Source organism: Streptomyces sp. NPDC048419 (assembly GCF_043200415.1).
Lineage (GTDB): Bacteria > Actinomycetota > Actinomycetes > Streptomycetales > Streptomycetaceae > Streptomyces.
On record NZ_JBICXT010000012.1, the window covers coordinates 62,229 to 118,729 of the forward strand.

Genomic DNA, 56,501 nt, shown 5'->3' on the forward strand with positions numbered 1-56,501 from the left:
GCGGGCCGGCGGGGGGGGGGGGCCTCCGGAAAACATCCTTTGCTGGCGGAGGGGCGGCCCCCCCGCCCCCCCCCCCCCCCCGGGGGGGGGGGGGGCCCCCCCCCCCCCCCCCCACCACGCGTTTGCGTGACCCCCGCGACCTCCGGTGTGTGGGCCTCAGCACACTCTCCCGCCGCAGGTCAACGGCAAGTTGACGGCCCTTCCAACCCCGTGGTGGACTGCCGGAGCCATATACGGCGGCAAGGGAGGAAGCCGGTGCGAGTCCGGCGCGGTCCCGCCACTGTCACCGGGGTAGATAGCCCCGGGAGCCAGGAACTCCCACCGCCGGTCTCGTCGAACCAGGGCGCGGAAACCCTGAGTGAGGACATATCGCCATGCGCGGCTGCCTGTTGAGACCCGACGCCCGACGTCTGCCCGTCCCCACGGCCGGCTGAGCGCGATGCGTGCCGGTCGCGTCTTCGCGTACGGCGCCGCCGCCGGACTCCTCGGTGACCATCTCCTCGGCGATCCGCGCCGCGGGCATCCGGTCGCCGGCTTCGGGCGGGCCGCGGCTGCCGTGGAGAAGGTGTTGTGGCGGGACCACCGCGGGTGGGGCGCGCTGCACACCGCCGTGTGCGCCGGAGGCGCCGTGGCGCTCGGTGCGGTGGCGCAGTCCCGTCTGCGTCCCTCCCGTGCCGCCTCCGTCGCGCTGACCGCCGCCGCCACCTGGGCCGTGGTCGGCGGGACTTCACTCGCGCACGAGGCCCGGTCCGTCGGCGAGGCCCTGGAGGCCGGGGACGTGGAGGCCGCGCGGGCGCGGCTGCCGCATCTGTGCGGGCGCGATCCGCAGGCGCTCGACGCCGACGGGATCGCCCGGGCCGTCGTCGAGTCCGTGGCGGAGAACACCTCCGACGCGGTGGTGGGGGCGCTGGTGTGGGGCGCGGCCTGCGGGGTGCCGGGGCTGCTCGGGTTCCGGGCCGTCAACACCCTTGACGCCATGGTCGGGCACAGGTCGGCCAAGTACCGGCGGTACGGGTGGGCTTCGGCCCGGCTGGACGACGTCGCCGGGTGGCCGGGGGCGCGGCTGACCGCCGTGCTGGCGACGGCCGCCGGGGACGATCCCCGCGGGGCGGTGCGTGCATGGCGTGCCGACGCAGGCAGGCACCCGAGCCCCAACGCCGGTCCCGTGGAGGCCTCGTTCGCGGGAGCGCTCGGAGTGCGCCTCGGCGGAACCCTGTCGTACGGCGGGCGGGTCGAGCATCGGCCGGTCCTGAATCGGGAAGGCCGCCCGGTCGCCGTCTCCGACATCGAACGGGCCGTTCGGCTCTCCCGGCGCGTCGGCCTGCTCGCGCTCGGTGTCAGTGCCGCCGCCCGCCTCGTGGTGAAGGGACGTACGTCATGAGCGGTGGTGGGCTTCTCGTCGCCGGTACCACCTCCGACGCCGGCAAGAGTGTCGTGACCGCCGGGATCTGCCGCTGGCTGGTGCGGCAGGGCGTCAAGGTCGCGCCCTTCAAGGCGCAGAACATGTCGCTGAACTCGTTCGTGACGCGCGGGGGTGCCGAGATCGGGCGGGCGCAGGCCATGCAGGCGCAGGCGTGCCGGGTCGAGCCGACCGCGCTCATGAACCCCGTGCTGCTGAAGCCGGGCGGTGAGCAGAGCAGTCAGGTCGTGCTGATGGGCAGGCCGGTGGGCGAGCTCAGTGCGCGCGGGTACCACGGCGGGCGGCAACAGCAACTGCTCGGGACCGTTCTCGACTGCCTCGCCGAGTTGCGGGGCACGTATGACGCGGTGATCTGCGAGGGGGCCGGCAGCCCCGCCGAAATCAACCTGCGGCGTACCGACATCGTGAACATGGGGATCGCGCGCAACGCCCGGCTCCCCGTGCTGGTCGTCGGCGACATCGACCGCGGCGGCGTCTTCGCGTCCTTCTTCGGGACCGTCGCGCTGCTCTCGCCCGAGGACCAGGAGCTCGTCGCCGGGTTCCTCGTCAACAAGTTCCGGGGCGACGTGAGTCTGCTGGAGCCCGGGCTCGACATGCTGCACGGGCTCACCGGGCGGCGGACGTACGGCGTGCTGCCCTTCCGGCACGGCCTCGGGATCGACGAGGAGGACGGGCTGCGCGTCTCGCTGCGCGGGACCGTACGGGAGTCGAACACCGCCCCGCCGGTCGGTGCGGACGTGCTGCGGGTCGCGGTGTGCGCCCTCCCGCTGATGTCCAACTTCACCGACGTGGACGCGCTGGCCGCCGAACCCGGCGTCGTGGTGCGGTTCGTGGACCGGCCGGAGGAACTGGCCGACGCCGACCTGGTGGTGGTCCCGGGCACGCGCGGGACCGTGCGTGCCCTGGAGTGGCTGCGGAAGCGGGGTCTGGCCGACGCGCTGGAGCGCAGGGCCGCCGAACAGCGGCCCATCCTCGGCATCTGCGGCGGCTTCCAGGTCCTCGGCGAGCACATCGAGGACGAGGTCGAGTCGCGGGCCGGCGCGGTCCAGGGGCTCGGAGTCCTGCCCGTGCGCGTGCGGTTCGCCCGCGAGAAGACCCTGACCCGTCCGGCCGGGGAAGCCCTCGGCGAGCACGTCGAGGGGTACGAGATCCATCACGGTGTCGCCTCCGTCGAGGGCGGTGAGCCCTTCATCTGCGATGACCGAGGACACAGCCTGGACGGCTGCCGGGTCGGCGGGACCTGGGGCACGCACTGGCACGGTTCGCTGGAGTCGGACGGGTTCCGGCGGGCCTTCCTGCGCGAGGTGGCGGCCGCCGCGGGCCGCCGGTTCGTGCCGGCCGCCGACACCTCGTTCGCCGCGCTGCGCGAGGAGCAGCTCGACCGGCTCGGCGACCTGATCGAACAGCACGCGGACACCGACGCGCTGTGGCGGCTCATCGAGTCCGGCGCGCCGCAAGGACTGCCTTTCATTCCACCGGGAGCACCCGCATGAGCACAGTGTTGTTGTTGTCGACCGCCGACACGGATCTGCTGGCCGCGCGGGCCGCGTCCGGTGCCACGTACCGGATCGGCAACCCCACCCGGGTGGATGTGGCCGAAGAGCTGCCCGGTCTCCTCGCGGGCGCCGACATCGCCGTCGTACGGCTGCTCGGCGGTAAGCGGGCCTGGGAGGACGGTCTCGCCGCGCTGAAGGAGTCCGGCGTGCCGACCGTGCTGCTGGGCGGGGAGGCCGTCCCTGACGCGGAGTTGATGGCCGAGTCGTCCGTGCCCGCCGGTGTGGTGGCGGAGGCGCTGAGGTACCTCGTCGAGGGCGGGCCCGTCAACCTCACCGAACTCGCCCGGTTCCTCTCCGACACCGTGCTGCTGACGGGCGAGGGGTTCGTCGAGCCGCAGAAGATGCCCGAGTACGGCGTCCACGGCGAGCGTCCGCACGCCGAAGGACGGCCGACGGTCGGAGTGCTGTTCTACCGGGCGCACCAGCTGAGCGGCAACACCGCCTTCGTGGACACCCTGTGCGACGCGATCGAGGCGCGTGGTGTCAACGCCCTTCCCGTGTACTGCGGTTCGCTGCGCGGCGCGGACGCGGGCCTGTACGAGCTGCTGGCGAAGGCCGACGCCCTGGTCGCCACCGTCCTCGCCGCCGGCGGCACCCACGCCTCGCAGGCGTCGGCGGGCGGCGACGAGGAGGCGTGGGACATCGGGGCGCTCGCCGACCTCGACGTCCCGGTGCTGCAGGGGCTCTGCCTCACCTCGTCGCGGGCCGCCTGGGAGGCGTCCGACGCCGCCCTCTCCCCCATGGACGCGGCGATGCAGGTCGCGATCCCGGAGTTCGACGGCCGGCTCGTCACCGTTCCGTTCTCCTTCAAGGAGCAGGGCCCCGACGACGTGCCCGTGTACGTGGCCGACCCGGAGCGGGCCGCGCGGGTCGCCGGGATCGCCGTCCGGCACGCGGAGTTGAGGCATCGGCCGAACGCCGGGAAGAAGCTCGCGCTCGTCTTCACCGCCTACCCGACCAAGCACTCCCGGGTCGGCAACGCGGTCGGCCTGGACACGCCGGCGTCGGCGGTGCGCGTGCTGGACGCGCTCAAGGCGGCGGGGTACGGCGTCACCGGATACCCCGACAACGGCGACGAGTTGATCCACCGGCTCATCGAGGCGGGCGGTCACGACGTCGAGTGGCTGACCGAGGACCAGCTCGCTTCGGCGCCCGCGCGCGTGCCCCTCGCCGACTACCAAGCGTGGTTCGACCAGCTCGACCCCGGGCTGAGAGACGCGATGACCGAGGCGTGGGGCGAGCCGCCGGGCTCGCTGTACGTCGACGGGGAGGACATCGTGCTCGCCTCCCTCCAGTTCGGGAACGTCGTCGTGATGATCCAGCCGCCGCGCGGCTTCGGCGAGAACCCGATCGCGATCTACCACGACCCCGACATGCCGCCCTCGCATCACTACATGGCGGCCTACCGCTGGCTGGAGGCTGCTCCGTCGGAGGGTGGCTTCGGCGCCGACGCCGTCGTCCACATGGGCAAGCACGGCACGATGGAGTGGCTGCCCGGCAAGGGACTCGGACTCGGCCGCGGCTGCGCGCCGGACGCCGTGCTCGGCGAACTGCCCCTGATCTACCCCTTCATCGTCAACGACCCCGGTGAGGGCACCCAGGCCAAGCGGCGCGGGCACGCCACGGTCGTCGACCACCTCGTACCGCCGATGGCGCGCGCCGACACCTACGGCGACCTGGCCAAGCTGGAGCAGCTGCTCGACGAGTACGCGCTCGTCTCCGACCTGGACCCGACGAAGGCCCCGGCGGTGCGCGCGCAGATCTGGACGCTGGTCAAGGCGGCCGAACTCCACCACGACCTGCACGTGGACGAGCAGCCGGACGACGGCGAGTTCGACTCGTTCGTCATGCACATCGACGGTTATCTGTGCGAGATCAAGGACGTGCAGATCCGCGACGGCCTGCACATCCTGGGCGGCGGCCCGGTCGGCGAGCCGCGCGTGAACCTCGTGCTCGCCGTGCTGCGCGCCTCGCAGGTGTGGGGCGGGCGGGCGAACGCGCTGCCGGGGCTCAGGGCTTCGCTGGCCGCCCATTTCGGGCTGGTGGAGAAGGAGTTGCTGGCCGAGCCGGGTGCGCCGGTGAAGGCGCCGGTGGAGCTCACGGACGTCGTCGAGGGGCCGTCCCGTTCGGCCGCCGACGCCATCGACCTGCTGGAGCAGCTGTGCCGGCGGTTCGCGGAGGGGATGGAGGAGCGGGAGTGGGCCGTCGCCGCGGTTCCTGCCCTCGTCCGTGACGTCCTCGGCACCGAACTCCCGGACGCGGTCGCGGTACTGGAGTTCGCCTGCACCGAGGTCGTGCCGCGGCTCGCCCGCACCACCGACGAGATCGGCCACATCCTCAAGGCGCTCGACGGCGGTTACGTACCCGCAGGGCCGTCCGGCTCCCCCACCCGCGGTCTGGTCAACGTCCTGCCGACCGGCCGCAACTTCTACTCGGTCGACCCCAAGGCCATCCCGTCCAGGCTGAGTTGGGAGGTCGGGCAGTCGCTCGCCGACTCCCTCGTGCAGCGGTACCTGGACGACACCGGCGAGTACCCGAAGTCCGTCGGACTGACGGTCTGGGGCACGTCCGCGATGCGCACCCAGGGCGACGACATCGCCGAGATCCTGGCGCTGCTGGGCTGCCGGCCGGTGTGGGACGAGGCCTCGCGCCGGGTGACCGGCTTCGAGATCGTCCCGCTGAAGGAGCTCGGGCGCCCCCGCATCGACGTCACGGTCCGTATCTCCGGCTTCTTCCGGGACGCCTTCCCGCACGTCGTCGGGCTGATCGACGACGCGGTGCGCAAGGTGGCCGAGCTGGACGAGCCGGCCGATGGCAACTTCGTGAAGGCGCACGCCGACCAGGACACCGCCGAGCACGGCGACCGGCGGCGCGCGACGGCCCGCATCTTCGGCTCCAAGCCGGGCGCGTACGGTGCCGGGCTGCTGCCCCTGATCGACGCCCGCAACTGGCGCTCCGACGCCGACCTCGCCGAGGTCTACGCGGTGTGGGGCGGTTACGCCTACGGGCGCGGGCTCGACGGTCGGGCCGCGCGCGGGGACATGGAGACCGCGTTCCGGCGGATCGCGGTCGCCGCCAAGAACGTCGACACCCGCGAGCACGACCTCGTCGACGCCGACGACTACTTCCAGTACCACGGCGGCATGGTCGCCATGGTGCGCCATCTGACGGGCGAGAGCCCCGAGGCGTACGTCGGCGACTCCGCCACCCCCGACCAGGTCAAGACCCGCACGCTGGGCGAGGAGACGCACCGCGTCTTCCGGGCGCGCGTGGTCAACCCCCGCTGGATGGCGGCGATGCGGCGGCACGGGTACAAGGGCGCCTTCGAGATGGCGGCGACCGTCGACTACCTCTTCGGGTACGACGCGACGGCCGGGGTCGTCGACGACTGGATGTACGAGAAGCTCAGCGCCGAGTACGTGTTCGCCCCGGAGAACCAGGAGTTCATGAAGAAGTCCAACCCGTGGGCGCTGCGCGGGATCACCGAACGGCTGCTGGAGGCCGCGGACCGGGGGCTGTGGGCCGAGCCGGACGCGGAGACGCTGGAGCGGCTGCGCGCCACTTATCTGGAGCTGGAAGGCGACTTGGAGGGCGACCAGTGACCACCCCGTTCCCCTTTACGGCCGTCGTGGGCCAGGACGACCTGCGGCTCGCACTGCTGCTGAACGCCGTCTCCCCGGCGGTCGGCGGCGTGCTGGTGCGCGGCGAGAAGGGCACCGCCAAGTCGACGGCCGTGCGCGCCCTTTCGGCCCTCATGCCGCATCTCGACGTGGTGTCCGGGTGCCGGTTCTCCTGCGACCCCGCCGCCCCCGACCCGGCGTGCCCGGACGGTCCGCACGAGCCGGGGGCGTTCGAGACCCGCCCGGCGCGGATGGTCGAACTCCCGGTCGGCGCCTCGGAGGACCGCCTGGTCGGCGCCCTGGACATCGAGCGGGCGCTGGCGGAGGGCGTGAAGGCCTTCGAGCCGGGCCTGCTCGCCGACGCGCACCGCGGCATCCTCTACGTCGACGAGGTCAACCTCCTCCACGACCACCTGGTCGACCTGCTGCTGGACGCCGCAGCGATGGGCGCCTCGTACGTCGAGCGCGAGGGCGTCTCCGTGCGGCACGCCGCCCGCTTCCTGCTCGTCGGCACCATGAACCCCGAAGAGGGCGAGCTGCGGCCGCAGTTGCTCGACCGGTTCGGGCTGACCGTCGAGGTCGCGGCCTCGCGGGAGCCGGACCAGCGCGTCGAGGTGGTACGGCGCAGGCTCGCCTACGACGACGATCCGGCCCGTTTCGCGGCCCGTTGGGCCGACGAGGAGGCTTCGGTACGCCGACGCATCGTCGCGGCGCGGGAGTTGCTGCCGTCGGTGCGGCTCGGTGACGGGGCGCTGCGGCAGATCGCGGCGACCTGCGCGGCCTTCGAGGTGGACGGCATGCGCGCCGACATCGTGATGGCCCGTACGGCCACCGCGCTCGCGGCCTGGGACGGGCGCACCGAGGTGCTCGCCGAGGACGTACGGCAGGCGGCGCTGCTCGCGCTGCCGCACCGGCGCCGCCGCAACCCCTTCGACGCGCCGGGCCTGGACGAGGACAAGCTGGACGAGACGCTGGAGGAGTTCTCCGGCGAGGACGATCCCGACCCCGATGACGGTGGTCCTGGTGGCGGGGGCGGCGGTCAGCCGTCGCCGGACGACGGTCCGCAGGACGGTGACGCGGGTGCGCGGCCCGAGGCCGGGGAGGGCGGCGAGCCGCAGCCGTCCGGGGCGGGTTCGGGCGAGCAGTCCGCCGTACGCGCCGCCGAGCCCTTCCGCACCAAGGTGCTGAGCGTTCCCGGGATCGGGGAGGGCGCCGCGGGGCGGCGTTCGCGGGCGCGGACCGAGCACGGGCGGACGACGGGGGCCAGGCGGCCCCGGGGCGCCCTCACCAAGCTGCACCTGGCGGCCACCGTGCAGGCCGCGGCGCCGCACCAGCGGGCGCGCGGACGCTCCGGGCGCGGGCTGGTCGTACGCCGGGACGATCTGCGGCAGGCGACCCGCGAGGGGCGCGAGGGCAACCTCGTGCTGTTCGTGGTGGACGCCTCCGGGTCGATGGCGGCGCGGCAGCGGATGAGCGCCGTGAAGGGCGCCGTGCTGTCGCTGCTGCTGGACGCGTACCAGCGGCGGGACAAGGTGGGCCTGGTGACGTTCCGGGGGTCGGCCGCCGATGTGGCGCTGCCTCCGACCTCGTCCGTGGACGCCGCGGCCGCCCGGCTGGAGTCGCTGCCGACGGGTGGACGGACGCCGCTCGCGGCCGGGCTGCTCAAGGCGCACGACGTGCTGCGGGTGGAACGGCTGAGGGATCCGGCCCGCCGGGCGCTGGTCGTCCTCGTGACCGACGGACGGGCCACGGGCGGACCGGAGCCGGTCGTGCTCGCGGGGCGGGCGGCTCGGCTGTTCGCCGCCGACGGCGTCGCGTCGGTGGTCGTGGACTGCGAGTCGGGGCCGGTGCGGCTGGGGCTCGCCGGCCAGGTCGCCGGTGAGCTCGGCGGCACGGCGGTGACGCTGGACGAGCTGCGGGCGGACTCGATCGCCGGGCTCGTGAAGGACGTACAGAGGAGGGCCGCGTAATGCCGCAGGGACAGCCGAGTGTCGTGCCGGACGACGGGCTGACGACCCGTCAGCGCCGTAACCGGCCGCTGGTGGTCGTGCACACCGGGATCGGGAAGGGCAAGTCCACCGCCGCCTTCGGGCTCGCGCTGCGGGCCTGGAACCAGGGCTGGCCGATCGGGGTGTTCCAGTTCGTGAAGTCGGCCAAGTGGAAGGTCGGCGAGGAGCGGGCGCTGCGGGTGCTCGGGGACTCCGGCGAGGGCGGCTCCGTCGCCTGGCACAAGATGGGCGAGGGCTGGTCCTGGGTCCAGCGGGACATCCAGGGTGACAACTCGACCAACGAGGAGAAGGCCCGGGAGGGCTGGGAGCAGGTCAAGCGGGACCTCGCCGCCGAGACGTACCAGCTGTACGTGCTCGACGAGTTCGCGTACCCGATGCACTGGGGCTGGGTCGACACGGACGAGGTGGTCGACGTGCTGCGCAACCGGCCCGGGACCCAGCACGTCGTGATCACCGGACGGAACGCGCCCGACAAGCTCGTCGGCTTCGCCGACCTCGTGACCGACATGACCAAGGTCAAGCACCCCATGGACGCGGGCCAGAAGGGCCAGAGGGGCATCGAGTGGTGAGTGCCGTGCCCCGGCTGGTCGTCGCCGCGCCCTCCTCGGGCAGCGGCAAGACCACCGTCGCCACGGGGCTGATGGCCGCGTTCGCCGCGCGGGGGCTCACCGTGTCCCCGCACAAGGTCGGGCCGGACTACATCGACCCCGGGTATCACGCGCTCGCCACCGGGCGGACCGGGCGGAACCTCGACGCGTACCTGTGCGGCCCCAAGCTGGTCGGGCCGCTGTTCGCGCACGGTGCGCGCGGGTGCGACGTCGCCGTCGTCGAGGGCGTGATGGGGATGTTCGACGGCGCGGCGGGGGAAGGTGAACTGGCCTCCACCGCCCATGTCGCCAAGCTGCTGCGGGCACCCGTCGTGCTCGTCGTGGACGCGTCCTCGCAGTCGCGGTCGGTCGCGGCGCTCGTCCACGGGTTCGCCTCGTGGGACCCCGAGGTGCGGGTCGGCGGCGTGATCCTCAACAAGGTGGCGTCCGACCGGCACGAGGCGCTGCTGCGGGAGGCGCTGGACCAGGCGGGGGTGCCCGTGCTCGGCGCACTGCGGCGGGCGCCCCAAGTGGACACGCCCTCGCGGCATTTGGGGCTGGTGCCGGTGGCCGAACGGCAGCCGGCGGCCGTGGACGCGGTGGCGGCCATGGCGACGCAGGTGGAGGCAGGGTGCGATCTGGAGGAGTTGCTACGGCTCGCGCGGAGTGCGGGTGCGTTGTCGTGCAGCCCGTGGGAACCACCCCCGGCCACCGTGGAGAAGCGTGAGGTGGTCGCCGTCGCCGGCGGGAGCGCCTTCACGTTCTCCTATGCCGAGCATGCCGAGCTGCTGACCGCCGCCGGTGCCGAGGTCGTCGTCTTCGATCCGCTGCGGGACGAGCAACTGCCGGACGAGACGCGCGGGTTGGTCATCGGGGGCGGGTTCCCCGAGGTGTACGCCGCCGAGCTGTCCGCGAACGAACCCCTGCGCAAAGCCGTCGCGAGCCTCGCAGGGACCGGCGCTCCCGTCGCCGCCGAGTGCGCCGGGCTGCTGTACCTGTGCCGGGAGCTGGACGGGCTGCCCATGTGCGGGGTGATCGGCGCGAGCGCCCGGATGTCGGAGCGGCTCACTCTCGGGTACCGGGACGCGGTCGCCGTCGGCGACAGTGCGCTGGCGCCCGCCGGGACCCGGATGCGGGGGCACGAGTTCCACCGGACGGTGGTCGAGCCGGGGGCGGGGGCTGCTCCCGCCTGGGGTGTGCGCACCCCTGAGCGGCGGCTCGAAGGTTTCGTACAACAAGGTGTGCACGCGAGTTATCTGCACACGCACTGGGCGTCCGAGCCCGGTGTCGCCCGTCGGTTCGTGGAGAGGTGCCGGACGTCATGAGCAGCAGCAGGCTGATCGGAGTCGGGGTGGGCCCGGGCGATCCCGAGCTGGTGACCGTCAAGGGGGTCAACGCCCTGCGGGCCGCCGGCGTCGTCGTCGTACCGGTCATGGCCGGGCCTGACGGCGAGGACGGCGGCGAGCGCGGGCGGGCCGAGGCCACCGTCCTGCACTACGTGCCCGAGGAGAAGGTCGTCCGGGTGGTGTTCGCGCTCAACGAGCGCAGCGACCACGCCCGCCGCGAGGCGGCCTGGGACGCGGCCGGCGCGCGGGTCGCCGAGCTGCTCAGGGAGCGCGGCACCGTCGCGTTCGCCACCATCGGCGACCCCAACGTGTACTCGACCTTCACCTACCTCGCGCACACCATCGCCGGGCTGGTGCCGGGGACCGTGGTGGAGACCGTGCCCGGGATCACCGCCATGCAGGATCTGGCGGCGCGGTCCGGGGCCGTCCTCACCGAGGGCACCGAGCCGCTCACCCTGGTGCCCGTGACCGCCGGGGCGGCCGTGCTGAAGGACGCCCTGGCCGGGCCCGGCACCGTCGTGGCCTACAAGTTCGGCCGGCAGGCCGCCGAGGTCGCCGAGGCGCTGCGCGAGACCGGGCGGCTCGACGACGCCGTGTGGGGCTCCGCGCTGGGCCTGGAGACCGAGTCGATCCGGCCGGCCGCGGAACTCGACGGCGCCCCGCTGCCGTACCTCTCCACGCTCATCGCGCCCGCGCGGCGCGACGGCGGGCGGGGCGGCAAGTTGTGACACCCCGCGAAGGGGGCTGCGGGCCCGGCTCAGCCGGCGAGGCCCACCACCAGCCAGATGAACAGCACGCCCGCGATCGTGCACAGCAGTGTCGAGCGGGCGGGGTGTTCATGGTGCGCCTCGGGCAGGATCTCGGCCGCGGCGAGATAGAGCAGTACGCCGCCGAAGAGGCCGAGATAGCCGCCGAGCAGGCCCTCGGGGATGGTGACGAACGCCGTCGACGCGGCGCCCACGACGGGTGCCGCCGCGTCCGCGAACAGCATGGTCAGCGCCTTGCGGCGGGCGTTCCCGTACAGGCTCGTGATCGTGTACGTGTTGAAGCCGTCCGCGAAGTCGTGGGCGACCACGGCCAGCGCGACCGCCGTGCCCATGCCGTTGCCGACCTGGAAGGCCGCGCCGATCGCCACACCGTCCATGGCGCTGTGACCGACCATCGCCGCGGCCGCCGTGAGACCCACCTCCGGCACCCGGCCGTTGCTCTCCTCGCCGCCGTGCGAGGCCTGGCGGGCGGCCAGCAGCCGCTCCACCAGATGGGCCAGGAGGAAGCCGGCCACGAACAGGAGCAGGGCCGCCGGCACGCCGAAGACCTCGCCGCCGGCCGCCTTCAGGGCCTCCGGCAGCAGATCCAGGCCGACGACACCGAGCATCAGTCCGCCGGCCAGTCCGAGGACCAGATGGCGGCGGTCGGTCACACGCTGTGCCGTCCAGCCGCCGGCCAGCGTCATCAGGAACGCGCCGAGCGCGACGAAGACCGCCATGGGGCTTTGTTATCCGATCAACGGCCGTTCGCGCACATCGTGCGGCCCCGCCGGCACACCTTGTAAGACCTTTTGCCCAGAGAGGACCGATTTTCATGGCCGATGCCCCCACCGGCAAGGTGACCTTCGTCGGTGCCGGCCCCGGCGCCGCCGACCTGCTGACGTTCCGTGCCGCGCGCGCCATAGCCGAGGCCGACGTGGTGATCTGGGCCGCGAGCCTGGTGCAGGCGGAGGTCCTCGAGCACGCGCGTGAGGACGCGGAGATCCTCGACTCGGCGACGATGTCGCTGGAGGACGTCGTCGCCGTCTACGAACGGGCCCGGGCCGAGGGGCTGCGGGTGGCCCGGGTCCACTCCGGCGACCCCGCCCTGTGGGGCGGCACGCAGGAGCAGCTCGACCGCTGTGCGCAAATCGGCGTGGAGACCGAGGTCGTGCCCGGCGTCTCCGCCTTCTCCGCCGTCGCGGCGCTCGCACGGCGCGAGCTGACCATCCCGGAGGTCGCGCAGTCGGTCGTCCTCACCCGGCTCGGCGGCGGCAAGACGCCGATGCCCCCCGGGGAGGAGGTGCGGGAGTTCGCCAAGCACGGCACCACCATGGCGATCTTCCTGTCGGCCGCCCGCAGCGGGCAGTTGGTGCGGGAGCTGCTGGAGGGCGGCTACCCGACGTCCACGCCGGTCGTCGTCGCCTACCAGGCGACCTGGCCGGAGGAGCTGATCGTGAAGTGCACCATCGGGACGCTGGAGGAGACGGTCAAGGAGCACAAGCTCTGGAAGCACACGCTCTTCCTGGTCGGCCCGGCGCTGGACGCCGAGGGCACCCGCTCGCACCTGTACCACCCCGGCCACTTCCACGGCTATCGCAAGGCCGACCCCCAGGCCCGCAGGGCCCTGCGTGAGCGCGGGGCGAGTACGTGATCACGGTCGTCGGCACCGGGACGGGCACGCCGCCTCCACCCGACGCGCTGGCGCAGGCCGAGCTCGTCGTGGGCGGGCACCGGCACCTGGACGCCGTACGGCTGCCCGCGGGCGCCGAGCGGATCGTGCTCGGGCCGCTGGCTCCCGCCCTGGACGCCATCGAGGAGTACGTCGCCAAGGACCGGCGCGTGGTCGTGCTGGCCTCCGGGGACCCGGGGTTCTTCGGGATCGTGCGGGCGCTGGCCGAGCGGTTCGGCGCGCGGCGTCTGGACGTCCGGCCGGGTGTCTCCTCCGTCGCCGCCGCCTTCGCGCGGCTGGGGCTGGCCTGGGACGACGCGGTCGTCGTCAGCGCGCACGGGCGGGATCGGCGGACGGCCGTCAACGTGTGCCGCGCGCACCCGAAGACCGCCGTGCTCACCGGGCCCGGTGCCGGTCCCGCGGAACTGGGCGCCGCGCTCGCCCGCACCGCGCCAGGCCGGGTCCTCGTCGTCGCCTCCGCGCTGGGCTCCGCCGAGGAGCGCCTGGAGCGGGTCTCCCCCGCCGAGGCCGCGGGCCGCGACTGGGGTACGGCGGTCAGTGTCGTCCTGTGCCTGGACGAGACCGGGGCGCTCGGTCCCGTGCGCACGCTCGCGGGGGCGGCCCGGCCTGACGGATGGGCGCTGGACGAGGACGGCTTCGCGCACCGCGACTCGATGATCACCAAGTTCGAGGTGCGGGCCCTGGCGCTGGCCCGGCTCGGACCGCGCCCCGGCGACCTGGTCTGGGACGTCGGCTCCGGCTCGGGTTCGGTCGCCGTGGAGTGCGCGCGGCTCGGCGCCGCGGTCAGCGCGGTCGAGAAGGCCGCGGACGGGGTGGAGCGGATCCGCGCCAACGCCGGTGCGCACGGCGTCGACGTGCACGTGGTGCACGGTGAGGCACCCGCCGCGCTGTACGGACTCGACGCCCCCGACGCGGTGTTCGTCGGGGGCGGCGGGCGCGAGCTGCCCGGCATCGTCGCCGAGTGCGCCCGGCGGGCCCGGCGGGCGGTCGTGGTCGCCATGGCCGCGCTGGACCGGGTGCCCGCGGTGCGCGCCGCGCTGACCGGCGCCGGGTTCGGCTGCGACGGGGTGCTGCTCCAGTCGTCCCGGCTCGCGCCGCTGCCCGGGGACGTGACCCGGCTGGCGGCGGCCAATCCCGTTTTCCTGCTGTGGGGCGTGCGGCCGCACGCCGTTGCTGACGAAGGAGTTGCCCTGTGATCGGCCTCATTTCCGCCACCGCGGCGGGGGCGGCGGCGCGCGACCGGCTGGCCGCGGCCTGGCCGGACCGCACGCGCGTGTACGAGGGTCCCGTGGGGGACGCCGTACGGGCCGCGTTCGCCGAGTGCGAGCAGCTCGTGTGCTTCCTCGCGACCGGTGCCGTCGTCCGGCTCGTGGCACCGCTGCTGGGCGACAAGGCGACCGACCCCGGTGTGGTGTGCGTCGACGAGGGCGGGCGGTTCGCCGTGTCGCTGGTCGGCGGGCACGGGGGCGGTGCGAACGAACTCGCCGGGCAGGTGGGAGAGTTGCTGGGTGCCGTGCCCGTGGTGACCACGGCGACCGACGCCGTCGGCATCCCCGGCCTGGACACCCTGGGGCTGCCCGTGGAGGGCGACGTCGCCGGAGTGACGCGGGCCCTGCTGGACGGCGAGCCGGTCGCGCTGGACGCCGACGTGCCGTGGCCGCTGCCGCCGCTGCCGTTCGCCGGGCAGGGCACGCACACCGTCCGGCTGACGGACCGTGCGGACCGGCCGGCCGGCGGTGAGGTGCTGCTCCGTCCGCCGTCCCTCGTCGTCGGTGTCGGCGCCTCCAGGGGCGCCCCGGCGGACGAGGTGCTCGAACTGGTCGAGGCCGCGCTGCGGGACGCGGGGCTGTCCCCCCTCAGCGTCGCCGCCCTCGCCACCGTGGACGCCAAGCGCGACGAACCCGGCATCGTGACGGCGGCCGCACGGCTCGGGGTGCCCGTCGTGACGTACCCGGCCGAGCAGCTGGCGAAGGTGGAGGTCCCCAACCCCTCCGACGCCCCGCTCGGCGCCGTGGGCACCCCGTCGGTCGCCGAGGCCGCCGCGCTCGTATGCGGCGGTGAACTCCTCGTCCCCAAGCGGAAGTCGGCGCGCGCGGACGGGCATGCGTCGATGGCGACCTGTGCCGTCGTACGGCGTCCCGCGCGCGGGCGGCTCGCGGTGGTCGGGCTCGGTCCCGGCGCCCGCGACCTGCTCACCCCGCGCGCCACGGCCGAACTGCGGCGCGCCTCCGTGCTCGTGGGCCTCGACCAGTACGTCGACCAGATCCGCGATCTGCTGCGGCCCGGCACCCGCATCCTGGAGTCGGGGCTCGGCGCCGAGGAGGAGCGGGCGCGGACCGCGGTGGCCGAGGCCCGTCGCGGACAGGCGGTCGCGCTGATCGGCAGCGGGGACGCAGGCGTGTACGCCATGGCCTCCCCCGCGCTCGCCGAGGCCTCCGACGACATCGACGTGATCGGCGTACCCGGCGTCACCGCCGCGCTGGCGGCCGGGGCGATCCTGGGCGCGCCGCTCGGACACGACCACGTGTCCATCAGCCTCTCCGACCTGCACACCCCCTGGGAGGTCATCGAGCGGCGGGTGCGCGCGGCGGCCGAGGCGGACATCGTGGTCACGTTCTACAACCCCCGTTCCCGGGGCCGCGACTGGCAGCTGCCGAAGGCGCTCGCGATCCTCGCCGGGCACCGGGAGCCCGCCACGCCGGTCGGGGTCGTGCGCAACGCCTCGCGACCGGACGAATCCAGCCGCCTGACGACGCTGGCCTCCCTGGACCCGGCGACGGTCGACATGATGACGGTCGTGACCGTCGGCAACACGGCGACCCGAGAGATCGCGGGGCGCATGGTGACGCCGCGCGGCTACCGCTGGCAGGCTCCGTCCGTCAGTGGCTCCGCCACGGGCATCGAGGAGGGCGCCCGGTGAACCGCGTGGTCCATCCGATCGAGGAGGAGTCGTACCGGCGGCTCCGCGCCCGCCTGGACACCTCGCACTTCCCGCCGCTGACGCGCGCGGTGGTGGAGCGGGTGATCCACTCCGCCGCCGACCTCGAGTACGCGAGCGATCTCGTCCTGGACGAGGGCGAGTTGGCGAAGGCGCACGCCGCGCTGCACGGCGGTGCGCCCGTCGTCGTCGACGTGGCGATGGTCGGCGCGGGCATCACCCGGCGCGAGACCGTCTGCCGTCTCGGGGACGCCGTGGCCGGTCCGGGCCTGACCCGCTCGGCACACGCGATACGGCTGGCCTACGAGCAGGTCGGCCCGGGCGCCCTCTGGGTGATCGGCAACGCGCCGACCGCCCTGGAGGAGCTGCTCGCCCTGGACGCCGCTCCGGCGCTCGTCATCGGTCTGCCCGTCGGCTTCGTCGGCGCGGTCGAGTCCAAGGCCGCGTTGCGCGAGAGCGGGCTGCCCGCCGTGAGCAACGTGTCCGAGAAGGGCGGGTCGGCCGTGGCCGCCGCCGCGCTCAACGCCCTGCTGTACCACCCTGTTTCACACTCCGAGGAGCCATCGTGACCACCCCTCCGCCCGCCCTGCTCATCGCCGGCCACGGCACCCGGGACGACGCCGGAGCCGAGGCGTTCCGCGCCTTCGTACGGCAGTTGGGAGAGCGCCATCCCCAACTGCCCGTCGCGGGCGGCTTCATCGAGCTCTCCCCGCCGCCGCTGGGCGAGGCGGTGACCGAGCTGGTGCAGCGGGGGGTGCGGCGGTTCGCGGCCGTACCGCTGATGCTGGTGTCCGCCGGACACGCCAAGGGCGACATCCCGGCGGCCCTGTCCCGCGAGAAGGAGCGGCACCCGGGGCTCTCGTACACCTACGGACGCCCGCTCGGCCCGCACCCCAAGATCCTTTCGGTCCTGGAGCGCCGCCTCGACGAGGCGCTCGGCGGCGGCACGCGCGAGGACCGCGCCGACGTGACCGTGCTGCTGGTCGGGCGGGGCTCCACCGACCCCGACGCCAACGCCGAGGTGCACAAGGCGGCGCGGCTGCTGTGGGAGGGCCGCGGCTACGCGGGTGTGGAGACGGCGTTCGTGTCGCTCGCGGCGCCGGACGTGCCGAGCGGCCTGGACCGGTGCGCCAGGCTCGGCGCACGGCGGATCGTCGTCCTGCCGTACTTCCTGTTCACCGGCATCCTGCCGGACCGGGTGCGCCGGCAGACCGAGGACTGGGCGGCCGCGAACCCTCGGACCGAGGTGCGCTCGGCGGGCGTCATCGGTCCCGAGCCGGAGCTGCTCGACCTGGTGATGGAGCGCTACGAGGAGGCCGTGCGGGGCGATCTGCGGATGAACTGCGACTCGTGCGTGTACCGCATCGCGCTGCCGGGCTTCGAGGACAAGGTCGGGTTGCCGCAGCAGCCGCACTTCCACCCGGACGACGACGGTCACCACCACCACGGACACCACGGCGGACACGCCCATGCACACTGACCGCGAGCACGATCTGCGCCATCACGGGGACGCCGAGATGCGGGACGACGGTTCGGCACTCGTCGACCTGGCCGTCAACGTCCGCACCGGCACTCCTCCGGCATGGCTGCGCGAGCGCGTCGCCGGTGCGCTCGGCTCGCTCGCGGCCTACCCGGACGGGCGGGCCGCACGGGCGGCGGTGGCGGCGCGGCACGGGCTGCCCGTGGACCGGGTGCTGCTGACGGCGGGTGCGGCCGAGGCCTTCGTGCTCCTGGCCCGGGCCCTGAAGGTCCGCAGACCGGTCGTGGTGCACCCCCAGTTCACGGAGCCGGAGGCGGCGCTGCGGGACGCGGGCCACTCGGTGGACCGGGTGCTGCTGCGCGAGGAGCACGGCTTCCGCCTGGACCCGGCGGCGATCCCCGAGGACGCGGACCTGGTGGTGATCGGCAACCCGACCAATCCGACGTCCGTCCTGCACCCGGCCTCGGTGGTCGCCGAACTCGCCCGCCCGGGGCGGACGTTGGTCGTCGACGAGGCGTTCATGGACGCGGTGCCCGGCGAGCGGGAGGCGCTCGCCGGCCGGACGGACGTACCGGGCCTGGTGGTCCTGCGCAGCCTCACCAAGACCTGGGGGCTGGCGGGACTCCGGATCGGCTACGTTCTCGCCGCCCCGGAGACGATCACCGCCCTGGAGCGCGCCCAGCCCCTGTGGCCGGTGTCCACGCCCGCGCTGGCCGCCGCCGAGGCCTGCATGGGGCCGCAGGCCCTCGCCGAGGCGGGGCACGCGGCCCACCGCATCGCCGCGGACCGCGCCCATCTCGTGGCCGGACTCAGCGAGTTCGCCTCGGACGGACTGCGGCTGGTGGAACCGGCCGAGGGCCCCTTCGTCCTCGTACGGCTGCCCCGGGCGACAGCCGTACGGCGGCATCTGCGCGATCTGGGCTTCGCGGTGCGGCGCGGGGACACCTTCCCCGGGCTCGGCGAGGAGTGGCTGCGGCTGGCGGTGCGGGACCGGGCGACGGTCAACTCCTTCCTGCAGGCGCTCGACCGGGCCCTGACCCTGGCCTCGCATCCCTGAACCGCGGCGCCCGTACCGCCCGTACCGCTCCTTCGGCCGGCGGATCAGCCGCGGCCGCGGCGGGCCAGCGCCACCGCCCCGCCGCCGGCCACGACGAGGGCGAGCGCCCCGCCCGCGATGTACGGCGTCATGGAGTTGCCGCCGGTCTCGGCGAGGCCGGACCCTTCGCCGCCCTGCGGCTTGGTGTCACCGGCGGGGGCGGACGGCGCGGGCGACTGCGGCGCCGCCGCGGCCGGCGCCTCGCAGGTCGCCTTCGCCAGCGTCAGGGTGCCCTCGACCTCGGCCACGTTGAGCTTCAACGGGTTGACGGAGACCTTGAGTTCGAGCGCGGTGGCCGCCGCCGTACGCGACGTGGTCTCCCGCTTCGACAGGTCGAGCCGGACCTCGCCGACGCCGGGCACCTTGACGTCCGTCGTGCCGCCGGTCGTCAGGGTCACCTTCTTGCCCAGGACGCTCACCGAGCCGAGCAGGTTCGAGGTGGCGACGGGCGTCTTCCCGGCCGCGCAGGTCGCCTCGGAGGTGACCTTCTCGATCTCGATGAGGGACAGCAACGGCAGGCCGGGGACATGGACGCCGGCGTGCGCGAGGTTGGTGTAGCCCTCGGCCCGGCCGGAGGAGACGGTCGCCCTCGCCGAAGCGGCCTGCGCGGCCAGCACGTTGAAGGGCTTGCCGCCGTCGACGCCGTTCAGCGTGGCGGACAGCGCGGTCTTCTCGGCGCTCCGCGGCGCCTCGACCTGGTTGAGCGAGACGGCGAGCGGGACGTTCACGGTCTTGTTGAGCAGCGACACGTCGAGGCCGGTGCGCAGGACCACGGCGCTCGCGTGCCCCTGGTCGCCGGTCGCGTGCGCGGTGCCCGCGCCGGCCAGGACCGCGGGACCGGCGGCGAGGGCCGTCGCCGTCGCGACGGCCGCGAGACGGCGTACGGGCAGGCGGAAGTTCTTGCCGTTCAAGGTGGGGACCCCTCAGTGGAGACTTGCTCGGGACCCGCCAAGAATTACGCACCACGAGTGAACTGGCGGCATTCCGGCGCCACTTCACCCCATCGTGCGTTCCCCGTGAAAATTTTCGATTCGCGCGGCACAGGCGTTCCACTCTTTCACCGCCGCACCGCCTCTTGCGGGCGTACGACGGCCGGCGCACCGGCGCACGGACGGCGTGCGCCCCGTCAACCGGCCGTGTCGACCGGCCGTGTCGACCAGGTGCCCACTACGCGAAGGGCCGCCCGTTCACCACTACCCGCCGAGGGGCGGCGAGTACACGTACGTCGGCCCGCGGATCGTGCTCGTAGACGACGAGGTCGGCCGGCGCCCCCTCGTCCAGTCCGGGCCTGCCGAGCCACCGCCGCGCGCCCCAGGTCGTCGCCGACAGCGCCTCGATCGGCGGGATGCCCGCGGTGACCAGCTCCGCCACCTCGCCCGCGACCAGGCCGTGGGCGAGGTGACCGCCGGCGTCGGTGCCGACGTACACCGGGATCCCGGCGTCGTAGGCGTTGCGCACGGTGTCGTAGCGGCGCTCGTACAGCCGCCGCATATGGGCCGACCACTGCGGGAACCTGGCCTCGCCGCCGTCCGCGAGCTCCGGGAAGGTGGCGATGTTGACGAGGGTCGGGACGATCGCGACGCCGCGCTCGGCGAAGAGCGGGATCAGCTCGTCGGTGAGGCCGGTCGCGTGCTCGATGCAGTCGATGCCCGCCTCGACCAGGTCCTTCAGGGAGTTCTCGGCGAAGCAGTGCGCGGTGACGCGGGCGTTCAGGCGGTGGGCCTCGGCGATGGCCGCCTCGACCGCGTCCCGCGGCCAGCTGGGGGACAGATCGCCGACCTCGCGGTCGATCCAGTCGCCGACCAGCTTCACCCAGCCGTCGCCGCGGCGGGCCTCCTGGGCGACGTACGCGACCAGGTCCTGCGGCTCGATCTCCCAGGCGTAGCCCCGGATGTAGCGGCGGGTGCGGGCGATGTGCCGGCCGGCCCGGACGATCTTCGGCAGGTCCTCGCGGTCGTCCACCCAGCGGGTGTCCGAGGGCGAGCCGGCGTCCCGGATGAGCAGCGTGCCCGCGTCCCGGTCGGTCAGCGCCTGCTTCTCGGCGACGTCCTGCTCGACCGGGCCGTGCGGGCCGAGACCGACGTGGCAGTGGGCGTCGACGAGGCCGGGCAGCACCCAGCCCTCGACGGTGCGGACGTCGCGGCCACCCGCGGGGCGGTCGTAGGAGATCCGCCCGCCGACCACCCACAGCTCGTCCCGGACGTCGTCGGGCCCGGCCAGGATCCGGCCCTTCACGTGCAGCACAGCGCGATCGCTCATGCCTGCACCCTAATGACCCGGCCGGGGCCCGTCGCGAAAGGCCCTAGCCGTCCTTGCCCACCTGGTCCGACGTCTCCTCCTCGACGTCCGCCATCGCCGGGTCGAGGAGCCGGGAGAGGAAGTGGCGGGTGCGGTCGTGGCGGGGGTCGCCGATGACCTGGGCGGGGGCGCCGTCCTCGACGATCACGCCGCCGTCCATGAAGACGACCCGGTCGGCGACCTCACGCGCGAAGGTCATCTCATGGGTGACGACCATCATCGTCATGCCCTCGCGCGCGAGCATGCGCATCACCGCGAGCACGTCCCCGACCAGCTCCGGGTCGAGCGCCGACGTCGGCTCGTCGAACAGCATCACCTCGGGTCCCATCGACAGCGAGCGGGCGATCGCCACCCGCTGCTGCTGGCCGCCGGAGAGGGAGGCGGGATAGGCGTCCGCCTTCTCCGACAGGCCCACCCGCTCCAGGTTCTCGGCGGCCACCCGCGCGGCCTCCGCCTTGCCCCGCCTGAGCACCCGGCGCTGCGGCAGCGTGAGGTTCTCGGTCACCGTCAGGTGCGGGAAGAGGTTGAACTGCTGGAAGACCATGCCGATACGGCGGCGTACGGCGTCGATGTCGACGTCCGGGTCGGTGAGTTCGGTGCCGCCGACGAAGACCTGGCCCTTGGTCGGCTCCTCCAGGAGGTTCACACAGCGCAGCAGCGTCGACTTGCCGGAGCCGGACGGGCCGATGACGCACACCACCTCGCCCCGGCCGATCTCCAGGTCGATGCCGCGCAGCACCTCGTTGTCGCCGAACGACTTGTGCAGGCCGCGTACTTCGATCTCCGGGCCCGCACCGAGCGGCTTCTCGCTCATTTCACGGCCTCCTGGGCCTTGGCCTCCATGCGTCGTACGACGAAGCCGAGCGGGATGGTCACCAGCAGGTAGCACAGGCCGGCGACCAGGATCGGCGTGGAGTTGGCGGTCGTGCTGGCCAGGTCCCGCCCGTACTTGGACAGTTCGCGCTCCTCCAGGGTGACGCCGAGGAACAGCACCAGCGAGGAGTCCTTGAAGAGCAGGACGAGTTCGTTGGTCAGCGGCGGCAGGATGATGCGGAACGCCTGCGGGACGACGATCGAGATCATGGCGCGGGCGGGCGAGAAGCCCAGTGAACGGGCCGCCTCCAGCTGTCCCTTGGGCACCGCCTGGATGCCCGCCCGGATCGTCTCGGCCATGTAGGCGGCGGCGACCAGGCCGAGTGCGAGGGCGACCTTGCCGTACGTGCCGCCGACGATCTCCGTGCCGGGGAAGGCCAGCGGCACCGCGACCCCGATGAAGATGAAGATCAGCAGGGCGGGCAGGCCGCGGAAGATCTCGATGTAGATGCCCGCCAGCCAGCGGTAGGGGCCCACCGACGACAGCCGCATCAGCGCGATCAGCATGCCGAGCGCCAGTCCGACGACGAAGCCGGACAGCGTATACAGCACGGTGTTCTTCAGCGCCAGCGTGATGACGTCGGGGAACATCTGCTTGGCGATGCTGCCCTGCGCGAACTGGTTCTTGAGCCGTCCCCAGTCGGCCGAGACCGCGAAGGCGATCACGGCCGCGACGAAGACGACGTACTGCACGCCGCGCGACAGACTGCGCTTCTGCCGCCGTGTCAGGCCCTTTTTCCTCGGCTGGAGCCGTACGTCCGTATCGGTCATGAGGTCAGGATGCGGACGGAGAGGCGGCGGAGGTGTCGTACGGGCCGATCCACTTCTCGTACAGCTTCTTGTAGGTGCCGTCGGCCTTGGCGTCCTTGATGGCCTTGTTGACGGCGGCGAGGAGCTTGGTGTTGCCCTTCTTCACCGTGAAGCCGTACTGCTCACCGGTGTTGATGTTGTCGGCGACCTTGTACGCGGCGTTGGCCTTGTCCTTCAGCCAGCCCTGGACCACCGGGTAGTCGATGACGACGGCCTTGACCTGGCCGGTGCGCAGGCCGTTGAGGACCGCGTCGGAGGACTCGAAGGAGACCGGGTCGAAGCCCTGCTTCTTCGCGTAGTCCTCGCCGGTGGTCTGCGCCTGGGCGCCGAGCTTGACCTTCTTGGCCTTCGCGTCGGCGAGCGAGGTGATGCCGCTGTCCTTGGCGACCATCAGGGCCTGGGTGGCGTCGAAGTACGGGTCGGAGAAGTCGACGTTCTTCTTGCGCTCGGCGGTGATCGTCATGCCGGCCGCGGCCAGGTCGCACTCGCCGGAGTTGAGGAATGCGCCGGTCTTGAAGTTCTCGAAGGGCGTGTCGAGGATCTGCTGCTTCACGCCGAGGTTCTTGGCGACGAGGTCGATCATCGACACGTCGAAGCCCTGCACCTTGCCGTTGATCTCCGACTGGAAGGGCGGGTACGGCAGGTGCGTGCACGTGGTGAGCTGTCCGGCCTTGACGAGTTCGACCCCGCCGGCGGCCGTCTTGCTCCCGCTGCCGCCGTTGCCGCTCGATGTGCAGGCGGCCACGAGCACCAGCCCGGCCGTCGCGGTGGTGGCGGCCAGAACGCGGGTCCGGCGCCCGGAGAAGATCTGCACGGGGTGCCTCCTGTGGGGGAACTGTGGGTTCCGATTATAAGGAGAGGTTTGAGCCTCTCAAACCAAACCCATGGTCGAGGGGCTGTCCGGCCTAGGAAGTCTCAAGTGCACGGAGGGATCAAAGTGGCGGATACATGCCGGATACCCTCGACGGAAGTCGACCACTCGTGAGCGAAGAGAGCACGCCGTGACCCACCCCTTCCTCGACCTGCCCCCGATGAGCGCCGCGCACTTCGCCTCGATCGAGGACCGCGTGGCGAAACTGCTCGCCACCGGGCAGGACGTCGTGATCATGCAGGGTGAGGCGCTGCTGCCGCTGGAGGGGGCGATCCGCGGGACCGCCGGGCCGGGGACGACCGCGCTGAACGTCGTCACGGGTCCGTACGGCCAGACCTTCGGCAACTGGCTGCGGGACTGCGGGGCGACCGTGATCGACCTGGCGGTGCCCTTCCACACGGCGGTGAGCGCCGACCGGATCCGGGAGGCCTGCGCCGAGCATCCGGGGATCGACTTCGTGTCGCTGGTGCACGCGGAGGCCGCGACCGGCAACACCAATCCGGTCGCGGAGATCGGGGAGGCCGTACGGGAGCAGGGGGCGCTGTTCTACCTGGACGCGGTGGCGTCGATCGGCGCGGAGCCGGTGCTCCCGGACGAGTGGGGCGTGGACCTGTGCGTCATCGGCGCGCAGAAGGCGATGGGCGGGCCCGCCGGCGTCTCGGCGGTGTCGGTGAGCGAGCGGGCGTGGGCGCGGATGGCCGCGAACCCCGGCGCGCCGCGCCGCTCCTACCTCTCCCTGCTGGACTGGAAGGAGCGCTGGATCGACGGCGGCCGCAAGGCGTTGCTGCACGCGCCGGCGCAGCTGGAGATGCTGGCGCTGCAGGCGTGCGTGGAGCGGATCGAGGCGGCCGGGATCGAGACGGTGATGGCCCGGCACGCGTCCGCCGCCGCGGCGGCGCGGGCGGGCGCCCTGGCCCTCGGCGGCGGGCTGGAGCCGTACGTCCACCAGGACCGGGAAGCGGCCCCGGTCGCCACGACGCTGCGGGCGCCGGCCGGGGTCGCCGCGTCGGAGCTGGTGGCACGGGCGCTGGAGTCCGACCCCGCGCTCCCGCTGGCCGCGGGCGGTGGCGCCCTGGCCGCGGAGATGATCCGCGTCAACCACTACGGCCCCGACGCCACGGTGGGCGCGGTCCAGGCGTCACTGGCGGCGCTGGGCGCCGCACTGGCGGAGAAGGGGCTGCCGGTGGACCTGGAAAAGGCGCGGCGCGCGGTCGAGAACTCCTGGCGACAGCCCTGAATTCGGCGCCATTAGTGATAATGTTTTCGAGGTTTATCGGGGGCAGCTCCCCGTATTCTTCTGCCCGCTTTTTTTCATCCTAAACGCAAAGATTCCGCGAACGCCAACGGGTGCATTTCGGGCGGATCTCGTGAGGATTAGACCTCTGTGACGCGTTACACACTGTGTCCGGTTCGCCCCTTATTCACCGCGCAAAATGGGCGTAATCGCCCGTCTTTTCGGGCGCGACTCGCGCTCGCGCGATAACACATCGCACGCTCAGGCGTAACCCCATTCCGCCATGCATTTTAGATTTTCCATCGGTAAGTTCAATTCACATGACTGCCGCACACGCAGACCGAGCAGAACTGCAAATAGATCGTCCGTCGGTGACGGACGGCGCCGCGCTGTGGCGGATCGCCCGGGACTCGAAGACACTCGACCTGAACTCGTCGTACAGCTATCTGCTGTGGTGCCGCGACTTCGCGGGCACCACCGCCGTGGCACGCGACGGGCGCGGGGAGGCGGTCGGCTTCGTGACCGGATACGTAAGGCCGGACCGCCCGCGCACCCTGCTCGTCTGGCAGGTGGCGGTGGACGAGGCGTACCGAGGACGCGGGCTCGCCGCCACGCTCCTCGACGGGCTGGTGGCGCGCAGCTCCGGCGAGCACCGGATAACCGCCGTGGAGACCACCATCACGCCCGGCAACACCGCCTCCGAGCGTCTTTTCACCTCGTTCGCCGAGCGGCACGGCGCCGCGGTGGAGCGCGAGGTGCTCTTCGACACGGGCCTGTTCCCCGACGGGCCGCACGACCCCGAGGTGCTGTACCGCATCGGTCCCCTCTCCCTCTGATCTCCCCCGATCTCCCCTGATCTCCCTCCGAAGTCACCGAGGACTTCGGCGAAGTCGACGAAGACTTCCACAGACCCTGACGACCCCCACGCACTCCCCCACGTAACGAGGAGCGAATCGTCGTGACCATCACCCAGCCCGACCTCAGCGTCTTCGAGACCCTCGAGTCCGAGGTGCGCAGCTACTGCCGCGGCTGGCCCACCGTCTTCGACCGTGCGCTGGGCAGCCGCATGTACGACGAGGACGGCCATGAGTACCTGGACTTCTTCGCCGGGGCCGGCTCACTCAACTACGGGCACAACAACCCCGTCCTGAAACGGGCGTTGATCGACTACCTGGAGCGGGACGGCGTCACGCACGGGCTCGACATGTCGACCACCGCCAAACGGGCCTTCCTGCAGACCTTCCAGGACGTTGTGCTGCGGCCGCGCGACCTGCCGTACAAGGTCATGTTCCCGGGCCCGACGGGCACCAACGCCGTCGAGTCGGCGCTCAAGCTCGCCCGGAAGGTGAAGGGCCGCGAGGCCATCGTGTCCTTCACCAACGCCTTCCACGGCATGTCGCTCGGCTCCCTCGCCGTCACCGGCAACGCCTTCAAGCGGGCCGGCGCCGGCATCCCGCTGGTGCACGGCACGCCCATGCCGTTCGACAACTACTTCGACGGCCAGGTCCCGGACTTCCTGTGGTTCGAGCGGCTCCTGGAGGACCAGGGCTCCGGGCTCAACAAGCCCGCCGCCGTGATCGTCGAGACCGTGCAGGGCGAGGGCGGCATCAACGTCGCGCGTCCCGAGTGGCTGCGTGCGCTGGCCGAGCTGTGCGAGCGCCAGGACATGCTGCTCATCGTCGACGACATCCAGATGGGCTGCGGCCGCACCGGTGCGTTCTTCTCGTTCGAGGAGGCCGGCATCACGCCGGACATCGTCACCGTGTCGAAGTCCATCAGCGGCTACGGACTGCCGATGTCGCTGTGCCTGTTCAAGCCCGAGCTGGACGTCTGGGAGCCGGGCGAGCACAACGGCACCTTCCGCGGCAACAATCCCGCCTTCGTCACGGCCACGGCCACTCTGGAGGCGTACTGGGCGGACGGGTCGGCGATGGAGAAGCAGACCCGTGCCCGCGGCGAGCAGGTCGAGCAGGCCTTCGCCGCCATCACCGAGGAGAACCCCGCCGCCGTCAAGGAGTACCGGGGCCGCGGTCTCGTCTGGGGCATGGAGTTCCACGACAAGGAGCGCGCGGGCCGGATCGCCCGGCGCGCCTTCGAGCTGGGGCTGCTCATCGAGACCTCGGGCCCGGAGAGCGAGGTCGTCAAACTCCTCCCGGCGCTCACCGTCACGGCGGAAGAACTGGACGAGGGGCTCAGCATCCTCGCCCGCGCCGTGCGCGAGTCCGCCTGAACAACCGAGAAAGCCCCGTTTCTGGGCATCATCTAGGAGGCAAGGCACCACCGTGATCGTCCGTTCGTTCAAGGAGATCGAAGGCACCGACCGGCATGTGAAGTCCGCGTCCGGCACCTGGGAAAGCAAAAGGATCGTCCTCGCCAAGGAGAGGGTCGGCTTCTCGGTTCACGAGACGATCCTGTACGCGGGTACCGAGACCAGCATGTGGTACGCGAATCACATCGAGGCCGTCGTCTGCACGCAGGGCGACGCCGAGTTGACCGACCGCGAGACCGGGAAGACGTACCACATCACGCCCGGCACGATGTACCTCCTCAACGGCCACGAGCGGCACACGCTCAAGGTCAAGGAGGACTTCCACTGCATCTGTGTCTTCAACCCGCCCGTCACCGGACGGGAGGACCACGACGAGAACGGCGTCTACCCGCTGCTCACCGAGCCCGAGGAGGTGTGACATCACATGACCACCATCACTGATCTCTATCCAAGCCGCGGCCCCGGCGAAGTGTCCGTCCCGCGCAAGGACCCGGTCGTCTGGGGTTCCCCCGACACACCGGGCCCGATCGCGGCGGCCGAACTCCAGTCGTTCGAGCGCGACGGGTTCCTCGCCATCGACCAGCTGATCACGCCGGACGAGGTCCCGCTCTACGCCCAGGAGCTGGAGCGGCTCGTCACCGACCCGCGGATCCGCGCGGACGAGCGCTCGATCGTCGAGCCGAAGTCCAAGGAGATCCGCTCGGTCTTCGAGGTGCACAAGATCAGCGAGGTGTTCGCGAACCTGGTGCGCGACGAGCGGGTCGTGGGCCGGGCACGGCAGATCCTCGGCTCGGACGTGTACGTCCACCAGTCGCGGATCAACGTCAAGCCCGGTTTCGGGGCCAGCGGCTTCTACTGGCACTCGGACTTCGAGACCTGGCACGCCGAGGACGGCCTGCCCAACATGCGCACGGTGTCCGTCTCGATCGCGCTGACCGAGAACTACGACACCAACGGCGGCCTCATGATCATGCCGGGCTCGCACAGGACGTTCCTGGGCTGCTCGGGCGAGACGCCCAAGGACAACTACAAGCAGTCGCTGCAGATGCAGGACGCGGGCACGCCCTCGGACGAGGCGCTGACCGCCATGGCGAGCGACTACGGCATCAAGCTGTTCACCGGCAAGGCCGGTTCGGCGACGTGGTTCGACTGCAACTGCATGCACGGCTCGGGTGACAACATCACGCCGTTCCCGCGCAGCAACGTCTTCATCGTGTTCAACAGCGTGGAGAACGCCGCGGTCGAGCCGTTCGCGGCTCCCGTGCGGCGGCCCGAGTTCATCGGGGCGCGCGACTTCACCCCGGTGAAGTAGCCGGGCTCAGCGGTTCCGGAGCGGGCGGCGTCACTGGCTTCACAGCCACGACAGTGACGCCGCCCGCTCCAGTACGTTCCTGACCGCGCCCTCGTCCCCCGCGGCGCGGCGGGGCACCTCGTCCGGCGTCCGGCGGCCGCCGACCAGGAGGCAGAACTCGACCGGGTCCAGGGCGAGTTCGGCGTGCACCGGTTCGTCCTCCGAGCCGAGCACCCACTGCTCACCGCCGTCCACGGCGAACAGCACCGGCGGCGCGGCGGGACCGAGGGCCAGGCCGAGGACGCGGACGGCCAGCCGCACCAGCTGCCCCAGGTACCCGGCGGGCGGCGGGGGCACGGCGTGGCCGAGGGCACGGCCGAGGTCGTCGGTGTGGATCCAGGTCTCGAAGGCGCGCACGACGTAGTGGTCGGCGACGGGCAGCCGGACGCCCATCAACATCGTCGCCCTGGCGGCGAGTTCGGGTTCGCGGGCCTCGGGCGCGGCGAGCAGGGCGGCGGCCTGCGCCGCCCAGTCGGCGACCGTGTCCGCGGGGGCACGGCCGTGCTCGTGCGCGATGACCTCGGCGCTGCGGCGGTTCCACACCTCCACCCAGCTCACGTCCTCGGCGGCCGCGGCGGCCGGGACGCGCGCCGCGATGCCGAGCCGCCCGGCGAGCGGCTCGTCGGCGGCGAGCAGATGGGCCACGGTGGCGTGCACGTCCCAGTCGTGCACGACGGGTGTGCTCCAGCGGCCCTCCGCCTCCGGCAGCAGCGCCTTCAGCCCGGCGACCGCGGCCGCGTAGGGAGCGGCGTGCACGGCGACCGGGGGTGCCGCGGGGCGGGCGCGCAGGGCGGCGGCCAGTACGTCGTGGGCGGGCGGTGCCTGCGAGCCGTTCGGGGCCGGCCCCTCCAGCAGCCGTACCGTCTCGCGCAGGCGCTCCGCCTCCGCCGCGCAGCTCTCGCACTCGGCGAGGTGCCCGGGGACGGCCTTTTCCTCGTCCGGCGGGAGCGCGCCGAAGGCCCAGGCCGCCAGCAGGTCGCGTACGCCGTCGTGCTCGGTCACCGCGGGCCTCCCTTCCCGGCTTGCCGTGTCGCCATCATGCGCCTCGTTCCAGCGCGGGGTCGGGAGGGTCGGCCAAAGTCTCGGCCAAGGAGCGTAAAGCCGTGCGCAGACGGGTCTTGGCGGTGCCCTCGGGGATGCCGAGTTCGACGGCGGCCTGCCGGTAGGTGCGGCCCGCGAAGTAGGCGAGATGCACCACCTCCCGCTGCGGCTGCGGGAGTTCGGCGAGCGCCGAGTGCAGCAGGAGCGAGCGTTCGCGGTCGACGACCTTCTCGTCCGGGCCGGGTGCGGCGTCGGGGATGGCGTGCAGCGCGGAGTCGTCGGCGCGCACGTCCTTGCGGTGCCGGGCCTCGCTGCGCACCCAGTCCACCGCCCGCCGGTGGGCGAGCACGGACAGCCAGGTGCGCAGGCTGCCCCGGTCCGCGTCGTAGGCGTACGGTCTGCTCCACAGCTGGGCGAAGACCTCCTGGGCCACGTCCTCCGCGGCGGCCGGGCTGCGGGTGACCCGCACGGCGATCCGGCGCACCAGGGAGCCGTACGCCTGGTAGACCTCGGCCAGCGCGGACTCGTCCCCGTACACCAGGCGCCGGTGCAGCTCCGCGTCTGCGGGCCGGGGTGCGGGGGAGGTGCCCGTGGACTCCACGTGCCCTTCCTGGCGTCCCGGCAGGGCCCGCGCCAGGGGTTCAGGCGGACAGAACGTCCAGCAGCCGGTCGACGTCGGCGGCCGAGTTGTAGAGGTGGAAGGCGGCACGCAGGTTGCCCGCGCGATTCGAGACCTCCACTCCGGCGCTGCTCAGATCGCCTTGGCGGCTGCCGAGGCCGGGGACGGACACGACCGGCGAACCGGGTGCCGGGACGGGCTCGTGGCCGAGGGAGGCGAGGCCGGCGCGGAAGCGGTCGGCGAGGGCGAGGTCGTGGGCGCGCACGGCGTCCGGTCCCGCTTCCTCCAGCAGTTCCAGGGAACGGCGGGCGCCCGCGTAGGAGAAGAGGGCGGGGCTCTCGTCGAACCGCCGTGCGGAGTGGGCGAGTTCGTCGATGGGGCCGTAGCAGGCGTCCCACGGATGCTCCCCCGCCACCCAGCCGGCGAACAGCGGCGTGAGTCCGCCGAAGTCCTCCGGGACGACGAGGAAGGCCACGCCGCGCGGGCAGACGAGCCACTTGAAGGCGACGGAGGCGGAGTAGTCGTGGGCGTCCGCGTCGAAGTCCAGCCACCCGGCGGCCTGGGACGCGTCGACGTACGTACGTGCCCCGTGCTCGCGCGCCGCCTCCCTGATCGCGGGCAGGTCGGCCACGCGGCCGTCGGCGGACTGGACGGCGCTGACCGCGACCAGCGCGGTGCCGGGCCGCACGGACTCGGCGACGCGCTCCAGCGGCACGCTGCGCACCTTGAGGTCGGAGCGGACGTGGAAGGGGTTGACCACCGAGCTGAAGTCGCCCTCGGCGGTGAGGACTTCGGCACCGGCCGGGAGGGAGGCGGCGATCAGTCCGCTGTAGACGGCGACCGAGGCTCCGGCGGCCACCCGGCGCCCGGGCACCCCGACGAGCCGCGCGAACGAGGCGCGGCTCGCCTCGACGTCCGCGAACATGTCGGTCGGGTCGCCGGCCGCGGCGGCCTCCACGGCGGTGCGCATGGCGGCCACGGTGCGGGCCGGCAGCAGCCCGGTGCTCGCGGTGTTCAGGTAGGTGTTCTTCGGGGCGAACTCGGCACGGACGAGGCTCTCGAAGGTTTCCATGGATCCACTGTGGTCCCCCGGGAACCCATAGTCCATTGCCGATTTCTACGTGGTTTCGCCAAGTGACGCTTATACATGGGCCGCCACCTGCGGTTCTGCGGCGGCCTGCGCGATCACTGCTGCGGAACGGCGCACCCGTCGGGGCCGCACGCCTGCGCGCCGCCCTCGTCGATCAGCGTCAGCGGGGACCGCTCGCCCCACGCCTGCGCCAGCGCCTGCGTGAAGACCTCGGCGGGCTGGGCGCCGGAGACGCCGTATTTGCGGTCGAGGACGAAGAAGGGCACGCCGTTCGCACCGAGCTCGGCGGCCTCGCGCTCGTCGGTGCGGACCTCGTCGGCGTAGGCGGTGGGGTCGGCGAGCACCTTGCGCGCGTCCTCGGCCTCGAGTCCGGCCCCGACGGCGAGTTCGACCAGCCGCTCGTCGCCCTCGGAGAAGACGGAGCGCTCCTCGGCGAAGTTCGCCCGGTAGAGGGCCTGGATCAGCTCGTCCTGCCGGCCCCGCTCCTTGGCGAGGTGCAGCAGGCGGTGCATGTCGAAGGTGTTGCCGTGGTCCCGGTCGCGGGTGCGATAGTCCAGGCCCTCGGCGGCGGCCTGCGCGCCCAGGTTCTCCTCGCCGGCCTGGGCCTGCGCCTCGCTCATGCCGTACTTCCTGGTGAGCATCGTCAGCACCGGCTGGACGTCGCCCTTGGCGCGGCCCGGGTCCAGCTCGAAGGAGCGGTGCACGACCTCGACCCGGTCGCGGTGCGGGAAGGCGGCCAGCGCCTTCTCGAAGCGGGCCTTGCCCACGTAGCACCAGGGACAGGCGATGTCCGACCAGATCTCGACCTTCATGCTCTCGGCTCACTCCCGCTCGTACGGATACGGAGACACCCTCCGATCAGTACGTGAACGTTCAAGCAGCGAGGATCATTCCCCCGGCACCGGGAAGCGCAGGAAGAGGTGGTGGTCGTCCTCGGCGGGCGGGTTCTCCGGATCCGGTACCCAGCCCTGGCCGGCGTAGAAGGCCTGGGCGCGGTGGTTGCCGGCATGCACGTCGAGGACGGCGGTGCGCCTGGCGTCGGCCCGCCACTGCTCGACGCAGGCGGTGTGCAGGGCGGTGCCGACGCCGGAGCGCCAGTGGCCCGGATCGACGTGGAACTGGAACAGCTTGACCGTTTCCGCGCAGGCGCCCTCGGGGGTGCGGAAGGAGGCGATGGCGACCATGCGGCCCTCGCGGACCGCGCACAGGACCTGGCCGTCGGGGCGGGCGATGGCCTGCGTCCAGAGCGCCGGCCAGTCGAGGCCGTCGTCGGGCAGGCCGTCCGGGTAGTAGGTGGCGCGGGCGCGCGCATGGAGCTCGGCGACGGCCGCGGCCTCGGCCGGCAGGGCGGTTCTGATCATCAGTGAGTCGACGGTCCGGTTCGCTTCGATCATGCAGCGGAGGACGTGTCCCCGGCGGCCACGGTTCCCTCTTTTCCTGATCGCCTCCCGGGCGCTCCAGCCGGCTGGAGCCGGGTGAACTGCGTCCGGTAGGCGCTCGGCGTCAGACCGGTGCGGCGGACCACGTGGGCGCGCAGCGAGTCGGCGGTGCCCAGGCCACAGGCACGGGCCACCTGGTCCATCGGCAGGGCGGTCGTCTCCAGCAGCTCCTTGGCGCGCTCGATGCGCTGGTGGAGCAGCCACTGCAGGGGGCTCACCCCGTTCTCGGCGTGGAATCGGCGGGTGAGGGTGCGCACCGAGACGCCCGCGTGCCGGGCCAGGTCGGCGAGGGTGAGCGGCTTGTCGAGGTTGCGCATGGCCCAGCCGCGGGTGTCGGCGCAGACGACGCCGCGCTCGGGCGGCAGCGGGGTGTGGGTGAACTGGGTCTGGCCGCCGGGGCGTACGGGGGCGACGAGGGCGAGCCGGGCGACCTCGTTGGCGACGGCGGCGCCGTAGTCGGTGCGGATGACGTGCAGACACAGGTCGATGCCGGCGGCGTAACCGGAGGCGGTGACGTAGGGGCCGTCCTGGACGTAGAGGACGTCGCCCTGGAGGTCGACCTGGGGGTAGCGGCGGCGCAGCTCCTCGGCGTGCGCCCAGTACGTGGTGGCCCGGCGGCCGTGCAGCAGGCCCGCCTCGGCGAGCTGGAAGGCGCCGGTGCACAGCGACGCGATCCGCTTTCCGGCGGCGTCCGCCTCGCGGACGGCGGCCACGATGCGGGGGTCCGGCTCGTAGGGCGCGCCCGTGCCCGCGACCACGACGGTGTCCGCCTCGTGCACGGCGTCGAGGCCGCGGCGCACATACAGGTCGAGGCCGCCGGAGGTGGGCACGGGACCCGGCTCGGCGGCGCAGATGACCACCTCGTAGCCCGGCCGCCCGTCCACCTCGACCTTGCCGAACAGCAGCTCGGGGATGGCCAGGTTGAACATCGAGACGGGCGAGGGCGCGATGACGGCGATACGGTGCGCGGGCATGGCCAGAACCTCCGGGTGTATGGCATTCAGGCCACTACTGTACGGCGCCGGAAATCCGCAGCATGGAGGCATGTCGACCGAACAGACCCTCGGGGGCGTTCAACTCCCTGTCATCGAGCGTGAGTTGCCGCCCAAGAGGCCCGCTCCCGCAGTCACCCTCACCGCCGCGCTGCTCGGGTTCGCGCTGATCTGCCTGGACGCCTCCGTGGTGAACGTGGCGCTGCCCTCGATCGGTGCCTCGCTCGACGGCGGGATGTCCGGGCTGCAGTGGGTGGTGGACGCCTACACGCTGCCGTTCGCGGCGCTGATGCTGTCCACCGGCGCGTTCTCGGACCGGGCGGGGGCGAGCCGTGCGTACGCGCTCGGCACGGCCGTGTTCACGCTCGCCTCCGTCGCCTGCGGGCTGGCGCCCGGGCTGCCGGCGCTGATCGGTGCGCGGGTGGTGCAGGGGGTCGCGGCGGCGGTCGTGCTGCCGGCGTCGCTGGCGCTGGTGCGGCAGGCGTACGCCGATCCGGGGCGGCGGGCCCGTGCGGTGGCGGTCTGGGCGGCGGGCGGTTCGGTGGCGGTGGCGCTCGGGCCGGTGGCGGGCGGTCTGCTGACCACGGCCTGGGACTGGCGGGCGATCTTCTTCGTGAACGTGCCCGTGGGAGCGGCGATCCTGCTGCTGGCGGCGCGCGCTCCGCGCTCCGAGCGCCGTCCGGCGCCGCTGGACCTCGCAGGGCAGGCGACCGCGGTGGTGAGCCTGACCGCGCTGACCTTCGCGGTGATCGAGCGCGGGCCGGCCGGCTGGGCGGCACTGGTGGTGGCCGTCGCCGCGGCGGCCGCCTTCCTGCGCATCGAGTCCCGCGGGGCGCACCCGGTGGTCCCCCTCACCCTGTTCCGCGACCGCACGGTGGCGGTGACGGTCGCCGCGGGAGCGGCGGTCAGCGTCGCCTTCTACAGCATGGTGTTCGTGTTCTCGCTCTTCTTCCAGCAGGTGCAGGGGCGTTCACCGCTCTTCGCGGGCCTGCTCTTCCTGCCGATGACGGGCCTGATCGCGGTGACGAACGTGGTGGCGGGCAAGCTCGCGGGACGCTACGGCGCCCGGCTGCCGATGACGGTGGGGCAGGCACTGGCCGCCGTCGCCCTGCTCGTCCTGCTCTACGTCGACGCCGGCACGCCCCCGGCCCTGGTGGCCGTGCTCCTGATCCCGCTCGCCCTGGGCTGCGCCCTGACGGTGCCGCCGCTGACCGCCGCGATGATGGACGCCGTACCCGCCGAACGGGCAGGCGTGGCCGCGGGCCTGCTCAACGCGGCCCGCCAGGTCTCGGGCGGCCTCGGGATCGCGGTGTTCGGGGGGCTGGTCGCGGACGACTTCGAGTCCGGGATGCGGCTGAGCCTGCTGGTCGGGGCTGCCCTGCTGGCGGCGACGGCAGCCCTCAGCTCCCGTCTCGCAGGTCCTCCGGCCAGCTGGGGCGGTACTCGACGTGGTCGTAGGTGACCACGCAGCCCTCGCCCATCGGGGACTGGGTCATGAAGCCGATCAGGGCGTCACCGGTCTCCTTCTCGGTGCCGAGGGTGAAGAGGCGGACGAAGGTCCAGCGCCGGCCGTCCCGGGAGGCGTGGAAGGCGAAGGCCCGGCCGGTGCGGCTCACCCGGAACCAGACCGAACTGCCTTCCACGGTGAAGGAGTTGGCGTCGTCGGAGTGGCCCCGGGTGACCACCGTGCACACGGTGGGCACGTCCGGGGAGTACTCCAGGCAGAGCTTGGCCCAGGCCCGCTCGCCGACATGGACGTAGAGCACACCCGCGTCGAACGCCCCGGCGAAGCCCACCGTGACCCGCGCGATCAGCTGGAAGTCGCCCTCGGGCGCCCCGAGCAGCCGGGGCGCGTCCGAGGCGGGCTCCAGGGCCTCACCGGTGGGTGGTACGAAGCGGTCCTGCCGGGGACCGGCCCAACCGGTGAGGATCCCGTCCTCGTAGGACCAGTTGCCTTCGGGGCCGTATGTGCGCAGTGCGAAGGGCAGTTCGGGGAGTTCCACGTCCATCCCGTGAGTGTGGCACCTCTGTGCGGGCGATGCGGGCCTGGGGTGTCGAGCCCCTAGCGCTCGAGGCGGCCGTCGTAGCGGCGCGGCAGGCCGAGCGGGTTGTCGTCGCGCAGCTCCGGCGGAAGGATCGCCTCGGGCGCGCCCTGGTACGCCACCGGCCGCATCCAGCGCTCGATCGCCGTGCCGCCCACGGAGGTCGACGTCGACGTGGTCGCCGGGTACGGGCCGCCGTGGTGCTGGGCGGGGGCGACCGCGACACCGGTCGGCCAGCCGTTGACGAGGACCCGGCCCGCGAGCGGGGTCAGCTCGGCCAGGAGCTCCGCGCCCCGGCCCTCGCCCGCCGCCTCCTCGGCCGAGAGGTGGACCGTCGCCGTCAGGTTGCCGGGCAGCCGGGACAGCACCGACTGCACCTCGGCCTCGTCCTCGTAGCGGGCCACGACCGTGACCGGCCCGAAGCACTCCTCCAGCAGCAGGTCGTACGCCCCCTCGGCGGCCAGCTTGTCCGCCGCCACCGTCAGGAAGCCCGCGCTCACCGTGTGGTCGCCGCCCGCGCCCGGGGTCACCGGCGAGTCCACGTCGGGGAGTTGGGCGCGCTCGGCCACCCCGGCGACGAAGTTGTCGCGCATACGGTGGTCCAGCAGGACCCCCGGGTCGGTGTCGCTGACCGCGTCCGTCAGGGACTTCAGCAGGCGGTCGCCCGACGCGCCGGACGGTGCGAGCACCAGGCCGGGCTTCACGCAGAACTGCCCGACGCCCAGCGTCATCGACCCGGCGAGCCCGGTGCCGATGGCCTCCGCGCGCTCGGCCGCCGCGGCCTCGGTGACCACGACGGGGTTCAGCGAGCCCAGCTCGCCGTGGAAGGGGATCGGGTTCGGGCGCGCGGCGGCGGCGTCGAACAGCGCCCGGCCGCCCTTGACGGAACCGGTGAAGCCGGCGGCGGCGACCAGCGGGTGCCGGACCAGCTCGACGCCCGCCTCGAAGCCGTGCACCAGGCCGACGACACCCTCGGGGATGCCGTGCGCGGCGGCGGCCCGGCGCAGCACCTTGGCGACCAGCTCGGACAGGGCCGGGTGGTCGGGGTGGGCCTTGACCACGACCGGGCACCCGGCGCCCAGCGCGCTCGCGGTGTCGCCGCCGGCGACGGAGAAGGCGAAGGGGAAGTTGGAGGCGGAGTAGACGGCGACGACGCCCAGCGGCACCTTGTAGCGGCGCAGGTCCGGGATCGGCGGGGTCGCGGTGTCGTCCGGGTGGTTGATGATCACGTCGAGGAAGGCGCCCTCCTCGACGATGTCCGCGAACGCCCTCAGCTGGTAGCAGGTGCGGGCGAGTTCGCCGGTGAGCCGGACCGGGCCGAGCGCGGTCTCGGCGTCGGCGGTCTCCACGAGCCAGTCCTTGGCGGCCTCGAGCTGCTCGGCGGCGGTGCGCAGGAAGGCCGAGCGGACCGCGCGGTCGGCGAGGGAGTTCCGGCTCGCGTGGGCGGCACGGACGGCGGCGTCCACCTCCTGGGCTGTGGCCTCCACCGCAACCTGTTCACGCTGCTTCCCGGTTCGGGGGTCGACACTCCAGACTGGTGCTGCTGCCACCGCGGTCCCTCCACGTATTGCTGGGTCATTCACCAGGGTCGTTCGATATGCTGAACGCTGTCTCTGATGATGAATATGCTGTTGGAGACTATTTCCCGTCCAACGAAGGGGTCAAGGGCGATGTCGGCAGTCGAGACAGGCGGCGGGGCGCAGGTCAAGTCCGCGGTGCGGACCGTTGAATTGCTGGAGTACTTCGCCGGTCGCCCCGGCATGCACTCGCTCGCCTCGGTCCAGGAGGCCGTCGGGTACCCCAAGTCCAGCCTGTACATGCTGTTGCGCACGCTGGTGGAGCTCGGCTGGGTGGAGACCGACGCGACGGGCACGCGGTACGGCATCGGGGTGCGGGCGCTGCTGGTCGGCACGTCGTACATCGACGGCGACGAGGTGGTCGCGGCGGCGCGGCCGACGCTGGACCGGCTCTCGGACGACACCACCGAGACGATCCACCTGGCGCGCCTGGACGGCACGAACGTCGTGTACCTGGCCACCCGCCAGTCGCAGCACTATCTGCGCCCGTTCACCCGGGTCGGGCGCCGGCTGCCCGCGCACTCCACCTCGCTGGGCAAGGCGCTGCTGAGCACGTACACCGACGAGCAGGTGCGCAAGCTGCTCCCGGAGACGCTGCCGGCCCTCACCGAGAACACCATCACCGACCGGGAGAAGCTCATCGAGGAGCTGCACCAGGTCCGTGAGCAGGGCTTCGCGGTGGACCGCGAGGAGAACACGCTGGGGCTGCGCTGCTTCGGCGTGGCGATCCCGTACCGCACCCCGGCGCGGGACGCGATCAGCTGCTCGGTGCCGGTGGCCCGGCTGACCCCGGCGCACGAGCAGATGGTGAAGGACGCCCTGTTCGACGCCCGCGACCGGCTGACCCTGGCGACCCGGAGGCTCTGACCGCATGGACGTCGTACTGCGCGAAGTGCACGACAGCGATCTGCCGGTCTTCTTCCGGCAGATGAACGACCCCGAGGCGGCCCACATGGCCGCGTTCACGTCCGAGGATCCGTCCGACTGGGACGCCTTCCAGTCCCTGTGGAAAGGGATCCGCTCCTCGGACGCCCTCGCGCGGACGGTCCTGGCCGACGGTGACGTGGTCGGCAGCGCGAGCGTGTACGGGGAGCCGGGCGAGCGCGAGGTCACCTACTGGGTGGACCGCGCGTACTGGGGGCGGGGAATCGCCACGGCCGCGCTGCGGGAGCTGCTGGCCGAGGTGCGCGATCGCCCGCTGTACGCGCGCGCGGCGGCGGACAACGCCGGGTCGCGGCGGGTGCTGGAGAAGTGCGGCTTCAAGGTCACGGCGCAGGCGTCGGGGTTCGCGAACGCGCGGGGCTGCGAGATCGACGAAGTGGTGCTGACCCTGGACGGATGAGCTCCGGGCGCGCCGCTCTCCACCCACAGGCGGAGCCGGATCGTCGCCGGGCAGGACGCGGACCCGGCCTCCGTACGCGACCGTGGCCCCATGGTGCAGGGGAAGCGGTCCGGGTGAGGGGGTTCGCCCGGGTGCTGTTCGGGCGGCGGGCGCGGCTGCGGTGGGTCCATCTGATCCTCGGCGGCGCGCTCGCCATGCCGTACGTCCTGCTCGGCGCGACCGCCGTCGGCCCGGCCACCGGCTCGCAGGACGTCTTCTCGGACTTCCGCCTCCAACTCCTGTCCTTCGCCGTGGGGTTGCCCCTGGCCGCCGTCACCTCCCTGTTCCCGCTGACGCGTCCGCTGGAGGCGAGCGCCGTGCGGTGGCTGTGCGGGGTGGACGCGGACCGTCTCTTCTACGGCCCCGCCCGCAGCCGAGCGGCCAAGGGGCGCACGGCGGCCTGGTTCACGCTGCACCTGGGGTGCGGCGGGGTGATCGCCGGGATGTCGCTGGCCGTGCCGCCCTTCGCGGCCGTGCTCATCGCGCTGCCGCTTCTCGCGTGGCTGGGCGACGGCACGCTCGGCCTGCCCGAACTCCTCGGCCGCCCCTGGGCGTTGGCCCTTTCGCCCGTCGCGGGCGCCGCCTGTCTGGTCGCACTCGCGGGCTGCGCGGCCGCCGCCGGCGCCCTCCTCGCACATTGGGCGCCGCGCCTGCTCGGGCCGAGCCCGGAGGACCGGCTCGCGGCCGCCGAGGCCCGGGCCGCCGACCTCGCCGTCCGCAACCGGCTGGCGCGCGAGCTGCACGACTCCGTCGGCCACGCGCTCAGCGCCGTCACCCTCCAGGCGGGCGCGGCGCGGCGCGTCCTCGGCAGCGACCCGGAGTTCGTCCGCGAGGCGCTCACCGCGATCGAGGACACCGCCCGCCGCACGGTCGGCGAACTCGACGCGGTGCTGGGCGTGTTGCGTGACGGCGACTTTCCCGGCACGGGCCCGGCGCCCACCCTCGCCGCGGACCTGGACGGCCTCCTGCGCCGCGTCCGCGCCGGCGGACTGCGGGTGACCGCCACCGTCACCACGGACTGCGCGGCACTGCCGTCCGTCCTGTCCCGCGAGGCCTACCGCATCGTCCAGGAGGGCCTGAGCAACGCCCTCAGGCACACCGGCGGCGAGGCGCGCGTGGCACTGCGGATCACGGAGGCCGACGGCCACCTGGACATCACCGTCGACAACCCGCTCGGCACCCCCGCGCCCTGCCGCCCCGGCGGCGGCCACGGGCTGCGCGGCATCGCGGACCGGACCCGGCTGCTGGCCGGCACGGCAGAGGCCGGCCCGGCACAGGGCGGCACCTGGCGCCTGCGCGCACGTCTGCCCCTGAAGGGGCCCGTACGACCGAAGGGACCCGTATGACCAGCTCCCCCGTCCGTGTCGTCCTCGCCGACGACGAGCGCATGGTGCGCACCGCGCTGCGGGCCATCCTGTCCGCCGAGCCGGATCTGGAGGTGGTCGGCGAGGCGGCGACCGGGGCCGAGGCGGTGGCGGTCGTGCGGGAGGTGCGGCCCGACGTCGTGCTGATGGACGTCCGGATGCCCGGGATCGACGGGATCCGCGCCACCGAGCGGATCCTCGGCACCCTCGACGGGCCGCCGCGGATCGTCGTCGTGACGACGTTCGAGAACGACTCCTACGTGTACGACGCGCTGCGCGCGGGGGCCGCCGGCTTCCTGCTCAAGCGGGCCGACGCCGACGCGCTCGTGCAGGCCGTACGGCTCGTCGCCCGCAGCGACAGCCTGCTGTTCCCGTCGGCGGTGCGAGCGCTGGCCGAGGAGCACGCGCGTGTGTTCGCCGCGCCGCCGCCCTGGGCGGCGAAGCTCACCGGCCGGGAGAGCGAGGTGCTGCGGCACATGGCGGACGGGCTGACCAACGCGGAGATCGCGCGCCGCATGGGGGTCGGTCCCGCCACCGTGAAGTCGCACGTCGCGGCGGTGCTGGCGAAGACCGGCACCCGGGACCGCACCCAGGCGGTGATCGCGGCCTACGAGACCGGCTTCATGAGCAGCCGATGAGAAATCGGGTCGGAAGGGAACGATCCGCTCGGTTCCGCTCGTCATCCAGAGCGGGATGAACAAGACGATCAGGCGGGCCTCCGTCTTCACACTGCTGCTCGTGATCGCCCTGCTGGCCAGGGCGACCTGGGTGCAGTTCTACGGCGCCAAGGCCCTCGCGGACGACAAGAACAACCGGCGCAACGCGATCAAGACGTACGCGGAGCCGCTCGGGAACATCATCGTGGGCGGCCGGTCGGTGACCGGTTCGGCGCCGACGAAGAACGGCGACCTGAAGTACAAGCGCACGTACAAGGACGGAAAGCTGTACGCGGCGGTGACGGGCTACGCCTCGCAGGCCTACGCCCCGACCCAGCTCGAGGGCATCTACCAGGATCTGCTCGACGGCACGGACACCCGCCTGAGCACGCTGATGGACACAATCACCGGCAAGCGCGCCGACCCGGGCGACGTGGTCACGACGATCGACCCGGACGTGCAGAAGGCGGCCTACGACGCGCTCGGCGAGAAGAAGGGCGCGGCCGTCGCGATCGACCCGAAGACCGGAAAGATCCTCGCGGTCGTGTCCACTCCGTCGTACGACCCCTCGACCCTGACCGACGCCAACACCGCGGGCACCGCCTGGAAGAAGCTCAACACCGACCAGGACAAGCCGCTGACCAACCGCGCGCTGCGCCAGCCGCTCCCGCCAGGCTCGACGTTCAAACTGGTCGTCGCGGCCGCCGCGCTGGAGGACGGGCTGTACTCCACGGTCGACCAGAAGACCAAGAGTCCGGACCCGTACACCCTGCCCGGCACCACCAAGGACCTGTCCAACGAGAACCCGAGCGCACCCTGCGAGAACGCCTCGATCCGCACCGCGCTGCAGTACTCCTGCAACAACGTCTTCGCGAAGATGGCCGTCGACCTCGGCCAGGACAAGGTGCGGGCGATGGCGGAGAAGTTCGGCTTCAACGACACGAAGCAGGACGTGCCGGTGCGCGCCTACACCAGCGTCTACCCCTCGGACATGGACCGCTCCTCCACCGCCCTGACCGGCATCGGCCAGTACGACGTGACGGCGACCCCGCTCCAGATGGCCATGGTGTCCGCGGCCATCGCCAACGGCGGCAAGCTGCTCTCGCCGCACATGGTCTCCCAGATCACCGACAGCGGCGGCGACGTCCTGAAGAACTACGACGACGGCACGAGCACGAAGCAGATCGTCAGCTCCTCGACCGCCGGGCAGCTCCGGTCGGCGATGCAGACGGTCGTGGAGGACGGCACGGGCACCAACGCGCAGATCTCGGGCGTGACCGTGGGCGGCAAGACCGGCACGGCCCAGCACGGCGAGAAGAACAGCAAGACGCCGTACGCCTGGTTCACCTCCTACGGCAAGGCGGGCGGCAAGGAGGTCGCGGTGGCCGTCGTCGTCGAGCAGTCGGACGCGGCACGCTCGGAGGTCAGCGGAAACGGGCTGGCCGCCCCCGTGGCCAAGGCCGTGATGGAGGCGGCGCTGAAGAACTGAGCGGCCCGGACGCCTACTTCACGCCGAGGATCTGCTCCACCGGATCGATCGCGAAGTACACCAGGAACAGCACCGACACGCCCCACAGCAGCCAGTGCACCTCCTTGGCCTTGCCGAGGACCGACTTGATGACGACGTAGGCGAGGAAGCCGGCGCCGATGCCGTCCGTGATCGAGTAGGTGAACGGCATCGTGGCGATCGTCAGGAACGCCGGGATGGCGATCTCGTAGCGGTCCCAGTCGATGTGCTTGACGTGGGTCATCATCAGGAAGCCGACCGCGATCAGCGCGGGCGCGGCGGCCTGCAGCGGGACGATCGTCAGCAGCGGGGTGAGGAACAGCGCGAGCCCGAAGAGGCCGCCCGTGATCAGGTTGGCGAACCCGGTGCGGGCGCCCTCGCCGACGCCGGCCGCGGACTCGATGTAGGCGGTGTTGGAGGAGGCCGAGCCCAGACCGCCGGCCACGGCCGCCGCGCCGTCGATGAACAGCACGCGGCCGATGCCCGGCACCTGCCCCTGGTCGTCGAGCAGTCCGGCCTCGGCGCTGATGCCGACGATGGTGCCCATGGCATCGAAGAAGTCCGACAGGATCAGGGTGAACACCAGCAGGACCGCGGTGAGGACACCGGCCTTCGCGAAGCCGCCGAACAGGCTGAAGTGACCGATGAGCCCGAAGTCGGGCGTCGAGACGATCTTGTCGGGCACGTGCGGGGTGGTCAGGCCCCAGCTCTTGATGTCCGCGATCGCGTCGATGACGATCGCGACGACCGTCATCGTCACGATGCTGATCAGGATCGCGCCCTTCACCTTGCGTGCGAGCAGCGCGATGGTGAGCAGCACGCCGACGCAGAAGACCAGCACGGGCCAGCCGGTGAGCCGCCCGACGGCGCCCAGCTGCACCGGCACGGTGGTGTCGGCGGCGTCCGGGATACGGCTGACGAACCCGGCGTCGACGAAGCCGATGAAGGCGATGAACAGGCCGATGCCGACACCGATGGCCTGCTTGAGCTGCTGCGGGATGGCGTCCATGATCGCCTTACGCAGCCCGGTGACCACCAGGACGCAGATCACGATGCCCTCGATGACGACCAGGCCCATCGCGTCGGACCAGCTCATGATCGGGGCGAGCTGGAAGGCGACGACGGCGTTGAGGCCGAGGCCCGCCGCGATGGCGAGCGGCAGATTGCCGCCGACGCCCATGATCACCGTCATCACGCAGGCCACCAGGGCGGTGGTGGTGACGAGTTGGCCGGTGTCGAGGGTGTGGCCGAACTTGTCCTTCGCGCTGCCCAGGATGATGGGATTCAGGACAAGGATGTAGGCCATCGTGAAGAACGTGGCGAAGCCGCCGCGTATCTCCCGGCCGAAGGACGATCCCCGCTCGGAGATCCTGAAGTACCGGTCGACGCCGTTCGCCGCTGGTGGTGAGGCACTTGGCCGGTCGGCCGTCGTCTCGGTGTCGGTCATGGCGGATGCTCCTCGTCGCCGGGCGGATCAGTGTGCGGATGCTGGCTGGATTGTTCCCCCCTTGAACAGGTTTCAGGTTTTCCCCGTGTTACGGAATGTCATCTCCATGACATACGCAGGGAGGTCCGTCCCGTGGGCACTGTCGTCGACGACGCGGCCTCCGTGGAGTTCCACGCCTTCTTCGAGCGCCACTACGCCGAACTGTCCCGCATCGCTCATCTGCTGACCGGCGAGGCGGACGCCGCCGACGATCTCGCGGCCGACGCGCTGCTCGCACTGTGGCACCGCTGGGACCGGGTGCGCACGGCCGACCACCCCGTCGCCTACGCCCGCGGAGTCGTCGCCAACCTGGCCCGCACCCGCATCCGCAGCGCGGTGCGCGAGCGCCGGCGGATCTCGCTGTTCTGGTCGCAGCGCGAGGAGAGGACCGAGAACCCCGACATCGCGGGCGTCGTCGACGTGCAGGAGGCCCTGCGCAGGCTGCCGTTCAGAAAGCGGGCGTGCGTGGTGCTGCGGCACGCCTTCGACCTTTCGGAGAAGGACACCGCCCTCGCGCTGGGAGTCTCCGTCGGAACGGTGAAGTCCCAGACGTCCAAGGGGATGGCCGAGTTGCAGCGGCTGCTGGGCGCGCAGGGCGAGCCCCAGAAGGTGCACGCGGCGATGGCGCCCGGCGGGCGGACCGATGGAGCGGACCGATGAGGCGGCAGGACGTGCACGCCGAACTGCGCGCCCGGCTGCACGAGGCGGGCGAGGCGCACGAGCCGGACCGGGACGCGATGCTGGCCCGGATCGAGCGGGGCATGAGCGGGAACGGCCGCGCCGGCCAGCGGGAGACGCGTGCGCCGCTGTGGGGCTGGGCCCGGGTGGCGGGTGCCACGGCCGCGGTCGCGGGGATGCTCGCGGCCGGCGGCTACGCGGTGGCGTCCGCGGTGAAGGACGACACTCCCCCGCAGCGGCAGACGGTCGCGGTCTCCCCGACGCCCACGCCGTCATCGCAGGCGACGAGACGCGCGCCCGCACCGCCGGTGGACCCGGCGCCGACGCCGACGTCCTCGGCGGGCACGTCGCCGAAGGCCCACGACGGCGCGAGCGGCACCCCCTCGGCCAAGCCCCCCGCCTCCGCGCCGCCGTCCGCCGACGCGGCGACGGACGGCCCGCTGTGGTCGGACGGCTCGGTGGACCCGCACAGCAACGACTTCTGGGCGCAGAGCGACCTCACCCTGCGGACCGGCGGGCAACTCACCGCGCTCACCGTACGGTTGAGGATCGCGCAGACCGGCGGTGTCAGCTCGGCCGGCGCCTGGCGCTCCCTGCCCGAGCAGGACTTCGACCTCACGATCGGCGAGCGCGACGGCTTCCTCGTCTACACCTGGGTGCTCAGGAAGGGCCGTACGGTTCCCCAGGGCGAGTGGGTGTTCGCCGGGCAGTACGACCACCGGCGGGGCGGCCGGGACGCCGGGGACGACGGCTACACCGTCACGGCCACGGCGGACGGCGCGCGGCGCACGGTGGGCGGCGGCTTCGCGGGCGGCTCGTAAAAAATGTTGCGGGGCCCGGCAACCGTTTCCCCGGCAGCGGCGACTTAGAAGCACATGGACCTGTCGGCCTGAGCCCCCCTCGGCCGGCAGCCGCCGATCGAGCCCCCCTCGTCGGCGACAGAGCGCCCCCGCCGGTCGAGACCGGCGGGGGCGCTTCGCGGTCCTGGGGGCGCGGGACGCTCGCCGACCGGCTGTGGTTCGCCGCGGAGGGTACCCTTCAGCCCGTCGGGCCGGCCCTCGAGCCGGTCCGCCCCCCGCGCGGGCTCAGCCGACGAAGTACGTCGGGTTCGGCAGCTTGTACTTCTGGTCGGCGTAGCCGCCGTCGAGGTCCGAGTACTGGTCGCCGAAGTTGGCGATGATCTCGTACCCGAGGTCCTGCTCGATGTGCTTGCGGGTGCCGGACTTGTACTGCACGGTCGTGCAGGTCCAGGTGCCCGGGGTGGCGCACGCGCTCAGGTACGACGGCGGGTTGGCCGCGTCCTTGAGGAACATGTGGCCGGCGTCGAGGTTGACGTCCGCGCCGATCTTCTTCAGGTTCAGCACGGCGGCCGTGCGCTGCGCCTCGCTGAGGCCCGAGTTGTAGAAGACCTCGACCCCCTTCTTCTGGGCGTACTGCACGAGTTCGGGGCTGCCGAAGACCTCCGGCCGGTCGGCCTTGTTCACGTACGCGGCCCAAGTGGCCGAGTTGTACGTGTAGTTGTACCGCTTCTCGTAGTCGAGGCTGAGCAGCAGCGTGTCGTCGATGTCGAATACGACCGCGGGCTTCTCGCCGTGGTGGTGGGCCTTGCGCGCCGCCTTGTCGATGTACTGCCTGGCGGCGGAGTCGATACGCGCCAGGTCCTTGGCGTACGGACTGGTCGGCGACGCCTGGTACACGCCGTCGGCGTCCGCCGCCGTGCCGTAGTAGGTGTCGATGTCCTTCACCAGGAGCCCGATGTTGTAGGGCTCGTGGGTGGAGTTGGCCGTGGACTGTCCGGCCGTGGCCGCACCGGCGCCGTAGAGAGCGCCGCCGGCGAGGGCACACGCTGCGGCGATCGCCGCGATACGCAGTGGCTTATGCATGACAGGTTTCTACGCGCGTCATGCTGCTGGGCGCGAGACCGTTGCCCGATCGATATCTCCATGTCGGGTAAAAAACGGGTCAAGCGCCCCGGAGCGGACAGTTCCGGTTCAGTTCATCGTCGCGCCGATGGTGGTGCTGCCCGTCGTCAGGAACGTGGTCGTGGGCAGCGTGCCGCTCGAGCCGCGCGCGTTGTATGTGCTGCTCGCGTCCGTCGACTTGAAGGCCGGCGTCGCGATCCCGGAGTCCCAGTTGTTGCCGGCCGAGGTGACCGAGGAGCCCTTGCTGACCGAGCCGCTGCCGTTGCCGACGGCGAGGTTCTTGCCGAGCCTGGCGGAGCTGGTGGCGAAGTAGTGGCCCCAGCTGCCATTGGCGTAGGCCGTGGTGCGGTTGATGGCGATCGCGCCGGTGTTGGAGTTCTCGGTGAAGCCGTTGCCCGCGTTGCCCCAGGCCGCCGAGTTGTTGACGACGTGCGCCACCACCTCGCCGTCCCCGCCGAGTTTGTAGCCGTTGCCGTCGCCCGCGAAGGCCGGGTCGGACCAGCGGTTGACGCCGTTTCCGAAGGACCAGGTGTGCTCGACGGTGACCGGCGAGGAGAAGGACCAGAAGTCGATGCCGTCGTCGGAGTTGTTGTAGAGCCGGGCGCCGGTGACCAGGTTGCCGCTGCCCGAACCGAACTTGACGGCGATCCCGTCGGCGTTCTCGCCGTGCTCGGCGGCGTCGTAGTTGCCGTAGGAGTCGATGTTCTTGACCGTGTTGTTCACGGTGCCGTCCCCGGTGAGCGTGAAGCCGGAGTCGCCGCCGTCGACGGTCTTGATGTTGTTCCAGTTGGTGCCGGTGCAGGACTGGCAGACGACCGCGCTGTCCGGGGAGTTCTGGAAGGTCATGTCGGAGACGTTCCAGTAGTCGGCGGTCAGCTTGAAGATCCAGTCGCCGGCGGGGAGGTTCGAGCCGTCGATCTTCACCGTCTCGGAGCCGTACACGGTGAGCGTGATCGGCGACGACGAGGTGCCGTTGGCCGTGGACTGCAGCGTGGCCGTCGGGTAGTAGGTGCCGCCGCGGACCTGGATGACGGTGCCTGCCGTGGCGTTCTTGACGGCGTTGGTCAGGTCGGTCGCGTTGCTGACGACCACGGTGGCGGCCTGGGCCGAGGTGGGTAATGCGGCCAGGCCGGCGCCCGCGGTGAGAACGGCGAGGGCGGTGAGGGCGGTCCTGATGCGTCGCATGGGGGCACAAGTCCCTTTCTTCGTAGGGGAGTTCACAGGACGGCGTCGAGCCGGGCGAAGACCTCGTCCTGCCTGGGCCGGGTGAAGACATGGCCGATTCCGGAGGAAGTCCTGCTCGGGCAGCGGTCCGTCCACGACCGCCGCGCCCACCGGTTCACGGGAGTTCATACGGCCTCCAGTCCCGGAGGTACGCGCGCGGGGTGTGCGCCGTCGCCTCCTGGGCGCTCAGCTGCGGCCGGTTCTCCGGCACGGAGATCACCGCGCCCGGGCCCGAGTTGCGGTACTCGCGAAAGCGCATGGACTGCCAGGGATAGGCGTCGCGCATATTGGTGTACAGCGCGGCCGCGTCGATGCCGGGCCCGATCCAGGTGTCGCGGACGACCAGGGAAGGCCAGTCCGGCGTCTCGTACGAGGGCACCCAGGGGCGGGCCAGTTCGTACGCCCCGTCCTCGGCGCCGGAGGTGACGCGGGAGCGTACGGCGAGGATGCCGTGCGGGTTGGCGCGGGCGGTGGAGGGGGCGAAGACCATGCCCTTGGGGGTGAAGTCCACGTCCCGCTGGAGGGTGTGGAAGCGGCACTGCTCGAACACCGCGGTCGCCCGCCCGAAGACGAAGTCGACGTCGCCCTCGATGTGGCAGTGGCGGAAGTACTGGCGGTCGAAGGTGTCGAGCGCGGTCGTGTCGGCGAAGAGGGTGTCCTGGTGGGCCGGCAGCCGGACGTTCTCGAAGCGGGTGCGGTCGCCGCGGACGTAGGCGGCCACGGCCTGGGTGCCGGTGATGTCCGGATGGTCGGCCCGCAGCCAGTCGTTGGCCAGGGTCAGGTCGCGGACGGTCAGCCCGGGCGCCGCGGAGGTGAAGGTGGCGGAGCCCGCGGTGCCGTAGGTGGTTCCGTCGGGCTTGACCGTGCCGTTGGCGCGGGCGAAGACGATGACGGTGGCGCGCGGGTCGCGACCGGCGCCTCGGATCGTCAACTCGGCTTTGTCCGCGGGCACGTCGACCACCTCGCGGTACGTCCCCGGGTGCACGACGATCGTCGTGCCGGGTCCGTCGGCCGCGTCCACGGCCGCCTGTACGGAGTCGCCGGGGCGGACGTGCAGGACCTGGCGGGCGCCGGCGGACGCGGACCCGGCGCCGAGCGCGGTCAGCCCTGCCGTGAGTCCCGCCAGGACGGTGCGGCGGCGCATGTCAGCAAGTCTCCTTCCACGGTGTCCAGTCGCCGAGGTAGGAGGTGCGGGTCGCCGACTCGGCCTGTTCGGCGGTGAGTTGGGGCCTGTTCCCGGGGACGGAGATCACGGCGCCGGGTCCGGTGTTGCGGTACTCCGCGAAGCGCTGGTCCTGCCACGGATAGGCGTCCGACATGTTGGTGTACGGAGCGGTCGCGTCGATGCCGGCGCTCAGGCGGGTGTCGCGGACGACGAGGCCCGGGCGGGCCGTGGTGTCGGAGCTGGGCACCCAGGGGCGGGCCAGCTTGTAGGCCGCGTCCGGGGCCTCGCTGCTCACGCCGCTCCGCGTCACCAGGTAGCCACGCGGGTTGGCGCCCGCCGTGGAGGGCGCGAAGACGAAGCCGTACGGGGCGGCGGCCAGGTCGGTGCGGTTCAGGGTGCGGAAGTGGCACTGCTCGTAGACCGCGGTCGCGCGCCCGAAGACGAAGTCGACGTCGCCCTCGGCGTAGCAGTGGGCGTAGTACTGGCGGGCGAAGGTGCCGAGCGCCATGGAGTCGGCGTACAGGGTGTCCTGATGGCCGAGGAAGCGGCAGTGGGTGAAGGCGCTGCGGTCGCCCTGCACCTTGACCGCCACCGCCTGCGTCCCGCCGATGTCGGGGTGGTCGGCGCGCAGCCAGTCGTTGGCGAAGGTGATCCAGCGGGCCGTGAAGCCGTCCGCCTGCACGGTGGTGGTGGCGGATCCGGTGGTGCCGTAGGTGCCGCCGCCGGGCTTGGCGGTGCCCGCCGCGCGGTCGAACACGATCACGACGTCGCGGGGGTCCTCCGAGGCGCCGATCCAGGTCGCCTCGGTACGGCTGGCGTCGAGCACGACCGTCTCCCGGTAGATGCCGGGCGCGAGGACCAGGGTCCAGCCGCTGCCGGCCGCCGCGGTGACGGCGGCCTGCACGGTGGTGAAGTCGCCGCGCGCGTGCGGGTCGACGTAGAGCGTCGTGGGGGTGAGGCGGCGCTCCGGGGTGCCGAAGCGGCCGAAGGGGCGGGGTTCGCCGGCGGCGTGCGCGGGGACGGACGCGAGGCCGAGCGCGGCGGCCGCCCCGGCACTCGCCAGCAGGAAACCCCGTCTGGACAGCGGTGGTCGGGGGTGGGGCGAGGGCATGCGGGTGCTCCTTCGCGAGGTGACTGGGGTCAGGGCGGCCGGGGCGACGGAGCACCCCGGCCGGTGTGTCAGCGCAGCTTGCCCGCGCCCGCGCGGTGGTCGACGATCCCGGGGACGGCCTTCACCGGGTCGATCTCGGTGCGCAGCGTGGGCGTCCAGCCCGCGCCCGAGCGCAGGACCTCCGTGGGCACTTCGGCGTTGTGGACGGCGATCAGATCGGTCGGCACGCCGTTGACGTAGTTGTCGTCGGCGGTCAGCGGCGAGTCGTTCCACCGCTTGAGGACCGTCCCGGCGCCGATCCCGGCCGGCAGCGTGAACGCGTTGTGCTGCGCGACGAGTTGGGACTCCATGCCGACGCCGTAGCTGTAGCCGTAGCCGTCCTTCGCCACGAAGTGGTTGTTGTAGGAGTCGACCTGCCCGAAGCGCACGCGCGGCGCCCGCTCCACCAGGTTCGAGAACAGGTTGTGGTGGAAGGTGACCTTGAGGTGGCCGCGGTCGACAGCGGCCGTGGAGGCGCTGTCGCTGTTGCCGATCAGGATCGTCTTGTCGTGGTCCGCGAAGACGTTCCAGGAGGCCGTGACGTAGTCGGCGCCCTTGACGATGTCGAGTTCGCCGTCGTGCTGCTCGTAGATGCGCCCGTAGTAGGACGGCAGCGTGCTGTCGGGGTGGTCGCCGTCGGTGAACGTGTCGTGGTCCATCCACACGTGTGTGGAGCCGTAGACGACCGCGCTGTCGTACTCGGAGTTCCAGTTGCCGTCTGCGGTGTCGGTGGGGTCCCACTGCGGGAAGCAGTCGAGGGGGCTCTCGAAGGTCAGGTTGCGGACGATGACGTTGTCGACGTCCTTGATCTGCAGGCTCGCCCCGTTGAAGCCGGCGTTCCTGCCGACGCCGACGATGGTGGTGTTGGCGGGGACGGACGCCTTGATGTAGGCGTCCTGGTTGACGGCGGAGGCACGGCGCAGGCCCTCGGGGCTGTCGTCGGGCTCGGCGTCCAGGTTCTTGTCGTGGCCCCACACGGCGGGGTCGTACTTCGCGAGATAGGCGTCGAAGTCGTAGCCCGGTACCTGGAACGAGGCGCAGCTCGGCCCGTCGGCGTCGATGGTCCCCTTCACCTTGATGATCTTCGGTGCGCTGCCGCCGTCGGCGAGGGCGGCCTTGAAGCCGTCCCAGTCGGTGACGGTGTAGACGTGCGCGGCGTGGGCGGCAGCGCCGCCGGTGGTGCCGGTGCCGTGGGAGCCCCAGCCGTCGTTCGCGCCCAGCACCTGCCGGGCGGCGTCGCGGGGCCGGGGGTGCGCGGCGGCCGTCCCCGTGACGCCGAGCACGAGGGCGGTGCAGCCCACGATCGACGCTATGACGCGTCCATGACATATCTGTGTACGCACTGTGCGGCTCTCCTTGGTTACGCGACCGGGGCGCCGGTCGCCTCGGGCCAGGTGATCCAGGACGTCGGAATGTCGTCGTGCAGCCGGACGACGTCCCGCGGCGCGAGCACCCGGGTGCGCAGCAACTCCCGCGCCACGAGCCGCGCCACGGCGATCGCGCCCGGCGGATTGAAGTGCGTGTTGTCCTGCTCGGTGGCGGTCCAGTTGAAGTAGACCTTCGTCTCCTCGACGCCGAGTTCCTGCCAGAGCGCCAGCGACAGGGCCTCGATGTCGAGCAGCGTCACCCGCTCCCGCGCCGCGAGCGCACGCATCGCCGCCGGATACTCGCCGTGGGTCGGCACGGCGTTGCCGTCCGCGTCGAACCTGCGGCGCTCGACGGGCGTGGAGAGCACGGGCCGGGCGCCGTGCGCCCGCGCGCCGTCGAGGTACTGCCGCAGGTAGTCCTGGTACGTCGTCCACGGCTCGGTGTAGCGGGCAGGGTCCTCGCTCTTCTCGTCGTTGTGCGCGAACTGGACGAGGAGGAGGTCTCCCGGCCGGATCAGTTCGAGGATCGCGTCCAGCCGGCCCTCGTCGACGAAGCTCTTCGAACTCCGCCCGTTCACCGCGTGGTTGGCGACGACGAGGCCCTTGCGGAGAAAGAACGGGAGCGCCATGCCCCATCCGGTCTCGGGAGCGGCGTCGGCGTATTTCTGGGCGGCGGTGGAGTCGCCGGCGATGTGGAGCGTGCGGTGGCGCTGCGCTGCTCGTGCGGTACCGGCACTCGCGAGGGCGAGAGGAACGGCTGCGGCGACGGCCGCGGTGACCTGTCTTCGGGAAAGGGACAACACCCTGCACCTTTCAGGCTTTTGTCTTGTGTCTTTTGTTTTTCAGGGGCGCGGGGAACTGCGCGACCGGCCACAACCGGCCGGCAGTCCCCCACAACGCAACCACCCGAGATCAGTGGTTCTGCTTCCAATCGGCCTGCGCCTTGTTCAGCTGATCGGCCAGCAGATTCAGAAAGTCCTTCGCGCTCATCTTCCCGAGCAGCACCTTCTGGAAGTTCGGCTCGTTGTCGGCCTTGGAAATGGTGTTCCAGTCCGGCAGGTAGTAGGGCAACTGCACGATCTTGGTGTCGCCCCCGTTCAGCGCGGCGGCGGCCAGCTTCGTGGGCTCCGCCTTCTGGATCCACTCGTCGCCCGCGGCGTCCGTGTTCGCGGGGATCTGCCCGGCGGACTCGTTGAATTTGGAGTTCTCCTCGCGCGAGAGGGCGAACTCGATGAACTTCCAGGCCGCCGCCTTGTTCTTGCTGGACTTGAACAGGCTCAGCCCGTCGACCGGGTTGGAGATCTGCACGCGCGTGCCGTCGGCCTGCGTCGGGTTCGGCAGACCCCGGAACTTCTCCGCGCCCAGCGCCTTGAGATGGTCCTGGTACGAACCGAGGTTGTGGCTCAGCATTCCGATGGTGCCGCTGTCCCACTGGGCGACCATCTTGGTGAAGTCGTTGTTGACGTCGGCGGACGGGGTGTCCTTCTTGTAGAGCGCGACGTACTTCTGCAACGCGGCCACGTTCTTGGGGTCGTTGACCGTCGTCCTGTCGCCGTTCCAGAACGACGCGATCCCGCTCTGGCTGTACGCCGCGTCCAGCGCCGGGGCGATCGAGCCCTCACCGCCGCGAATGGTGAACCCGAACTCGTTCTTGCCCTCGTTCGTGAGCTTGTCGGCGGCCGTGTAGAACTTGGCCCACGTCGTCGGCGCGTCCAGGCCGGCCTTCTTGAACAGGTCGGTGCGGTACCACAGGGTGCCGTTGTTGGACGACGTCGGGATCTGGTAGAGCTGGTCGCCGCCGCCCGCGGCCTTGCTGCTGTCCACCAGGTTCTGGTTGAGCTTGTTCTTCAGCGGGCTCTTGGCCAGCCGGCTGTCCAGCGGCTCCAGCGCGCCCTGTACCCCGACCTCGGCGAGCATCGCGGTGCCCACGCCGCCGACGTCCGGCAGTCCGCCGCCCTGGATGGCGGTGTCGTACTTGGACTGGGCGCTCGCGGCGGGAATGCCGACGTAGTTGACCTTGATGTCCGGGTTCTTCTTCTCGAAGTCGGCGATGATCTCCTTCCAGATGTCGGTGCGGACACCGCCGTTGTTGTCCCAGAAGGTGATCTGGCCCTTGCCGGAGCCCTCGTTGCCCTTGTCGCCCGCGCTTCCGCTGCCGTCGTCGCCGCAGGCGGTGGCGGTCAGCGCGAGCACGGAGCCCAGGGCGACGGCGACGGCCGCGCGCCTGCTTCTGCGGATGCTGCTCTTCATTGGTCGGCTCTCTTCTTATGGACGGACGGACATGCGAAGTCGTGGGGGGTGCGCCGTTACAGGGAGTTGATCCTGAAGTGCGTGAAGGTTGCCGCGCCCGCGTGACCGGTCCCGACGGGCGCGAGCGCGAACAGGCCGAGCAGGGCGCCGACCCAGCGCCAGGGGGTGGCGGCGAAGACCGGGCCGGAGGCGCGCGGGCCGTCCCCGACGTCGTAGGAGAATCGGCAGCGGGCGCCGGATCCGATCTCGATCCGCAGCCGTACACGTCCCTGAGGGGCGAGCCGTGCGGGGGCGGCGTCCCGTTCCTTCTCGGCGGCCGCCTCGGCGAACCGGTGCACGAGATGGACCGTCCCGTCGGTCCCCCGCTGCAACCCGATCCAGCCGAACGCGTCGCCCAGCACCGCAAGACCGGCCCGCGTCCCCGGCTCCTCGCCGTGCAGCCTGAGCTCCACCTCGACCGCGGACGGCCTGCCGGGCAGCCGCTGGGTGAGGACGTTCGGGAGCCGGCGCAGGTCGTGTGCGTCCGGCGAGCGGACGCAGGCCAGGCGCAGGCCGTCGCCGGAGTGCTGAGTGGCCCAGCCGGGCTGGGGGTTGGCGGTCCACGACCACTGGCGGCCGAAGCGTCCGCCGGGAAAGTCGTCGTCGGTGGCGGGCGCGGCGGCAGGCTGCGGCGGCAGGTCCGGCCTCTCGTGTACGGCGACGGGGGCGCCGTCGTCCCCGAGCACCGGCCAGCCTCCCCCGGTGTCCCAGCGCATCGGCTGGAGGTGCACGACCCGGCCGTACGCGCCCCGCTGCTGGAAGTGCAGGAACCAGTCCTCGCCGGACGGGGTGCGCACCCAGCCGCCCTGGTGCGGGCCGTTGACGTCGGTGTCCTTCTGCTCCAGTACGGTCCGCTCCTCGTACGGCCCGAAGAAGCCGCGCGAGCGGAAGGCGCCCTGCCAGCCCGTCTCCACTCCCCCGGCGGGGGCGAGGATCCAGAACCAGCCGTCGTGCCGGTAGAGCTTGGGGCCTTCGAGGGTGAACCAGCCGGGGATGCGGTCCCCGTCCACGATCACCTTGCCCTCGTCGAGGAGTCCGGTGCCCTCGGGGTGCATCCGGTGGCCGGTGAGGCGGTTCTTCACGCCGGAGCGGGACTTGGCCCAGGCGTGCACGAGATAGGCCTCGCCGCTCTCCTCGTCCCACAGGGGGCAGGGGTCGATGAGCCCCTTGCCGGCCTTCACCAGGTGCGGGCGGGTCCAAGGGCCCCGTATCTCGGGGGCGTTGACCTGGAAGAGGCCCTGGTCGGGGTCGCCCCAGAAGATCCAGAACCGGTCGTCGTGGTGCCGGATCGAGGGGGCCCAGACCCCGCAGTCGTGGCGCGGGGTGCCGAACTCGCCCGCGGGCTCCAGGTGGTGCAGCGCATGGCCGACCAGGGTCCAGTTGACCAGGTCGCGGGAGTGCAGCAGCGGCAGTCCGGGGGCGCGGCCGAAGCTGGAGGCGGTGAGGTAGAAGTCGTCGCCCACGCGGACCACGTCCGGGTCGGACCAGTCGGCGTTCAGGACCGGATTGGTGTAGCTCGTCACCGGCTCACCGCCTTGCGGACCAGCGCGGCCGCCTCGTCGCGGCTCAGCGGGCCGTCGGCCACGACGGTCACCACGCGCCGTACGACGGTGTCGCCCGGCTCGATCGGCAGCCGTTCGGCGCAAGCCAACGACGAGCCCACGCCCGGGTATTCGGCGGTGCGCACGAACCACGGGTCGTGGCGGGTGGCGTCCGTGGCGCCGGCGAAGACCAGGGTCCAGGTGGCGCCGGCGAGGGCGAGCCAGTCGGCCCGGGCACCGTGCACCCGCTCCTGGCCCTCGTGGTCCGCGGTGAAGACGTGCGGCGCCTCGCGCTCCTTGCGGGCCCGCCAGAAGAAGCCGCCGTAGGCCGCGCCGGGGCGCCCGTTGGTGGCCGGGCTGCCGATGGAGAGCAGTCCGGAGGTCACGTTCGTCAGGGAGAAGGTGAAGTCCAGCGCCCAGGCGGCGTCGGTGAGTTCGCCGGCCGCCACCGTACGGCGCTCGCGCAGCAGCTCCGCGCCCGAGGCCACCCAGCGCAGCTCCTCCACGAAGCCGTCGGGGTCGCGCAGCTGGAAGGAGCTGTGGCGCTGGGCGCCGTGGTTGTCCAGCTCGGTCGGGCCCTGGTCGCGGACGAAGGTGCGTCCGCCCCAGAAGTTGTGCCCCTCGACGTCGGGAACGGCGACACCGACGCCGAGGTGGTGGGTGTGGTCGGCGGGACTCAGCTCGGTGACCGCCGTGCCCGCCAGGGTGGTGACGGGGTGCAGATACGGGCGCGGGGCGAGCCGGGCCGGCAGCTCGGGCCGGGTGACGTAGCGGCCGACCGGGCGGCCCGCGACGCGCAGGACGGGCGAGTCGTTGGTCGTCATCAGGTGCTCACCTCTTTCGGTAGGGCCCAGGTGGCGCCGAGTTCGGAGTAGAGGGCGAGGGTGTCCGCCGAGGCGGCGACGAGGCCGTCGATGCCGGGCACGGTCCGGCGGCCCTCACCGGGGATCAGCTGCCAGGCGCCGTCCGGCAGCGGGGCCGGGTCGGGCGCCCGCCGAATGGCTTCGACGACCCTCATGAAGGCGCCCGTCGAGGCAGGCGGCACGAGCAGCCGGGTGCCGTCGGCGAGATGGCCTGCCAGGTTCTCCAGCAGGTCGGTGCGGGTGTACTCGTACTCCTCGGGGCCGCGGCCGGCGCGCTGGAGCAGGACGCGGTCCTGCTTGTACCAGAAGGTGATCCGGCCGCTGGTGCCGTGCACCACGACGTACGGCTCGTCGGGGTCCTCGGCGCACAGGGTCGCGGCGACGGTGACCTGGACGCCCCGGGTGGTGCTGACCCGTACGCAGGAGGTGTCGTCCGACTCGATGTCGTTGGCGCGCAGCAGCTCCAGCTCGATGCCGGTGACGTCCTCCGCGCGGGTGGTGCCGTTCAGGGCGAGCGCCGTGGCGACGGCGTGCGCGAGGGGGTTGGTGAGCACGCCGTCGATGACGTCGACGCCGTTCAGGTGCCGTCTGCCCGCCCAGGGAGCGCGCCGGTAGTAGGACTCTGGCCGCGCCCAGGCGCCCGCCCCGCCGACGCCGACGACCCCGCCGATCGCCCCCTCGGCGACCATTTCGCGGATGGCGGGGACGGCCCGCGATCCCAGCGACTGGAAGCCGATCTGGCAGGCCACGCCCGCCGCGGCGACCCCGTCGGCCATCCGGCGGAACTCGGCGTACGAGGGCGCGGGCGGCTTCTCCAGCAGGAGGTGCACACCCCGGCGGGCGGCGGTGAGCGCCAGGTCGGCGTGGGTCGGGATCGGTGTGCAGATCACCGCGATCCGGGCGCCGGTGGA

At 72.3% G+C, this 56,501-nt stretch carries 51 protein-coding genes and 1 riboswitch (1 of these 52 only partly in view); of the genes, 26 read left to right on the forward strand and 25 right to left on the reverse strand.

The annotated features are described in order from the left end of the window. The first annotated feature begins 197 nt into the window (after positions 1–197). A riboswitch (cobalamin riboswitch) is annotated at positions 198–338 on the forward strand. Between the two features lie 101 nt (positions 339–439). Genes ACGFYN_RS24605 through cobI form a run of 7 tightly spaced genes read left to right on the forward strand, consistent with a single transcriptional unit; the run spans position 440 to position 11,266 of the window. Next, a complete protein-coding gene (locus ACGFYN_RS24605; protein ID WP_393867994.1) occupies positions 440–1,381 on the forward strand; it encodes a cobalamin biosynthesis protein in 942 nt (313 codons plus the stop codon). Beyond that, entirely contained in the window at positions 1,378–2,913 is a 1,536-nt protein-coding gene (locus ACGFYN_RS24610) for a cobyric acid synthase (RefSeq protein ID WP_393867995.1), read from the forward strand. Before ACGFYN_RS24605 ends, ACGFYN_RS24610 begins: the two co-directional genes overlap by 4 nt. Next, a complete protein-coding gene (cobN, locus tag ACGFYN_RS24615) occupies positions 2,910–6,578 on the forward strand; it encodes a cobaltochelatase subunit CobN (protein ID WP_393867996.1) in 3,669 nt (1,222 codons plus the stop codon). Before ACGFYN_RS24610 ends, cobN begins: the two co-directional genes overlap by 4 nt. After that, the gene (locus ACGFYN_RS24620) at positions 6,575–8,566 is read left to right on the forward strand and encodes a putative cobaltochelatase (protein WP_393867997.1); all 1,992 of its coding nucleotides are present in this window, start codon (positions 6,575–6,577) and stop codon (positions 8,564–8,566) included. Before cobN ends, ACGFYN_RS24620 begins: the two co-directional genes overlap by 4 nt. After that, positions 8,566–9,174 carry a cob(I)yrinic acid a,c-diamide adenosyltransferase gene (gene cobO / locus ACGFYN_RS24625; RefSeq protein ID WP_393867998.1) on the forward strand — a complete coding sequence of 203 codons (609 nt, stop codon included), beginning with the start codon at positions 8,566–8,568 and terminating at the stop codon, positions 9,172–9,174. Before ACGFYN_RS24620 ends, cobO begins: the two co-directional genes overlap by 1 nt. Then, complete coding sequence (locus ACGFYN_RS24630; RefSeq protein WP_393867999.1) at positions 9,168–10,517, forward strand: cobyrinate a,c-diamide synthase; 1,350 nt, start codon at positions 9,168–9,170, stop codon at positions 10,515–10,517. The genes cobO and ACGFYN_RS24630 overlap by 7 nt, the downstream gene beginning before the upstream one ends. Continuing rightward, entirely contained in the window at positions 10,514–11,266 is a 753-nt protein-coding gene (cobI, locus tag ACGFYN_RS24635) for a precorrin-2 C(20)-methyltransferase (protein WP_393868000.1), read from the forward strand. Before ACGFYN_RS24630 ends, cobI begins: the two co-directional genes overlap by 4 nt. 29 nt (positions 11,267–11,295) lie before the next feature. On the opposite strand, the gene ACGFYN_RS24640 is transcribed toward cobI, so the two are convergent. Further along, entirely contained in the window at positions 11,296–12,024 is a 729-nt protein-coding gene (locus ACGFYN_RS24640) for a ZIP family metal transporter (RefSeq protein ID WP_393868001.1), read from the reverse strand. Between the two features lie 95 nt (positions 12,025–12,119). Here ACGFYN_RS24640 and cobM point away from each other — a divergent pair, with 95 nt between their 5' ends. Genes cobM through cobC form a run of 6 tightly spaced genes read left to right on the forward strand, consistent with a single transcriptional unit; the run spans position 12,120 to position 18,452 of the window. Then, positions 12,120–12,938 carry a precorrin-4 C(11)-methyltransferase gene (gene cobM, locus ACGFYN_RS24645; RefSeq protein ID WP_393868002.1) on the forward strand — a complete coding sequence of 273 codons (819 nt, stop codon included), beginning with the start codon at positions 12,120–12,122 and terminating at the stop codon, positions 12,936–12,938. Next, positions 12,935–14,173, forward strand: a complete 1,239-nt coding sequence (gene cbiE / locus ACGFYN_RS24650) for a precorrin-6y C5,15-methyltransferase (decarboxylating) subunit CbiE (protein ID WP_393868003.1) — start codon at positions 12,935–12,937, stop codon at positions 14,171–14,173. The genes cobM and cbiE overlap by 4 nt, the downstream gene beginning before the upstream one ends. Next, positions 14,170–15,897 carry a precorrin-3B C(17)-methyltransferase gene (gene cobJ / locus ACGFYN_RS24655; protein ID WP_393868004.1) on the forward strand — a complete coding sequence of 576 codons (1,728 nt, stop codon included), beginning with the start codon at positions 14,170–14,172 and terminating at the stop codon, positions 15,895–15,897. Before cbiE ends, cobJ begins: the two co-directional genes overlap by 4 nt. Continuing rightward, positions 15,894–16,484, forward strand: coding sequence for a precorrin-8X methylmutase (locus tag ACGFYN_RS24660; protein WP_393868005.1), 591 nt, complete (start codon positions 15,894–15,896; stop codon positions 16,482–16,484). The genes cobJ and ACGFYN_RS24660 overlap by 4 nt, the downstream gene beginning before the upstream one ends. Beyond that, the gene (locus ACGFYN_RS24665) at positions 16,481–17,395 is read left to right on the forward strand and encodes a sirohydrochlorin chelatase (RefSeq protein ID WP_393868006.1); all 915 of its coding nucleotides are present in this window, start codon (positions 16,481–16,483) and stop codon (positions 17,393–17,395) included. Before ACGFYN_RS24660 ends, ACGFYN_RS24665 begins: the two co-directional genes overlap by 4 nt. Beyond that, positions 17,385–18,452, forward strand: coding sequence for an Rv2231c family pyridoxal phosphate-dependent protein CobC (gene cobC, locus ACGFYN_RS24670; protein WP_393868007.1), 1,068 nt, complete (start codon positions 17,385–17,387; stop codon positions 18,450–18,452). The genes ACGFYN_RS24665 and cobC overlap by 11 nt, the downstream gene beginning before the upstream one ends. A gap of 44 nt (positions 18,453–18,496) precedes the next feature. Here the strand turns inward: cobC and ACGFYN_RS24675 are convergent, their stop codons facing one another. From ACGFYN_RS24675 to ACGFYN_RS24695, 5 genes are all read right to left on the reverse strand, one after another. Next, positions 18,497–19,402: an SCO1860 family LAETG-anchored protein gene (locus ACGFYN_RS24675; protein WP_393868008.1), complete on the reverse strand. Its 906-nt coding sequence runs from the start codon at positions 19,400–19,402 to the stop codon at positions 18,497–18,499. Positions 19,403–19,658: 256 nt separating this feature from the next. Continuing rightward, complete coding sequence (locus ACGFYN_RS24680) at positions 19,659–20,750, reverse strand: amidohydrolase family protein (RefSeq protein WP_393868009.1); 1,092 nt, start codon at positions 20,748–20,750, stop codon at positions 19,659–19,661. A gap of 43 nt (positions 20,751–20,793) precedes the next feature. Next, entirely contained in the window at positions 20,794–21,603 is an 810-nt protein-coding gene (locus ACGFYN_RS24685) for an amino acid ABC transporter ATP-binding protein (RefSeq protein WP_393868010.1), read from the reverse strand. Next, positions 21,600–22,433 carry an amino acid ABC transporter permease gene (locus ACGFYN_RS24690; RefSeq protein ID WP_393868011.1) on the reverse strand — a complete coding sequence of 278 codons (834 nt, stop codon included), beginning with the start codon at positions 22,431–22,433 and terminating at the stop codon, positions 21,600–21,602. Before ACGFYN_RS24690 ends, ACGFYN_RS24685 begins: the two co-directional genes overlap by 4 nt. Before the next feature lie 4 nt (positions 22,434–22,437). After that, complete coding sequence (locus ACGFYN_RS24695) at positions 22,438–23,286, reverse strand: transporter substrate-binding domain-containing protein (protein ID WP_393868012.1); 849 nt, start codon at positions 23,284–23,286, stop codon at positions 22,438–22,440. Positions 23,287–23,473: 187 nt separating this feature from the next. Here ACGFYN_RS24695 and ACGFYN_RS24700 point away from each other — a divergent pair, with 187 nt between their 5' ends. The 5 genes from ACGFYN_RS24700 (at position 23,474) to thpD (ending at position 28,158) form a co-directional block, all read left to right on the forward strand. Next, positions 23,474–24,580: an aminotransferase class V-fold PLP-dependent enzyme gene (locus ACGFYN_RS24700; RefSeq protein ID WP_393868013.1), complete on the forward strand. Its 1,107-nt coding sequence runs from the start codon at positions 23,474–23,476 to the stop codon at positions 24,578–24,580. Positions 24,581–24,897: 317 nt separating this feature from the next. Continuing rightward, entirely contained in the window at positions 24,898–25,413 is a 516-nt protein-coding gene (ectA, locus tag ACGFYN_RS24705) for a diaminobutyrate acetyltransferase (protein WP_393868014.1), read from the forward strand. 122 nt (positions 25,414–25,535) lie between these two features. Continuing rightward, complete coding sequence (gene ectB / locus ACGFYN_RS24710) at positions 25,536–26,807, forward strand: diaminobutyrate--2-oxoglutarate transaminase (RefSeq protein ID WP_393868015.1); 1,272 nt, start codon at positions 25,536–25,538, stop codon at positions 26,805–26,807. Between the two features lie 52 nt (positions 26,808–26,859). Then, positions 26,860–27,264: an ectoine synthase gene (locus tag ACGFYN_RS24715; RefSeq protein ID WP_393868016.1), complete on the forward strand. Its 405-nt coding sequence runs from the start codon at positions 26,860–26,862 to the stop codon at positions 27,262–27,264. Between the two features lie 6 nt (positions 27,265–27,270). Then, positions 27,271–28,158: an ectoine hydroxylase gene (gene thpD / locus ACGFYN_RS24720; protein ID WP_393868017.1), complete on the forward strand. Its 888-nt coding sequence runs from the start codon at positions 27,271–27,273 to the stop codon at positions 28,156–28,158. A gap of 39 nt (positions 28,159–28,197) precedes the next feature. Here the strand turns inward: thpD and ACGFYN_RS24725 are convergent, their stop codons facing one another. The 6 genes from ACGFYN_RS24725 to ACGFYN_RS24750 form a co-directional block, all read right to left on the reverse strand. Next, complete coding sequence (locus ACGFYN_RS24725) at positions 28,198–29,199, reverse strand: maleylpyruvate isomerase family mycothiol-dependent enzyme (protein ID WP_393868018.1); 1,002 nt, start codon at positions 29,197–29,199, stop codon at positions 28,198–28,200. Positions 29,200–29,233: 34 nt separating this feature from the next. Continuing rightward, positions 29,234–29,839 (reverse strand): RNA polymerase sigma factor, encoded by a 606-nt coding sequence (locus ACGFYN_RS24730; protein WP_393868019.1) that lies wholly within the window; start codon positions 29,837–29,839, stop codon positions 29,234–29,236. A gap of 40 nt (positions 29,840–29,879) precedes the next feature. Next, positions 29,880–30,929 (reverse strand): aminotransferase class V-fold PLP-dependent enzyme, encoded by a 1,050-nt coding sequence (locus tag ACGFYN_RS24735; protein WP_393868020.1) that lies wholly within the window; start codon positions 30,927–30,929, stop codon positions 29,880–29,882. Between the two features lie 113 nt (positions 30,930–31,042). Further along, a complete protein-coding gene (locus ACGFYN_RS24740; RefSeq protein ID WP_393868021.1) occupies positions 31,043–31,759 on the reverse strand; it encodes a DsbA family oxidoreductase in 717 nt (238 codons plus the stop codon). A gap of 75 nt (positions 31,760–31,834) precedes the next feature. Then, the gene (locus ACGFYN_RS24745) at positions 31,835–32,341 is read right to left on the reverse strand and encodes a GNAT family N-acetyltransferase (RefSeq protein ID WP_393868022.1); all 507 of its coding nucleotides are present in this window, start codon (positions 32,339–32,341) and stop codon (positions 31,835–31,837) included. Beyond that, positions 32,338–33,360 carry a GlxA family transcriptional regulator gene (locus ACGFYN_RS24750; protein WP_393868023.1) on the reverse strand — a complete coding sequence of 341 codons (1,023 nt, stop codon included), beginning with the start codon at positions 33,358–33,360 and terminating at the stop codon, positions 32,338–32,340. Before ACGFYN_RS24750 ends, ACGFYN_RS24745 begins: the two co-directional genes overlap by 4 nt. A gap of 70 nt (positions 33,361–33,430) precedes the next feature. Between ACGFYN_RS24750 and ACGFYN_RS24755 the strand changes: the two genes are divergently transcribed. Next, positions 33,431–34,840, forward strand: coding sequence for an MFS transporter (locus ACGFYN_RS24755; RefSeq protein ID WP_393868024.1), 1,410 nt, complete (start codon positions 33,431–33,433; stop codon positions 34,838–34,840). Here ACGFYN_RS24755 and ACGFYN_RS24760 read toward each other — a convergent pair. Both ACGFYN_RS24760 and ACGFYN_RS24765 read right to left on the reverse strand, forming a co-directional pair. After that, positions 34,779–35,387 (reverse strand): DUF1349 domain-containing protein, encoded by a 609-nt coding sequence (locus tag ACGFYN_RS24760; protein ID WP_393868025.1) that lies wholly within the window; start codon positions 35,385–35,387, stop codon positions 34,779–34,781. The genes ACGFYN_RS24755 and ACGFYN_RS24760 overlap by 62 nt on opposite strands. A gap of 53 nt (positions 35,388–35,440) precedes the next feature. After that, positions 35,441–36,970 carry an aldehyde dehydrogenase (NADP(+)) gene (locus ACGFYN_RS24765; protein WP_393868026.1) on the reverse strand — a complete coding sequence of 510 codons (1,530 nt, stop codon included), beginning with the start codon at positions 36,968–36,970 and terminating at the stop codon, positions 35,441–35,443. Positions 36,971–37,090: 120 nt separating this feature from the next. Between ACGFYN_RS24765 and ACGFYN_RS24770 the strand changes: the two genes are divergently transcribed. From ACGFYN_RS24770 to ACGFYN_RS24790, 5 genes are all read left to right on the forward strand, one after another. After that, a complete protein-coding gene (locus ACGFYN_RS24770) occupies positions 37,091–37,864 on the forward strand; it encodes an IclR family transcriptional regulator (RefSeq protein WP_384257674.1) in 774 nt (257 codons plus the stop codon). Between the two features lie 4 nt (positions 37,865–37,868). Next, positions 37,869–38,339 (forward strand): GNAT family N-acetyltransferase, encoded by a 471-nt coding sequence (locus ACGFYN_RS24775; protein ID WP_393868027.1) that lies wholly within the window; start codon positions 37,869–37,871, stop codon positions 38,337–38,339. Between the two features lie 113 nt (positions 38,340–38,452). Then, entirely contained in the window at positions 38,453–39,724 is a 1,272-nt protein-coding gene (locus tag ACGFYN_RS24780; protein WP_393868028.1) for a sensor histidine kinase, read from the forward strand. Continuing rightward, entirely contained in the window at positions 39,721–40,380 is a 660-nt protein-coding gene (locus ACGFYN_RS24785; protein WP_393868029.1) for a response regulator, read from the forward strand. The genes ACGFYN_RS24780 and ACGFYN_RS24785 overlap by 4 nt, the downstream gene beginning before the upstream one ends. A gap of 55 nt (positions 40,381–40,435) precedes the next feature. Continuing rightward, the gene (locus ACGFYN_RS24790) at positions 40,436–41,887 is read left to right on the forward strand and encodes a peptidoglycan D,D-transpeptidase FtsI family protein (RefSeq protein ID WP_393868030.1); all 1,452 of its coding nucleotides are present in this window, start codon (positions 40,436–40,438) and stop codon (positions 41,885–41,887) included. Positions 41,888–41,900: 13 nt separating this feature from the next. Here ACGFYN_RS24790 and ACGFYN_RS24795 read toward each other — a convergent pair whose 3' ends face one another. Further along, positions 41,901–43,352: an NCS2 family permease gene (locus ACGFYN_RS24795; protein ID WP_393868031.1), complete on the reverse strand. Its 1,452-nt coding sequence runs from the start codon at positions 43,350–43,352 to the stop codon at positions 41,901–41,903. 132 nt (positions 43,353–43,484) lie between these two features. Here ACGFYN_RS24795 and ACGFYN_RS24800 point away from each other — a divergent pair, with 132 nt between their 5' ends. Both ACGFYN_RS24800 and ACGFYN_RS24805 read left to right on the forward strand, forming a co-directional pair. Beyond that, complete coding sequence (locus tag ACGFYN_RS24800) at positions 43,485–44,051, forward strand: SigE family RNA polymerase sigma factor (RefSeq protein ID WP_393868032.1); 567 nt, start codon at positions 43,485–43,487, stop codon at positions 44,049–44,051. Then, the gene (locus ACGFYN_RS24805; protein ID WP_393868033.1) at positions 44,048–44,890 is read left to right on the forward strand and encodes a hypothetical protein; all 843 of its coding nucleotides are present in this window, start codon (positions 44,048–44,050) and stop codon (positions 44,888–44,890) included. Before ACGFYN_RS24800 ends, ACGFYN_RS24805 begins: the two co-directional genes overlap by 4 nt. A gap of 264 nt (positions 44,891–45,154) precedes the next feature. Here the strand turns inward: ACGFYN_RS24805 and ACGFYN_RS24810 are convergent, their stop codons facing one another. The 10 genes from ACGFYN_RS24810 to ACGFYN_RS24855 form a co-directional block, all read right to left on the reverse strand. After that, positions 45,155–45,952: an HAD family acid phosphatase gene (locus ACGFYN_RS24810; RefSeq protein WP_393868034.1), complete on the reverse strand. Its 798-nt coding sequence runs from the start codon at positions 45,950–45,952 to the stop codon at positions 45,155–45,157. A 108-nt stretch (positions 45,953–46,060) separates the two neighbouring features. Further along, the gene (locus ACGFYN_RS24815; protein ID WP_393868035.1) at positions 46,061–47,176 is read right to left on the reverse strand and encodes a chondroitinase-B domain-containing protein; all 1,116 of its coding nucleotides are present in this window, start codon (positions 47,174–47,176) and stop codon (positions 46,061–46,063) included. 154 nt (positions 47,177–47,330) lie between these two features. Continuing rightward, a complete protein-coding gene (locus ACGFYN_RS24820; protein WP_393868036.1) occupies positions 47,331–48,359 on the reverse strand; it encodes a pectinesterase family protein in 1,029 nt (342 codons plus the stop codon). Between the two features lies 1 nt (position 48,360). Then, positions 48,361–49,491: a pectinesterase family protein gene (locus ACGFYN_RS24825; RefSeq protein WP_393868037.1), complete on the reverse strand. Its 1,131-nt coding sequence runs from the start codon at positions 49,489–49,491 to the stop codon at positions 48,361–48,363. Positions 49,492–49,559: 68 nt separating this feature from the next. Beyond that, positions 49,560–50,873, reverse strand: a complete 1,314-nt coding sequence (locus tag ACGFYN_RS24830) for a polysaccharide lyase family 1 protein (protein ID WP_393868038.1) — start codon at positions 50,871–50,873, stop codon at positions 49,560–49,562. Between the two features lie 17 nt (positions 50,874–50,890). Further along, positions 50,891–51,697: a rhamnogalacturonan acetylesterase gene (locus ACGFYN_RS24835; protein WP_393868039.1), complete on the reverse strand. Its 807-nt coding sequence runs from the start codon at positions 51,695–51,697 to the stop codon at positions 50,891–50,893. A gap of 112 nt (positions 51,698–51,809) precedes the next feature. Further along, positions 51,810–53,147, reverse strand: coding sequence for an ABC transporter substrate-binding protein (locus ACGFYN_RS24840; protein ID WP_393868040.1), 1,338 nt, complete (start codon positions 53,145–53,147; stop codon positions 51,810–51,812). A 56-nt stretch (positions 53,148–53,203) separates the two neighbouring features. Next, on the reverse strand, positions 53,204–54,709 hold the full coding sequence (locus tag ACGFYN_RS24845; RefSeq protein ID WP_393868041.1) for a family 43 glycosylhydrolase: 1,506 nt from the start codon (positions 54,707–54,709) through the stop codon (positions 53,204–53,206). Continuing rightward, positions 54,706–55,551, reverse strand: coding sequence for a PmoA family protein (locus ACGFYN_RS24850; RefSeq protein ID WP_393868042.1), 846 nt, complete (start codon positions 55,549–55,551; stop codon positions 54,706–54,708). The genes ACGFYN_RS24845 and ACGFYN_RS24850 overlap by 4 nt, the downstream gene beginning before the upstream one ends. Next, on the reverse strand, positions 55,551–56,501 hold the 3' portion of the coding sequence (locus ACGFYN_RS24855) for a Gfo/Idh/MocA family protein (RefSeq protein ID WP_393868043.1). Its footprint extends 195 nt past the window's final position; the window shows 951 of its 1,146 coding nt (coding positions 196–1,146); the start codon falls outside the window, past its right edge; its stop codon occupies positions 55,551–55,553. The genes ACGFYN_RS24850 and ACGFYN_RS24855 overlap by 1 nt, the downstream gene beginning before the upstream one ends.

Excerpts from the sequence above, each read along its gene's own strand:
- ACGFYN_RS24605 (WP_393867994.1), top strand. The coding sequence starts at position 440 with ATGCGTGCCGGTCGCGTCTTCGCGTACGGCGCCGCCGCCGGACTCCTC.
- ACGFYN_RS24610 (WP_393867995.1), top strand. The coding sequence starts at position 1,378 with ATGAGCGGTGGTGGGCTTCTCGTCGCCGGTACCACCTCCGACGCCGGC.
- cobN (WP_393867996.1), top strand. The coding sequence starts at position 2,910 with ATGAGCACAGTGTTGTTGTTGTCGACCGCCGACACGGATCTGCTGGCC.
- cobO (WP_393867998.1), top strand. The coding sequence starts at position 8,566 with ATGCCGCAGGGACAGCCGAGTGTCGTGCCGGACGACGGGCTGACGACC.
- cobI (WP_393868000.1), top strand. The coding sequence starts at position 10,514 with ATGAGCAGCAGCAGGCTGATCGGAGTCGGGGTGGGCCCGGGCGATCCC.
- ACGFYN_RS24640 (WP_393868001.1), bottom strand. The coding sequence starts at position 12,024 with ATGGCGGTCTTCGTCGCGCTCGGCGCGTTCCTGATGACGCTGGCCGGC.
- cobM (WP_393868002.1), top strand. The coding sequence starts at position 12,120 with ATGGCCGATGCCCCCACCGGCAAGGTGACCTTCGTCGGTGCCGGCCCC.
- cobC (WP_393868007.1), top strand. The coding sequence starts at position 17,385 with ATGCACACTGACCGCGAGCACGATCTGCGCCATCACGGGGACGCCGAG.
- ACGFYN_RS24680 (WP_393868009.1), bottom strand. The coding sequence starts at position 20,750 with ATGAGCGATCGCGCTGTGCTGCACGTGAAGGGCCGGATCCTGGCCGGG.
- ACGFYN_RS24685 (WP_393868010.1), bottom strand. The coding sequence starts at position 21,603 with ATGAGCGAGAAGCCGCTCGGTGCGGGCCCGGAGATCGAAGTACGCGGC.
- ACGFYN_RS24690 (WP_393868011.1), bottom strand. The coding sequence starts at position 22,433 with ATGACCGATACGGACGTACGGCTCCAGCCGAGGAAAAAGGGCCTGACA.
- ectA (WP_393868014.1), top strand. The coding sequence starts at position 24,898 with ATGACTGCCGCACACGCAGACCGAGCAGAACTGCAAATAGATCGTCCG.
- thpD (WP_393868017.1), top strand. The coding sequence starts at position 27,271 with ATGACCACCATCACTGATCTCTATCCAAGCCGCGGCCCCGGCGAAGTG.
- ACGFYN_RS24735 (WP_393868020.1), bottom strand. The coding sequence starts at position 30,929 with ATGGAAACCTTCGAGAGCCTCGTCCGTGCCGAGTTCGCCCCGAAGAAC.
- ACGFYN_RS24740 (WP_393868021.1), bottom strand. The coding sequence starts at position 31,759 with ATGAAGGTCGAGATCTGGTCGGACATCGCCTGTCCCTGGTGCTACGTG.
- ACGFYN_RS24745 (WP_393868022.1), bottom strand. The coding sequence starts at position 32,341 with ATGATCGAAGCGAACCGGACCGTCGACTCACTGATGATCAGAACCGCC.
- ACGFYN_RS24750 (WP_393868023.1), bottom strand. The coding sequence starts at position 33,360 with ATGCCCGCGCACCGTATCGCCGTCATCGCGCCCTCGCCCGTCTCGATG.
- ACGFYN_RS24755 (WP_393868024.1), top strand. The coding sequence starts at position 33,431 with ATGTCGACCGAACAGACCCTCGGGGGCGTTCAACTCCCTGTCATCGAG.
- ACGFYN_RS24760 (WP_393868025.1), bottom strand. The coding sequence starts at position 35,387 with ATGGACGTGGAACTCCCCGAACTGCCCTTCGCACTGCGCACATACGGC.
- ACGFYN_RS24770 (WP_384257674.1), top strand. The coding sequence starts at position 37,091 with ATGTCGGCAGTCGAGACAGGCGGCGGGGCGCAGGTCAAGTCCGCGGTG.
- ACGFYN_RS24775 (WP_393868027.1), top strand. The coding sequence starts at position 37,869 with ATGGACGTCGTACTGCGCGAAGTGCACGACAGCGATCTGCCGGTCTTC.
- ACGFYN_RS24785 (WP_393868029.1), top strand. The coding sequence starts at position 39,721 with ATGACCAGCTCCCCCGTCCGTGTCGTCCTCGCCGACGACGAGCGCATG.
- ACGFYN_RS24790 (WP_393868030.1), top strand. The coding sequence starts at position 40,436 with ATGAACAAGACGATCAGGCGGGCCTCCGTCTTCACACTGCTGCTCGTG.
- ACGFYN_RS24795 (WP_393868031.1), bottom strand. The coding sequence starts at position 43,352 with ATGACCGACACCGAGACGACGGCCGACCGGCCAAGTGCCTCACCACCA.
- ACGFYN_RS24805 (WP_393868033.1), top strand. The coding sequence starts at position 44,048 with ATGAGGCGGCAGGACGTGCACGCCGAACTGCGCGCCCGGCTGCACGAG.
- ACGFYN_RS24810 (WP_393868034.1), bottom strand. The coding sequence starts at position 45,952 with ATGCATAAGCCACTGCGTATCGCGGCGATCGCCGCAGCGTGTGCCCTC.
- ACGFYN_RS24815 (WP_393868035.1), bottom strand. The coding sequence starts at position 47,176 with ATGCGACGCATCAGGACCGCCCTCACCGCCCTCGCCGTTCTCACCGCG.
- ACGFYN_RS24820 (WP_393868036.1), bottom strand. The coding sequence starts at position 48,359 with ATGCGCCGCCGCACCGTCCTGGCGGGACTCACGGCAGGGCTGACCGCG.
- ACGFYN_RS24825 (WP_393868037.1), bottom strand. The coding sequence starts at position 49,491 with ATGCCCTCGCCCCACCCCCGACCACCGCTGTCCAGACGGGGTTTCCTG.
- ACGFYN_RS24840 (WP_393868040.1), bottom strand. The coding sequence starts at position 53,147 with ATGAAGAGCAGCATCCGCAGAAGCAGGCGCGCGGCCGTCGCCGTCGCC.
- ACGFYN_RS24850 (WP_393868042.1), bottom strand. The coding sequence starts at position 55,551 with ATGACGACCAACGACTCGCCCGTCCTGCGCGTCGCGGGCCGCCCGGTC.